The sequence below is a fragment of the Micrococcaceae bacterium Sec5.1 genome (assembly GCA_039636795.1).
GTDB lineage: Bacteria > Actinomycetota > Actinomycetes > Actinomycetales > Micrococcaceae > Arthrobacter.
On sequence record CP143430.1, the window covers coordinates 4430560 to 4487153 of the forward strand.

Annotated in this window: 55 protein-coding genes (2 of these 55 only partly in view); 26 read left to right on the plus strand and 29 right to left on the minus strand. The window is 62.2% G+C overall.

The genetic code is table 11. From position 1 onward, the window contains the following. Nucleotides 1-1947 carry the 3' portion of a response regulator gene (locus VUN82_20175; GenBank protein ID XAS71379.1) on the plus strand. Its footprint begins 1509 nt before the window's first position, so the window shows 1947 of its 3456 coding nt (coding positions 1510-3456); the start codon falls outside the window, past its left edge; the stop codon is at nt 1945-1947. After that, nucleotides 1944-2873, plus strand: coding sequence for a diguanylate cyclase (locus VUN82_20180; GenBank protein XAS71380.1), 930 nt, complete (start codon nt 1944-1946; stop codon nt 2871-2873). Before VUN82_20175 ends, VUN82_20180 begins: the two co-directional genes overlap by 4 nt. Before the next feature lie 10 nt (nt 2874-2883). Here the strand turns inward: VUN82_20180 and opgC are convergent, their stop codons facing one another. Together opgC and VUN82_20190 are read right to left on the minus strand one after the other, a co-directional pair. Next, the gene (gene opgC, locus VUN82_20185; protein ID XAS71381.1) at nt 2884-4764 is read right to left on the minus strand and encodes an OpgC domain-containing protein; all 1881 of its coding nucleotides are present in this window, start codon (nt 4762-4764) and stop codon (nt 2884-2886) included. After that, nucleotides 4748-5392, minus strand: coding sequence for a hypothetical protein (locus tag VUN82_20190; GenBank protein XAS71382.1), 645 nt, complete (start codon nt 5390-5392; stop codon nt 4748-4750). Before VUN82_20190 ends, opgC begins: the two co-directional genes overlap by 17 nt. Before the next feature lie 108 nt (nt 5393-5500). Here VUN82_20190 and VUN82_20195 point away from each other — a divergent pair, with 108 nt between their 5' ends. Beyond that, a complete protein-coding gene (locus tag VUN82_20195; GenBank protein XAS71383.1) occupies nt 5501-7726 on the plus strand; it encodes a S9 family peptidase in 2226 nt (741 codons plus the stop codon). Here the strand turns inward: VUN82_20195 and VUN82_20200 are convergent. From VUN82_20200 to VUN82_20210, 3 genes are all read right to left on the minus strand, one after another. Beyond that, entirely contained in the window at nt 7719-8510 is a 792-nt protein-coding gene (locus VUN82_20200) for a nucleotidyl transferase AbiEii/AbiGii toxin family protein (GenBank protein XAS71384.1), read from the minus strand. The two genes, VUN82_20195 and VUN82_20200, sit on opposite strands and share 8 nt — an antisense overlap. Further along, the gene (locus tag VUN82_20205) at nt 8489-8983 is read right to left on the minus strand and encodes a hypothetical protein (GenBank protein XAS71385.1); all 495 of its coding nucleotides are present in this window, start codon (nt 8981-8983) and stop codon (nt 8489-8491) included. Before VUN82_20205 ends, VUN82_20200 begins: the two co-directional genes overlap by 22 nt. Before the next feature lie 121 nt (nt 8984-9104). Further along, nucleotides 9105-9743 (minus strand): helix-turn-helix domain-containing protein, encoded by a 639-nt coding sequence (locus VUN82_20210; GenBank protein ID XAS71386.1) that lies wholly within the window; start codon nt 9741-9743, stop codon nt 9105-9107. Nucleotides 9744-9794: 51 nt separating this feature from the next. Here VUN82_20210 and VUN82_20215 point away from each other — a divergent pair, with 51 nt between their 5' ends. Next, complete coding sequence (locus VUN82_20215) at nt 9795-10667, plus strand: nuclear transport factor 2 family protein (GenBank protein ID XAS71387.1); 873 nt, start codon at nt 9795-9797, stop codon at nt 10665-10667. Between the two features lie 57 nt (nt 10668-10724). Here VUN82_20215 and VUN82_20220 read toward each other — a convergent pair whose 3' ends face one another. After that, nucleotides 10725-11534 carry a class I SAM-dependent methyltransferase gene (locus VUN82_20220; GenBank protein ID XAS71388.1) on the minus strand — a complete coding sequence of 270 codons (810 nt, stop codon included), beginning with the start codon at nt 11532-11534 and terminating at the stop codon, nt 10725-10727. A gap of 19 nt (nt 11535-11553) precedes the next feature. Further along, a complete protein-coding gene (locus tag VUN82_20225; protein XAS71389.1) occupies nt 11554-11937 on the minus strand; it encodes an STAS/SEC14 domain-containing protein in 384 nt (127 codons plus the stop codon). 240 nt (nt 11938-12177) lie between these two features. On the opposite strand from VUN82_20225, the gene VUN82_20230 reads away from it, so the two are divergent. Further along, nucleotides 12178-13821 carry an ATP-binding protein gene (locus tag VUN82_20230; GenBank protein XAS71390.1) on the plus strand — a complete coding sequence of 548 codons (1644 nt, stop codon included), beginning with the start codon at nt 12178-12180 and terminating at the stop codon, nt 13819-13821. Between the two features lie 269 nt (nt 13822-14090). Here VUN82_20230 and VUN82_20235 read toward each other — a convergent pair whose 3' ends face one another. Continuing rightward, on the minus strand, nt 14091-14264 hold the full coding sequence (locus VUN82_20235; GenBank protein ID XAS71391.1) for a hypothetical protein: 174 nt from the start codon (nt 14262-14264) through the stop codon (nt 14091-14093). A gap of 105 nt (nt 14265-14369) precedes the next feature. Between VUN82_20235 and VUN82_20240 the strand changes: the two genes are divergently transcribed. Both VUN82_20240 and VUN82_20245 read left to right on the plus strand, forming a co-directional pair. Continuing rightward, on the plus strand, nt 14370-15422 hold the full coding sequence (locus tag VUN82_20240) for a hypothetical protein (protein ID XAS71392.1): 1053 nt from the start codon (nt 14370-14372) through the stop codon (nt 15420-15422). A 2-nt stretch (nt 15423-15424) separates the two neighbouring features. Then, nucleotides 15425-16981, plus strand: coding sequence for an EAL domain-containing protein (locus VUN82_20245; protein ID XAS71393.1), 1557 nt, complete (start codon nt 15425-15427; stop codon nt 16979-16981). Nucleotides 16982-17034: 53 nt separating this feature from the next. On the opposite strand, the gene VUN82_20250 is transcribed toward VUN82_20245, so the two are convergent. After that, nucleotides 17035-17598 (minus strand): GNAT family protein, encoded by a 564-nt coding sequence (locus VUN82_20250; protein XAS71394.1) that lies wholly within the window; start codon nt 17596-17598, stop codon nt 17035-17037. Nucleotides 17599-17717: 119 nt separating this feature from the next. Here VUN82_20250 and VUN82_20255 point away from each other — a divergent pair, with 119 nt between their 5' ends. The 3 genes from VUN82_20255 to VUN82_20265 are packed head-to-tail and all read left to right on the plus strand — an operon-like array spanning nt 17718 to nt 20200. Further along, nucleotides 17718-18185, plus strand: coding sequence for a hotdog fold thioesterase (locus VUN82_20255; GenBank protein XAS71395.1), 468 nt, complete (start codon nt 17718-17720; stop codon nt 18183-18185). A gap of 9 nt (nt 18186-18194) precedes the next feature. Further along, nucleotides 18195-19544 carry a phenylacetate--CoA ligase PaaK gene (gene paaK, locus VUN82_20260; GenBank protein XAS71396.1) on the plus strand — a complete coding sequence of 450 codons (1350 nt, stop codon included), beginning with the start codon at nt 18195-18197 and terminating at the stop codon, nt 19542-19544. A 53-nt stretch (nt 19545-19597) separates the two neighbouring features. Then, a complete protein-coding gene (locus tag VUN82_20265) occupies nt 19598-20200 on the plus strand; it encodes a TetR/AcrR family transcriptional regulator (GenBank protein ID XAS71397.1) in 603 nt (200 codons plus the stop codon). Between the two features lie 39 nt (nt 20201-20239). Here the strand turns inward: VUN82_20265 and VUN82_20270 are convergent, their stop codons facing one another. Continuing rightward, complete coding sequence (locus tag VUN82_20270) at nt 20240-21268, minus strand: transporter (protein ID XAS71398.1); 1029 nt, start codon at nt 21266-21268, stop codon at nt 20240-20242. A 95-nt stretch (nt 21269-21363) separates the two neighbouring features. On the opposite strand from VUN82_20270, the gene VUN82_20275 reads away from it, so the two are divergent. Further along, nucleotides 21364-21933, plus strand: a complete 570-nt coding sequence (locus VUN82_20275) for a TetR/AcrR family transcriptional regulator (protein ID XAS71399.1) — start codon at nt 21364-21366, stop codon at nt 21931-21933. 31 nt (nt 21934-21964) lie between these two features. Here the strand turns inward: VUN82_20275 and VUN82_20280 are convergent, their stop codons facing one another. Then, entirely contained in the window at nt 21965-22546 is a 582-nt protein-coding gene (locus VUN82_20280) for a mismatch-specific DNA-glycosylase (protein XAS71400.1), read from the minus strand. Between the two features lie 78 nt (nt 22547-22624). Between VUN82_20280 and VUN82_20285 the strand changes: the two genes are divergently transcribed. Beyond that, nucleotides 22625-23032, plus strand: a complete 408-nt coding sequence (locus VUN82_20285) for a VOC family protein (protein XAS71401.1) — start codon at nt 22625-22627, stop codon at nt 23030-23032. 161 nt (nt 23033-23193) lie between these two features. Here the strand turns inward: VUN82_20285 and paaZ are convergent, their stop codons facing one another. Together paaZ and VUN82_20295 are read right to left on the minus strand one after the other, a co-directional pair. Further along, entirely contained in the window at nt 23194-25293 is a 2100-nt protein-coding gene (gene paaZ / locus VUN82_20290; GenBank protein XAS71402.1) for a phenylacetic acid degradation bifunctional protein PaaZ, read from the minus strand. Between the two features lie 211 nt (nt 25294-25504). Beyond that, the gene (locus VUN82_20295) at nt 25505-26209 is read right to left on the minus strand and encodes a tyrosine-protein phosphatase (GenBank protein XAS71403.1); all 705 of its coding nucleotides are present in this window, start codon (nt 26207-26209) and stop codon (nt 25505-25507) included. Nucleotides 26210-26447: 238 nt separating this feature from the next. On the opposite strand from VUN82_20295, the gene VUN82_20300 reads away from it, so the two are divergent. The 7 genes from VUN82_20300 (at nt 26448) to VUN82_20330 (ending at nt 33922) form a co-directional block, all read left to right on the plus strand. Then, the gene (locus VUN82_20300) at nt 26448-27470 is read left to right on the plus strand and encodes a LacI family DNA-binding transcriptional regulator (GenBank protein ID XAS71404.1); all 1023 of its coding nucleotides are present in this window, start codon (nt 26448-26450) and stop codon (nt 27468-27470) included. A gap of 117 nt (nt 27471-27587) precedes the next feature. Then, the gene (locus VUN82_20305; protein XAS71405.1) at nt 27588-28826 is read left to right on the plus strand and encodes an extracellular solute-binding protein; all 1239 of its coding nucleotides are present in this window, start codon (nt 27588-27590) and stop codon (nt 28824-28826) included. 10 nt (nt 28827-28836) lie between these two features. Next, nucleotides 28837-29850, plus strand: coding sequence for a sugar ABC transporter permease (locus tag VUN82_20310; protein ID XAS71406.1), 1014 nt, complete (start codon nt 28837-28839; stop codon nt 29848-29850). A gap of 7 nt (nt 29851-29857) precedes the next feature. Further along, a complete protein-coding gene (locus tag VUN82_20315) occupies nt 29858-30721 on the plus strand; it encodes a carbohydrate ABC transporter permease (GenBank protein ID XAS71407.1) in 864 nt (287 codons plus the stop codon). A 26-nt stretch (nt 30722-30747) separates the two neighbouring features. Then, nucleotides 30748-31524, plus strand: a complete 777-nt coding sequence (locus VUN82_20320; GenBank protein ID XAS71408.1) for a ThuA domain-containing protein — start codon at nt 30748-30750, stop codon at nt 31522-31524. Next, nucleotides 31521-32690 carry a Gfo/Idh/MocA family oxidoreductase gene (locus VUN82_20325; protein ID XAS71409.1) on the plus strand — a complete coding sequence of 390 codons (1170 nt, stop codon included), beginning with the start codon at nt 31521-31523 and terminating at the stop codon, nt 32688-32690. Before VUN82_20320 ends, VUN82_20325 begins: the two co-directional genes overlap by 4 nt. Nucleotides 32691-32710: 20 nt before the next feature. Beyond that, nucleotides 32711-33922: a Gfo/Idh/MocA family oxidoreductase gene (locus VUN82_20330; GenBank protein XAS74749.1), complete on the plus strand. Its 1212-nt coding sequence runs from the start codon at nt 32711-32713 to the stop codon at nt 33920-33922. An 88-nt stretch (nt 33923-34010) separates the two neighbouring features. Here the strand turns inward: VUN82_20330 and VUN82_20335 are convergent, their stop codons facing one another. From VUN82_20335 to VUN82_20365, 7 genes are all read right to left on the minus strand, one after another. Continuing rightward, nucleotides 34011-34907 (minus strand): SGNH/GDSL hydrolase family protein, encoded by an 897-nt coding sequence (locus tag VUN82_20335; GenBank protein XAS71410.1) that lies wholly within the window; start codon nt 34905-34907, stop codon nt 34011-34013. Between the two features lie 180 nt (nt 34908-35087). Continuing rightward, a complete protein-coding gene (locus VUN82_20340) occupies nt 35088-35684 on the minus strand; it encodes a GNAT family protein (GenBank protein XAS71411.1) in 597 nt (198 codons plus the stop codon). A 26-nt stretch (nt 35685-35710) separates the two neighbouring features. Then, nucleotides 35711-36574, minus strand: coding sequence for a 3-hydroxyacyl-CoA dehydrogenase family protein (locus tag VUN82_20345; protein ID XAS71412.1), 864 nt, complete (start codon nt 36572-36574; stop codon nt 35711-35713). Further along, nucleotides 36571-37374, minus strand: a complete 804-nt coding sequence (locus tag VUN82_20350) for an enoyl-CoA hydratase/isomerase family protein (GenBank protein XAS71413.1) — start codon at nt 37372-37374, stop codon at nt 36571-36573. Before VUN82_20350 ends, VUN82_20345 begins: the two co-directional genes overlap by 4 nt. Beyond that, a complete protein-coding gene (locus VUN82_20355) occupies nt 37375-38601 on the minus strand; it encodes an acetyl-CoA C-acyltransferase (GenBank protein XAS71414.1) in 1227 nt (408 codons plus the stop codon). A 129-nt stretch (nt 38602-38730) separates the two neighbouring features. Further along, a complete protein-coding gene (locus VUN82_20360) occupies nt 38731-39387 on the minus strand; it encodes a pentapeptide repeat-containing protein (protein XAS71415.1) in 657 nt (218 codons plus the stop codon). Then, nucleotides 39387-39845 carry an SRPBCC family protein gene (locus tag VUN82_20365; protein ID XAS71416.1) on the minus strand — a complete coding sequence of 153 codons (459 nt, stop codon included), beginning with the start codon at nt 39843-39845 and terminating at the stop codon, nt 39387-39389. The genes VUN82_20360 and VUN82_20365 overlap by 1 nt, the downstream gene beginning before the upstream one ends. Nucleotides 39846-40004: 159 nt before the next feature. Here VUN82_20365 and VUN82_20370 point away from each other — a divergent pair, with 159 nt between their 5' ends. Further along, the gene (locus tag VUN82_20370; GenBank protein ID XAS71417.1) at nt 40005-40940 is read left to right on the plus strand and encodes a hypothetical protein; all 936 of its coding nucleotides are present in this window, start codon (nt 40005-40007) and stop codon (nt 40938-40940) included. A gap of 67 nt (nt 40941-41007) precedes the next feature. Here VUN82_20370 and VUN82_20375 read toward each other — a convergent pair whose 3' ends face one another. From VUN82_20375 to VUN82_20395, 5 genes are all read right to left on the minus strand, one after another. Then, nucleotides 41008-42471, minus strand: a complete 1464-nt coding sequence (locus VUN82_20375; GenBank protein XAS71418.1) for an amino acid permease — start codon at nt 42469-42471, stop codon at nt 41008-41010. 277 nt (nt 42472-42748) lie between these two features. Further along, nucleotides 42749-43057 carry a Rieske 2Fe-2S domain-containing protein gene (locus VUN82_20380; GenBank protein ID XAS71419.1) on the minus strand — a complete coding sequence of 103 codons (309 nt, stop codon included), beginning with the start codon at nt 43055-43057 and terminating at the stop codon, nt 42749-42751. Then, nucleotides 43054-45522, minus strand: a complete 2469-nt coding sequence (gene nirB / locus VUN82_20385) for a nitrite reductase large subunit NirB (protein XAS71420.1) — start codon at nt 45520-45522, stop codon at nt 43054-43056. The genes VUN82_20380 and nirB overlap by 4 nt, the downstream gene beginning before the upstream one ends. Further along, nucleotides 45522-45869, minus strand: a complete 348-nt coding sequence (locus VUN82_20390) for a molybdopterin oxidoreductase (protein XAS71421.1) — start codon at nt 45867-45869, stop codon at nt 45522-45524. Before VUN82_20390 ends, nirB begins: the two co-directional genes overlap by 1 nt. Nucleotides 45870-45997: 128 nt before the next feature. Next, entirely contained in the window at nt 45998-47647 is a 1650-nt protein-coding gene (locus VUN82_20395; GenBank protein ID XAS71422.1) for an ABC-F family ATP-binding cassette domain-containing protein, read from the minus strand. A gap of 225 nt (nt 47648-47872) precedes the next feature. On the opposite strand from VUN82_20395, the gene VUN82_20400 reads away from it, so the two are divergent. The 4 genes from VUN82_20400 (at nt 47873) to VUN82_20415 (ending at nt 51704) form a co-directional block, all read left to right on the plus strand. Next, nucleotides 47873-48601: a lysostaphin resistance A-like protein gene (locus VUN82_20400; protein ID XAS71423.1), complete on the plus strand. Its 729-nt coding sequence runs from the start codon at nt 47873-47875 to the stop codon at nt 48599-48601. Nucleotides 48602-48662: 61 nt separating this feature from the next. Beyond that, nucleotides 48663-49613: a 1,4-dihydroxy-2-naphthoyl-CoA synthase gene (locus VUN82_20405; protein ID XAS71424.1), complete on the plus strand. Its 951-nt coding sequence runs from the start codon at nt 48663-48665 to the stop codon at nt 49611-49613. Between the two features lie 9 nt (nt 49614-49622). Beyond that, nucleotides 49623-50762 carry an AMP-binding protein gene (locus VUN82_20410; GenBank protein ID XAS71425.1) on the plus strand — a complete coding sequence of 380 codons (1140 nt, stop codon included), beginning with the start codon at nt 49623-49625 and terminating at the stop codon, nt 50760-50762. A 60-nt stretch (nt 50763-50822) separates the two neighbouring features. After that, nucleotides 50823-51704 carry a 1,4-dihydroxy-2-naphthoate polyprenyltransferase gene (locus VUN82_20415; GenBank protein ID XAS74750.1) on the plus strand — a complete coding sequence of 294 codons (882 nt, stop codon included), beginning with the start codon at nt 50823-50825 and terminating at the stop codon, nt 51702-51704. A gap of 23 nt (nt 51705-51727) precedes the next feature. Here the strand turns inward: VUN82_20415 and VUN82_20420 are convergent, their stop codons facing one another. Further along, nucleotides 51728-52039, minus strand: a complete 312-nt coding sequence (locus VUN82_20420; protein ID XAS74751.1) for a DUF4229 domain-containing protein — start codon at nt 52037-52039, stop codon at nt 51728-51730. Between the two features lie 87 nt (nt 52040-52126). Between VUN82_20420 and VUN82_20425 the strand changes: the two genes are divergently transcribed. Both VUN82_20425 and VUN82_20430 read left to right on the plus strand, forming a co-directional pair. Beyond that, nucleotides 52127-52570 (plus strand): PLD nuclease N-terminal domain-containing protein, encoded by a 444-nt coding sequence (locus tag VUN82_20425; GenBank protein XAS71426.1) that lies wholly within the window; start codon nt 52127-52129, stop codon nt 52568-52570. A gap of 5 nt (nt 52571-52575) precedes the next feature. Further along, a complete protein-coding gene (locus tag VUN82_20430; GenBank protein XAS71427.1) occupies nt 52576-53154 on the plus strand; it encodes a hypothetical protein in 579 nt (192 codons plus the stop codon). 55 nt (nt 53155-53209) lie between these two features. Here the strand turns inward: VUN82_20430 and ccsB are convergent, their stop codons facing one another. The 3 genes in view from ccsB to VUN82_20445 are tightly spaced (each overlapping or abutting the next) and all read right to left on the minus strand, a layout consistent with a single transcriptional unit that may run on beyond the window. Beyond that, complete coding sequence (ccsB, locus tag VUN82_20435; GenBank protein ID XAS71428.1) at nt 53210-54277, minus strand: c-type cytochrome biogenesis protein CcsB; 1068 nt, start codon at nt 54275-54277, stop codon at nt 53210-53212. Next, a complete protein-coding gene (locus VUN82_20440) occupies nt 54277-55995 on the minus strand; it encodes a cytochrome c biogenesis protein ResB (GenBank protein XAS71429.1) in 1719 nt (572 codons plus the stop codon). The genes ccsB and VUN82_20440 overlap by 1 nt, the downstream gene beginning before the upstream one ends. After that, nucleotides 55995-56594, minus strand: partial view of a cytochrome c biogenesis CcdA family protein gene (locus VUN82_20445; protein ID XAS71430.1) — the 3' portion only. Its footprint extends 156 nt past the window's final position; only the last 600 of its 756 coding nucleotides appear in the window; the start codon falls outside the window, past its right edge; it ends in the stop codon at nt 55995-55997. The genes VUN82_20440 and VUN82_20445 overlap by 1 nt, the downstream gene beginning before the upstream one ends.

Below are 56594 nucleotides of genomic sequence, written 5' to 3' on the forward strand. Positions count from 1 at the left end.
ATGTTGGACACGCGCCTGAATGAGGTCCAACGGCAGTACGCCCAAGGAGTAAAGGGCGCCGGCGAGGTTCTGCTGACGCTGATCAACGACATCCTGGACTTCTCCAAGCTGGAAGCCGGGAAGGTGGACCTGGACATCACGGCCTTCGATCCGCGGGCGTTGGTGGAAGAGGTTGCCGGACTGGTTGCCGAGCAAGCCCAAAGCAAGGATCTTGAGCTGATCTCCTACTGCCACCCCAACGTGCCGGAACGGCTCATGGGCGACTCCGGGCGGATCCGCCAGATCCTGCTGAATCTGTCATCCAACGCGGTCAAATTCACCCCTTCAGGCGAGGTGGAAATCCAGGTTTCAGTGGTCAGCCAGGACTCAAACAAAGCCTCCCTTGGGTTCGAAGTCCGCGACACGGGAATCGGCATCAGCACCGAAGACCACCACCGGTTGTTCGAATCCTTCGCCCAGGCAGACGCCTCCACCACCCGCCGTTACGGCGGCACGGGCCTCGGCCTGGCCATCTCACGGCGACTGACGGAAGTCATGGGCGGCGAAATCGGACTCGACAGTGAAATGGGAGTAGGCAGCAAATTCTGGTTTGTCCTGGAACTGCCTGTCGGCCCACCCGCCACGGACACCGGGCTCCTGCCCGCCTCGCTTGCGGGCCAAAAGGTCCTGGTGGTGGACGACAACGCCACCAACCGCTTGGTACTGGAGACACAGCTTGCAAGCTGGGGAATGCACCCGGTGGCAGTCGCAGATGCGCGCACCGCTATGGACGAATACCGACTGGCTGTTTCCGACCACCACCCTTACGACATCGCCGTGGTGGACATGTGCATGCCCGACGTCGACGGCCTGGAACTGGCCCGCCAAATCAAGGAAGAAAGCAACGGCTCGGGCGGCCCGGGAATCATTCTCCTGACCTCCACCATGCAAGTGGACAAGGCCGATCTCACGTCCGCGGGGATCCGCGAGTACCTCACCAAGCCCGTACGGAGCTCCGAGTTCTACAACCGACTCCTGCGGCTTCTGGCCACGAAAACGATGGGCAAGGCAGCGCCCCTTGGAACGCAGCCCGAGCTGCCGCCCCGGGACCCGGAACTCCGCCTCGGCAAACTCCTGGTGGCTGAAGACAATGAGGTCAATCAGCTGGTGGCCCGCGGGATGGCGAACAGGCTCGGCTACGAAGTAGACATCGTCGACGACGGCGCGCAAGCCGTTGCTGCGACACTCACCGGAAACTATGCTGCCGTTCTTATGGACTGCCACATGCCGGTGATGGATGGTTTTGAGGCGACAAAGACGATTCGTTCCCGGGATGCCAAAACCGTGAGGATCCCCATCATTGCCATGACGGCCGGGGCCCTGAACGAGGACCGCGAGCGCTGTTTCGCGGCTGGCATGGACGATTACATCAGCAAGCCTGTGGATCTGGACAAGCTCCGCGACATACTGGCCCGGTGGGTGCCGCAGGAGCGGTTGGAGGCCCAACCGCAGCTGGCGGAAGCACCGCCGTCGACCGCTGTTGTTTTGGACGCTTCCGAGTCCGGCCACGCTGCCGAGCCCGACGAACCTGACGACGCTGGCAGTACCGTCCTGGACGAGGACAGGCTGCAGATTCTGCGTGAACTTGGGCCGGCGGACGGTATGGGCCTGCTGCCCGAAGCCATCAGGGCCTTCCGCGAGGAAGCCCAGCGTGCGCAGGAGAAATTGCGTTCGGCCCTTGAAAGCGGGCAGGCCAACGCGGTGGAGGCCGCCGCCCACAAACTCGCGGGCGCCGCGGCCAATATAGGCGCTACAGGCGCCGCCACCTTGGCCAAGGACTTGGAACGGCTGGGCCGTGAGGCGGGCCCGGATGTTGCAGCAGATGGAACGCCTGTACTTGATCAACTGAATTCGGAACTCGCACGGGTGGATGGGGCACTCGCGCGCACATTATTGGGAGCCCCATGAAAGTATTAATCGCCGATGACGACCAGATTTCCCGGATGATCACCAAGGCCGCCGTCGAGCAATCCGGTCATGACTGCATCGTGGCAGTGGATGGCGACTCGGCCTGGGACCTTTACCAGGCACATGCTCCGGCGGCCGTGGTGACGGACCTGATGATGCCGGGTTTGAACGGCTTGGATCTTTGCCGGGCGATCCGCGAGCGCGAGCAGGACACCTACACGTACGTGATCCTGGTGACCTCCCATGGTTCGCGAAAGGACGTCCTGGCAGGCATGGAGGCCGGCGCGGACGATTACGTTACCAAACCCTTGGACCCCTTCAACCTGCACATTCGCCTGCTTGCCGCGCAACGCATCACCTCGCTGCACGCAGACCTCGCAAAGTATCGAACGGCGCTGACAAAACAGGCCCGGACAGACCCCTTGACCAAGCTGAACAACAGGCTCAAGCTGACCGAAGACCTCGGACAACTGCACAGCAGAAGTGACCGCTACTCGCGGGATTATTGTCTGGCGATGGTGGATGTGGACAACTTCAAGAGCTACAACGATATTTACGGCCACCAGGCGGGAGACGCGGCATTGGTGGCCATCGCTTCGACGCTCGCCGGCGAGGTCCGTCAGTCCGACGGCGTGTACAGGTTCGGCGGCGAGGAGTTCCTCCTGGTCCTTCGGGAGCAGACGGCGGCTGGCGCCGAAGTGGTCATGGAGCGGATTCGGGCAGCTGTTCATGCGCTGCAGATCGAGCACTCCGGGGACCCCGACGGCATACTCACCATCAGCGCCGGTGTCTCGGCATTCGCTGATGGGCACCGCGCCGGGACGGAGCAGCTGCTGCGCGAAGCGGACCTTGCTCTGTACGCGGCAAAGGCATCGGGCCGGAACCGCGTCACGTTGGCCAGCACGCTTTCGCAGGGCTTGGAGTAAAACTGGCACCTCAGGTAGGGATGCTTCCGAAGAGGAAACGCCTCTTCACCATCACCCAAAGGAGTCCCAACACCACGGCGTACGCTGCTGTGTTGATGTAGATCTCGCCCTGCCGCAGCATAGGAATGTTGGCAACCACAGCGATCAGAACGACGTGCAGGACGAAGACATACAGTGTGGCTTGCCCCAGGGGGATGAAGAACCACCCCAACGCCCTTGCCACTGGTTTCCAGTAAGCGGTAAGGAAGGCGTACGCGGTGACCACGAGGACCAGGACATTCAACAGGCGTCCCGGATCCAGGTACGTGCGGCCAAAAAAGGCATCGTACATGGCCCGATAGGCGGTGTCCGGAATGATGGCCAAGCGAAGGTCAAAACTATTCGCCAGGTAGGGATTGCACCAGGACAGGAAGGTGAACGCCACTGACATCACTGTGCACACCGCAACCACCCAGCGATGTGCCAGCAGCCAGGCGGAGATTTTCCGGCGATGGAATCCTGCCACCATGCCAATGACAAACAGCACCTGCCACACGAGCAGAGGGAAGGAATCTTCAAACTGGGACGGCAGCAGCCGGAACCGGGTGATAGTGCCAACGGCATAAATCACGAGCGTGGCAGCCAACACCCACAACGCCTTTCCCTTGGTGAGGGCAGCGAGGATCAGTGGGCTGATCAGCAGCAGGATCACATAGAGGCCCATCACGTTGAACTGCCAGGGTCCGAACTGCAGCATCACGATGGCGGGAAGCACATTGGCGGGCACCGGGAACTGCAGCAGCGACTCCATTCCGGCGTAGAGGTCGTATGTGCGGCCGACGGCGTTGTGCCCGGCTCCCCCCGTTCCCTGATCTACGTAGGTCGTCAGGGCATCGGTCTGGAAGAATGGCAGCAAGGAAAGCAGGAAGACGCCCACGAGGACGGCAAGGGCTGTCACGTAGAGCTTGCCGGCGCGACGAGCGGTCAGGTCCACTACCTTGCCGAAGTCCTCTTTAACCTTGGGTCCGTAGACCATTCCCACAACGAATCCGGAGAAGAGGACAAACAGCTCCGCCCCGGAGACAAACCCTACGGCTTCCTGGGTCAGCAGCTGGAAGAGCGAAATCATGCCCAGGTGGTTGACCACCACGAACACAATTGCCACGCCGCGAAGGAAGTCAATGCGGGAGTCACGGCGCGATGCCTCTCCATACCCCCATGAGCCAACCGCAGCCACCCTGCGAGGAAGCTGCCATAGGGCGATGAGGATGATGGCCAAGGCCGCAGCGACCGTCCAGGCAGCAGCTCCGGACAAAGCGTTTGACCGGCCAGCTTGTTGCCCTCCGATGATGGCAGTGACGGGTGCCGTCGTTAGGCTCGACTTCGCCAATGCAGCACCTGCAGCTTCTGCCAGGGAGGCATCACCTGTTAGCCGCCAATCGATGCTTGCCACACCGGTATCCCGCGTACTCGTTCGTTCATCCCAAACTACGGCCGCGATCCTGTCAAAAGGCGTTGATGTGCTTGTTTGGAGCGTCTGGGTCCACCACGAAAGCTTGAGGTCTCGGTTCGCCATGGCGGTTACAGACGGACTGTAGAAGGCCGAGGTCTGCAGCACCATTGGCTTGCCTCGTTGTTGGACATAGGAAGAATAGAAATCCTCGCTGCCGGACCGGGTCAGCATGCTGGCAAGCTCGCCATCCGCGGGCAGCGTGTTGACCGCAGACTTGCCGCCGGTGTCATCGTGATAGGCAGTCAACCCAACCCAATCCACCACGTCATCGCCTGGATAGTAGGGTGCGTAGGCGGCGTCCGATCCGTTCCACGCGCCGTCTTTGTTGGTGTCCAGCGTGGCAAAGCCTTCTGTTCCTGGACTGGGTGCGTTCCGGTGCCGTTCAAAGGGGTAGCCCAAGGTAAGGCTGCCAGACCATGACCGTCTCGCCGTCGTCGGTTTTGAAGCCCTCGGCGACATTCCGAAATGCGGCCTTGTATTGGAGCGGCTGTTGGCCCCATTCTGTCCAACTCGCGTTCATGTCAGGCGCAAACCGGATCAGGAGCTGGCCGTGGAAATCGGATGCGAGGCTCTGGACTTTTGCGGCGAAGGCCTCTGCTTGAGCCCGGTCCACCTGATCAAGGGGTATGGAAGGCTGCACCGTGAGCATGGCGTGCGATCCGAGCGACGAGGCTTGAAGCAGGAATTGCCTGATGTCCTCCTCCTCACCCGATCGGATTGGCAGGGAGATCTCGTGCCCGAGCAGGGCAGGAGCTGCGCCCAGCCGTTCGGCGAAAGCCTGCGCGGAATCCTCGCCCCACTCCAGTACTGCACCGAGGAGGGGTTTGCCTTCCCCTGGATAAGCTGCATTCCCCGCGGCGTGTGCCGTCCCCACAGCGTGTGCCGTCCCCACAGCGTGTGCCGGACCCGTAGGCAGCGCGAGCAAGAGGAAAAGTGCGACAAGTAGCCAGACCGCCGGCCTCGCCACAGGATGTGATGACCTGGCTGTTCGCATGCTCCGTAGTCCCCCAAGAATTGCAACGTTCACCGATTCTGGCTGGCTGCCCGAGCAAAACTCTATAGGCCAGCGCCGTCTGCTGGGCGCTCTGAGCGAAATCGCTGGTTCCTTGTCAGAGGCCGTCTATAGAGTTGCCGTATGAGCCACACTTCCTCCGCGCCTGCCGCTGTCCCTGCCAACGGTTCAGCGCCGCAGCCGCCTGTTGCCAAACGTGTCCCCAGCCGCCGCGAACACCACGGTGACGTCTTTGTGGACAACTACGAATGGCTCCGGGACAAGGAATCCGCGGAGGTAGTGGAGCACCTCAAGGCAGAGAACGCCTATCAGGAGGCTGTCACCGCGCATCAGGCACCGCTCCGGGAAACAATATTCCAGGAGATCAAGGGCCGCACCCAGGAAACTGATCTGTCCGTACCCAGCCGTAAGGATGGCTGGTGGTATTACAGCCGTTCAGTGGAGGGCAAGGAATACAGCATCCATTGCCGGGTGGTGGCGCGGAACACTGGTGACCCCGTAACTGACTGGACTCCGCCATCCGTTGAGCCGGGCGTGGAGATCCCGGGCGAGCAGGTGCTTCTGGACGGAAACGTGGAAGCCGAGGGCCAGCCGTTTTTCAGCATCGGTGGCGCTGCCGTGACCATCGACGGCAACCTTTACGCATACGCGGTGGATAACTCCGGCGACGAACGATTCACACTGCGGATCAAGGACCTCCGGACGGGCGAACTCCTGCCGGACGTCATCGAGAACATCTTCTATGGCGTGGCGTTCTCCCCCGACGGCACCCGTATCTTCTACACCGTGGTGGACGATTCCTGGCGTCCCTACCAGGTCAAGTCACACGTCTTGGGCACGCCGGTTGCCGAAGATGAGGTTCTTTACCAGGAGGACGACGCCGCGATGTGGTTGGGGTTCGATCTCGCCTCTGACCGCCGCCACCTTGTGCTCAGCATCGGCTGCTCCGAGTTCAGCGAGACCCGGCTGCTCCGTTTTGACGATTACGACGCCGGGCTCAGCACAGTCATTCCGCGCGAGGAGCACATTCTTTATGAGGCCGAGCCCTTCCTCCTGGCTGGCAAGGAGACCCTGCTCCTGACCCACAACAAGGACGCCATCAACTCGATGGTGAGCCTGGTTGACCCGTTCGAGCTCACCAAGCCGCTGGCAGAGCAGCACTGGCGGACCGTCGTCGAGCATTCCGACGACGTCCGCGTCAACGGCGCGGGCGTCACGTCCACGCACCTCGTGCTGTCCATCCGGAAGGACACCATTGAGCGTGTTCAGGTGCTGCCACTCGCTGGACTGGGCACCCCGGAGCAGGCCGCGCCCGTGGAGCCGGCCTTCGACGAAGAGCTCTACACGGCCGGCGTTTCCAGCTCCGACTATGAGGCCCCCGTGATCCGCATGGGATACACCTCCTACTTCACACCGTCGCGCGTCTACGACTTCGTTCTGCCCACTCCTGAGCTGTCATCAGGCCAGCTGCTGCTTCGCAAGGAAAGTCCCGTCCTGGGCGGTTATTCCGGCGAGGATTATGTGGCCACCCGTGAGTGGGCAACCGCCGACGACGGCACCCGGATTCCGCTGTCAGTGCTGCACCACACTTCGGTACAGCAGGACGGCACGGCAGCTGGCTTGGTGTACGGCTATGGCTCGTACGAGATGAGCATGGACCCGGGCTTCGGCGTTGCCCGCTTGTCGCTGTTGGACCGCGGGATCGTCATGGTCATTGCGCACATCCGCGGCGGTGGTGAGCTGGGCCGTCACTGGTACGACGACGGGAAGAAGTTCAGCAAGAAGAACACTTTCACGGACTTCATCGCGGCCACCGACTGGCTGGCTGGTTCCGGCTGGGTGGACCCCTCCCGGGTTGCTGCCATGGGTGGTTCCGCTGGTGGCCTGCTCATGGGTGCCATCGCCAACATGGCTCCTGAAAAGTACGCGGCAGTGGTGGCTCAGGTGCCGTTCGTGGATCCATTGACCAGCATCCTGGATCCCGAGCTTCCCTTGTCGGCCTTGGAATGGGAAGAGTGGGGCAACCCCATCACCGATCCCGCGGCCTATGCCTACATGAAGTCCTACACTCCATACGAGAACGTACGGAGCGTGCCCTACCCCAAGATCGCAGCCGTGACTTCCTTCAACGACACCCGGGTTCTGTACGTGGAACCGGCCAAGTGGGTGCAGGCACTGCGTTCGGCAACCACGGGCTCCGAACCGATCGTCATGAAGATCGAGATGGACGGCGGCCACGGCGGAGCGTCCGGTCGGTACGTGCAGTGGCGCGAGCGGGCTTGGGACTACGCGTTTGTTGCCGACTCGCTGCGTGCCACGGAACTGCTTCCTGGAGCGGGGCTCAAGTAGCGGTGGAACGGGAACATGAGGCGCTGCGCTTGGCCGCGGGTCTCGTTGCCGCATCGCTTGCTCCTGGCGCTTTGAGTTTCGCTGAAAGAGGCTGTCGCTTCCGGATACACACCCGATGACCAGCTTGACTGGCTGGACGAGACAGAAGCCGTCGACGATCCCCGAGCCAGCGAGTGACGCCGAGGAAGGAAGCAGTCCCTCGCCCACTGCGCCGCTCCGAACAAGAAATCATCTTTGGAACGACAAACGCCCGAAAGGGCTGGATTGACGTTCTCGCTGTGCAACGAAACATCGTCGCACAGGCTTGGGAACGGCTTACTTCCGACCGCGTGAATCGTTTGCTGCTGAGGATGGAGTAGGCGTCGAGGTAGTCACGGGCGTAGCCGCGGGAGTAGACGGCGAGCAGTTTCGATGCGACTGAATCTTTCAGTGACAGCACGGGTCCGACGTCCACGATTGCGGGTTTGTTCTCCCACCAGTCCAAACCGAGATCAATCACGACCGTCGCATCGTCCTTGGCCACAGTCAGGCTGGCGAACTCCTCGTATTGGCGGGTGATCTCCACTGAGTATCCAGCACCGACAAGTGCGTAGGTGATTTTGTCCACGGCGGCCGCGAAGGTCTCGGGAGTATGCCAGCGGTGCTGGGCGAACAGGTCAATGTCCTCAGACATTCTGTCGATCACGCCGTGTGCGGCAAGTGCCTGTCCACCGGCGAGGATGAACCCGTCCGTGGCAAGAACAGAGAGAGCTATTTCCGTTGCTACGCGTTGAGCGTCGTCCATCCAGGATGTTCCTTGCTTTCGCGGTGTATGGGCAGCTGGGGAAAGGCGTCATTCCATAGCTGCCGGCACCGAGCGGGCAATCGCATGGAAGGCCACAAAGCAACCAGCCTGTCGGGGTTGATGATCCGGGCCATCTCTTCAGCGGATCCTGAGTTCTGCAGTGTCAGCTGGTAGAGCGTCCTGCAGCTGGCGTCATCGCCGACGTCATAGCGACGCTCTGGGCCCCAGTCCAAGTGGATGGGCAGTACCACATCACCGGATGCTGGCCCTTTCAGGTCTTCCAGTGAATCAGGGAGGAGGTAGACCAGGGAGTCGGCGATAGTGTGCCTGACCTCTGGTCCATATACGTACTCTCGCAGTCCGGCACGGACACGTTCAGCGACTGTGGTCCCTTCCCGGGCCGCTTTGGCGTGTGCCTGGTTCCATAGCTCGTTCTCAACACGGACCGAACGCCTGGGCGTGCCTGCCGACATTGTTGACCTTCTTCCAAGGGGCTTCCGTCCCATCTTACAAGGTGTCATGACACCTTGTAAGCCCATGAGCCCTCCAACGTTGTGCAGATAGCTGGCATAGTTGGCCGGGCTCAAGTAGCGGTTAGTGCCGGACGAGCATGCTGATCCACATCCCGGCGAGCCAGTCCGAGAACCGTTCGTCGCTCCATCCGCACTGGCCCACGAACCGGGTCCAGAGTGTGCCGTCCATGGTCGCGAACAGCACGTCGCGGCATTCCTCCTCTGTGACGCCAAGCTGCCCGGTGGCGCCGGCGGCGTGTGCGTAGCGCGTTGCCACATCCAAACGACGGTCGGCCCATTCGGTGAGCATGTCGACGGCGTCGGGCTCGCTCGCGGCTGCTCCCGTGAGCGCCTCAAGGAGAGGGGCAATCCGCCGATTGCTCGCGGTTACGAATGCGGCGTGGCGTCGGATCCTGGTTGGCAGGTCCGGTTCGGTCAGGATGGCCTGCATTTCGGCCCTGTCATAGAGGGTCACGTCCGCCTCGTCGCCGCGGAAATCGACATACCAAACGTGCCGGAGCAGCGAGGCTTTCGTGCGGAACGTCGCGTAGACAGTTTCGACGGCGACGCCCGCCCGTTCAGCGACCTGCTTGACCGTGGTCTGCCCGTACCCCTGCGAGATAAACAGCCCGTTCGCCGCCGTGATGATGCTTCGCCGCGTTTCCGCAGCCTGCTGTTGGCGGCGGGTGGAATCGTACGACCTCTTGATTTTTGCGCCCATTGGGTACAGTATAACAGTATTCAAAACAGTCTCACTGTAATGGAGTTGGTCATGTCTACTGAGACCGATGCTTTCCTCACTGAAATAGTTCCCCAACAACAGGCCGCGGACAGTGCAATCCACGACGGCGACGCCGGTCCCCGCCTCGCGCTGTGGTCGCAAAACGATCCGCTGACGCTCTTCGGTGCGAGCCTCAGCGGCAGCGGCCGGGCGGAGCTTGAGCCCATGTTCCACAACGTCGCCTCGTGGTTTTCGCACTCGGATTCGTTCGATCTTGAGATCATCGCCGCCGGTCTAAGTGGAGACCTCGCCTACACCGTCGGCTATGAGCACAGCATCACCACCGTTGAGGGCACTCCCCGGAAATACAGTTTGCGGGTGACCCACGTCTACCGTCGTGAAGACGGCGCCTGGCGGATAGTGCATCGTCACGCGGATTTTCCAACGGCAGAGGCCAGCGTTCCGTTGCCCCCTGGTCGGGCTGATCCAATGACGGGCGAGCGGCCGGTCATGGTTAAGGAGACCGAGGCCTTCCTCGCAGAGATCCTGCCGAAGCAGCGGGACATGACTGTGGCCCTGCACAAGGGCGACGTGACAGCACGAATCGCTTTGTGGTCGCACACTGACCCCACCACCCTGTTCGGTGCGCACATCTCCGGAGTGGGTTGGAACGATCTGGAGCCCAAGTTTCGCCAGGAAGCCCGACGATTCGAAGGCGCCACCGGGTTCGAGTTCGAGGTTGTCGCGGCCGCTGCCAGCGGAAGCCTCGCATACATCGTGGGGTTGGAGCACAGCCACGCCGTTGTTGATGGGGTCCCGGCCGACTACACGATGCGAACAACGCACGTCTACCGTCGCGAGGACGGCGCCTGGCGGATCGTTCACCGGCACTCGGACCTTATTCCAGTTCAACGGTCCCGGTGACCACAGTGCCACCCTTTGTGGTGGCGGGCGCGGAACCTAGTGCTGGCGGCGCGGACCTTAGAGTTGGCGGGCGCGGAGCAGGGCGAAGTATCCCGGAATGAGGTCCGGATCTGACGGGTTGCTCAGCGGCCGGGTCTCGATGCTCGTCGCGCCTTCCTCCAAAAGGTTCCACTCCGCCGTCGGGAACGCCTTGGCACGCTGGGCGGCGCCGAAGCGGCCCGGCATCGGCAAGCCCTTGATGGCCCACTCCAAGGGAGCAGGAATGGAGTCGCGGGTGGCTCCGAGGTGGCTGACGTAATCCACGGGGCTGCCTGGAAAGTTGGTTTCGGCCAGGAAAACGCTGCCGCGGGTCCCGACGACGGGCAGCAGGTTTGCGGCCAGAGCTGCCCTTCCTTTGGAATCGAGGACGTGCAGTACGCCCCGGATGAACACGTTGGCATCGCCTGCCCAGCCCGCAGCTTCAAGGGCCGTCACGACAGTCCGCGCAGCGTCAGGTGCCGTCATATCGCACACGGCGAATGACGCCGTCGTGACGTCCGCTGACTCTTGCCGGGCGCGATCTACGGCGTTCGAGGAGTAATCGAGCCCAAGGGCATGCGGGAAATGATCGGCCAGCAGACGCGTGAAGCTGCCGTTGCCACACCCCACATCCACCACGGGAAGAGACTGATCCATCCGGGCGAATTTGGGCAGGTAACCCTCAAGTTCATGAGAGCTGCCCGAATCCCACAACACATCCCCGGCGGCCCCGGTGGTCCGGACGCTGCCCCAGTAGCGATCCCACGCTGTGAGCGGGTCCTTGGGCGCCGCCGAGGAAAGCCTGATCAGGCGGGGAATCAGCAGGTATTTCCGAAGCGCGGAGAGCATGCTCCAAATATATGTGGCGCTATTGCTCTTTCAGCCAAAGCAGGGCTTCTGTTTCTGAAGTAAAGAACCTCGTGGGGCACGGGGGTTTCATGATGCCAATGAAGAAGTTGGCGATGACCCGGTCCACGGGGGACGAACCCCAGAGGGCGATACTTGAGGCCTGGCAGGGTTTGGCGAACACTGAACGGGCGCCCCGGCTGACGTCAGCCGTGGTGGCCATATCCACGATCATCGGGTGGCGCGCTTCGCCGCAGATCTCGTTGACCCGATCCATCGCCCTTTGCGCGTCCGCCTCCTGGATCCTGGATCCGCGCGGCCACGTTAGCCGCAGGATTCCCGTGTCTTCGAGTTCCAACTCGAACGTCACCTCTTGGTGGTCCTGCGGTGTGGCTGGCTGGTTCACAGATCTCCTTGGCATTTCCTTACGGACGGCAGGAGGACCAAGCCTCCCCCTGGGCTTTCACCCTCTAGGCTGTCGAATCGGGCGCCGAATGTAAAGGCTATCTTCCCCGACGCAATGCCTTCCGCGGCGACGCAAATGAGCATCAAATGCCCCTGCAGGGCCGAAGCCCGCGGTGGCGCTGATAGTGTGTTGCCAAATCTGGAATTACGGTGGAACGAACGTTGTAACGGAGGGGGCTCAGTGGGTAAGAACGGGGCCGATGTGCAGCACGTTTCCCGCTCCGCCTTCGTGGCGGATTCAGACGCTGATCGTTTGGCCTTAACAAAGGCTGCGCTCAAGGCCGCAGGGTTCGAAGTTTTCGCCGCTGCAGACACCGCTTCCATGGCCGCGCGGCTGGAAGCCGGTAGTCCCGCTGTAGTGGTGCTGGAAAACTCCCTGGCACACGGTCTTCGCAGTCCTGGTGTTCCTGTGCTGCTGCTCCTCAACGCCAGCGAATCCGTGGACCTCGAAGAAGCCCAAGCGTGGGGCGTCGTGGACTATGTGATCAACCCGGTGCGTGCCGATGAACTTGTTTACCGCGTTGAAACCTTGATCGGCAGGTCCCGGGAGCGTGCACGGTCCCGGGGAGAGGTAGAAGCCCTCAGGGAGAGCCTCCGGAACGTCTCATCCGCCATCCGGCAAACCAACGATCCCCAACTGATTGCCGACCACGTGGTGAGAGGTTTCGGCGAAGCCCTCGGCATGGACCACGTTTGGTTTGCCACCTTCCGGGACGAACGCGTTCCCTCGATCCGTGCCCAATGGAACCGCCCGGGCACGCCGATGCTTCCCGCCAGGTTGGGCGAGAGCGAGAACCTGATCGTAGAGGCAGCCAACAGGCTATGGGCCGAGGCTGACGTTCTTGCTGTGACCGATCACCGAACGCAACCGGAATCCAGGATTACCCAAGCGCTGAAGGACTGGTCCTGCGAGCTCAACCCGGTCTCGTCAGTTTTGCTGCCTGTCGGCGAAGGTGGTGCGGCCCTAGGCATCATCCTCCTCAGCACGGTGGAGGAACGGCACGATTGGACCCGGCCTGAGATCGCATTGATGCAGCACGTGGCCGGCAATGTGGCGCACGGACTCATTCAGGGCCACCTCATCAGCGCCCAGCAACGGGTACTGCACCAGCTCAGGCAGTTGGACAAGGCCAAAACGGACTTCCTGGCAACCGTCAACCATGAACTCCGGACACCCCTCACCTCAATCACGGCCTACCTGGACATGATCAGGGATGGTTCGGGCGGCCCGGTTCCTGAGGGCATCAGCAAGATGCTGGACGTGATCGCAAGGAACTCCGACAGGCTCCGCCGGCTCATCGAGGACATGTTGACGGTGTCCATGCAGGACGGAAGCAACCTGGACCTCAAACCTGTGGACATCGCCAAGCTTCTCCAAGTAGTGGTGGCCACGCTGCGGCCTTTGGCCGAGTCACGGCACGTCGCTGTGTCCTTCACTGAGGGAACCGAGGACGTGGAGGTCACCGCCGATGAAGCCAAGCTGGAACAGGTCTTCACCAACATCGTGGCCAATGCCATCAAGTTCACCCCGGCAGGTGGACGGGTGGGCATCACGAGTTCGATGTTCGCATCGGCAGATGGTGGCCGTGCAGCATTGGTCAAAGTGGCGGACACAGGCTTGGGCATCCCCGAACACGATCTTCCCCACATCTTCACGCGGTTCTACCGTGCCTCCAACGCCACGGCAGCTGCTGTTCCCGGAAGCGGTCTGGGGCTGGCGATCGCCCAGGACATCATCAGCCGCCATATGGGACGGATGATCTTCGACTCAAAGCTGGGGTCCGGGACTACTGTGTCCGTTGAATTGCCGGTTGGTGGTCCGTAAGGGCGGCTTTGGTGACCCCGAAGGGCCCCGTTTAGTGGTCCGTAGCGGCCACTTGACGCCCCCAAATAATCAGTTGACTGCCCCCTCCTTGGCACTTGACGCCCTCATGGCGTCCTGTCCCCGTCCATGACACGCTGGTCAATGGCTGCCCTGAAAGCTGACCCGCAAAGTCACTAATCTGCGACACAGTCCGCAACAAAACTGATGCCCCGAGCAAAAGCCCAGGGCATCAGTTTGAGTCATCTGGCCTTGAGAGGCGCTCCCCCAATTTAGTTCGGCCACCAACCTATGGTGGTGGTATTCGTTTTGGTGGTTGTGCTGTTCGGCCACCAGCCGATTGCCGTACTGTTGCTATCCTGCGAAGGCTCGGCGTTAGCCGGAGCAGCCAGCCCCGTTACTGCCAGAACTGCTGCCATGAGCAGTGTTGCCGCAAATTTCTTCATCCGCTGTGCCCTTTCATACTGATGCGAATTACCGGTGTGACTTGAAAAAGGTCACGAGGCAAACTATACGAGCTTTTCTTCGCTATGGACATGGATAATGGGCACATGCAGAGTCCACAATTAACGCCTCATCTTGTAGCCGGACTCAATGCGCGCGCCAAATGGAAAGAACGTCACTTTGACGAGGCCTTTCGGTTAGCCGGTGAAGCTGCACATCTTGCCATTGATGCCGGCGATGAACTGTCTTGGTGGAACATGCGTTACTTGCAGGCGGAGTGCCTCCGGGACCAAGGCCGGATCGAGGAATATCTGGCATTGGCACTGGAACTGAATGATCACGAACTCACGGCCTCCTCGCCTGAGCTTGGCGCCAAAGCCGGGACCATGGTTGCCGTTGCCCTCCAGGGTCTGGGGCGTCTGGCCGAGGCCGCCGCCATGGCTGCGGATGCCGCCAAACTGGCTGCCCGGGACGCGGACTTGGTGTATGTGCAGATCCTGGCGCAGCGTGCGCTCATTGCCTCCCTTGCCGAAAGCCGGCTGCTGGACGATGCCTGGCGTGAATGCTTGGAGCTGGAATCCCTGCTTACCGAAGACATCGACGAAGACACAGCGGGCAAGGGCTATTGGGTGATCGGGAACGTTGCCTTCCTGGCAAACCGGGTTGAAGATGGCAGCCGGTACCACGATCTTGCTTCCGAACGGCTGTCCCCATCCAAGGACGTGGACTTGTGGGCACGCTTCAATCGCGCCTCGGCGGAAATGCGGCTTCAGGCCCGGCTGAGTGATGCCGCTACCCTGCGATGCATCGAGAGGGCCGAGCTCGCCACAGACATCGTGGGCGGTTCCGAGCGGGACCATTTGGAAATGTCCCTGGTCCGCGCCCACTGGAACTATCTCAACGGCGATATGCAGGAAGCCCTCACCATCCTTGAGCCCTTGTGTGCCCGGTCTTCCATCCTCGCCACCCAAACCTCTGCAGAGTCGCACTTCCTCTTGGCCAGGACTTTGCTCGCACTGGGCCGGCGGGAAGAAGCCGTCGCGACTTTCAGCGAAACCGCAAACCTTTTCGATCAGGCCGCCCTCCCTGATCGCAGCTCGGCCGTTCGTGCGTACCTCCGGGATATGGTTGATCAGCGAGGCGAACCGCACGGGGAGTGACCATGTCCGAGGAAAACTCGAATGCCGCACCAGATCCACGTCTGGGATTGCTGCTGGATGGCATCGTCAGGCTTGCCGCGGGAGACCTGAACACCAGGATTGAAATCTCCGATGCCCGCGACGAGATCGACGCCGTGATCATGGGCACCAACCTCCTTGCCGAGGACCTCCAGATTATCTATGAAGAGCTGGAGCAGCGGGTGGCAGACCGCACCCGGCAGCTGCACGAGGCCCACCGCGAAATGCAGCACATGGCCATGACGGATCCCCTCACAGGCCTTCACAACCGCTCTGCCTTCTCCACCGCGCTCGCGGAATCCCAGGCCAGGGGCCCCAATGGCAATCAACGGCCGGCCATCCTGCTGATGGACATGAACGGCTTCAAGGGCGTCAATGACTCCCTGGGCCACACCATCGGAGACAAAGTGCTGGAAACGGTGGCAGCCCGCATCAGTGCTGCCGTCCGCGAGGAGGACATGGTTGCCCGCATGGGCGGCGACGAATTCGCAATCCTGCTGCAGGACGTTACCCCGGCGAAGGCGGCGTCCATCGGTAATCGGATCCTGGCTGCATTGGACGGGACCATGGAGATCGACGGCCAACACGTACGGTGCGGCGCCAGCATGGGCCTTCGGATGGCAGATCCCGGCAAGAGTGCCGAGGAACTGATGATGGAAGCGGACATCGCCATGTACGAATCCAAGGCTGATGGTCGCGGCAAATTGAAGGTCTTTGATACCGACATGCTCCTTGCCCGGCAACTGCGCAACCAACTCGTGGGTGAGCTCAAAGAAGCGATCGCCGGTTCGCAGCTGGTGCTCTACTACCAGCCCATCGTCCGCTTGGACACCCGCGGAATTGAAGGCGTCGAGGCCCTGGTCCGTTGGAAACACCCCACCCGCGGCATGATCATGCCGGATGAGTTCATTCCCATTGCCGAGGAAACGGGAATGATCTCCGATCTGGGCGGGTGGGTGCTGCGCACCGCCGTCGAGCAGTTGCAGCGATGGCGCAGCGACCCCCTCACGGGGCGCCACGACTTCAACATGCGCATCAACGTGTCCGCCGCTGACCTCCAGCGTTTGGAATTCGTGGAGGACGTACGCGAAGCCCTGACTTCGGCCGGGCTGGACCCGTCGCTGCTGGTTCTGGAGCTGACCGAAAGCGCCGTCATTCAAGGGAACGACCTTGACCGGTACACGCTGAACAGTCTTCGGCGGCTGGGTGTCGAGATGGAGATCGACGATTTCGGCACCGGATACTCCTCCATCGATTACCTCCGCCGCTTGCCCGTGCACGCCGTCAAGGTGGACAGAACGCTCCTCACGGCCCTCGGCAGCGATCCCGCGCAGCCCGCCCTCCTCGCGGCAGTCCTGCAGCTCATTCGTGCGTGTGGCCTCGGTGCTGTGTGGGAGGGAATCGAAACAGCGGAGCAGGCAGACTTCCTGCTCAGCATTGGGTGCACCAGCGGGCAGGGCTACTACTTCAGCCGGCCACTGCCGGAGGCACAACTGACCGAACAGCTGAGGCACCACAAGACCTGGCCGATCCAGGATTAAACGCGCGACGGCGGTGGGCTGGCTTTAGCCTGCACCACGAGTTGGCCGGGACGTCAGGATCCCTTTTGGCGCGCGCGCCATTCGGAGTCGAGGATGGCATAGATATTTTCAGTGGCCCACTGGCCTTTGTAGTGCCAGTTGTCCACCAGGGTAGCCTCCAAGCGCATGCCTAGGCGTTTGCATATACCGGCGGAGCCAGTGTTGAGCGCATCGAGTTTCGCGTCGATGCGGTGGAAGTTCAACTGGCCGAATGCCAATTTCATGACAGCCTCAGCCGCCTCCGTCGCTATTCCCTGGCCCCTGCCCTCGGGGTGGAGGATCCAGCCAAGCTCAGCCTGGCCTGTTCCCTCCAGCCATTTCAGGACGATCTCACCCATGAGTCCCGGACGGTCCTGGCGTTCAATGGCGAGGCAGGCCCAGTCGCCTTCATGCTTGAACTGTGCATTCGCGTAGCGGCCCAGAACCTCCATGGACTGCGTCTTGGTCAGTTCATTGCGGAACAGGTATCGGGCGGTCTCCGGCAGCGACTGATAAGCGTGGAACCGGTCCAGGTCCTCGGCCTCGAAGCGCCGCAGTATGAGTCGTTCGGTCATGATCGGAAGCTCAATTTCGGGCATGTCTTCGAGGCTACTAGGCGCGTCCAAATCCTCGCCCAAGCTTTGTCCAGTCTTGACAGTTGGCTCGATCTGGGATTACCTAATGAACATTCGGTAAATAAAGCTGGAGGCAATGACGCATGGTTGAAACAACCCTCTCCGGTGCAACGCACCACATCCTGACGAACGACTACGCGTCTGAATGGATGGGCATTGAGGTCCTTAAGATCGACGACGGCCATGCCACCATCCGCATGCACCTCCGCCAGGAAATGCTCAATGGATTCGGAATGGCCCATGGCGGAATGATCTTCGCCTTCGCGGACACCGCCTTCGCACTGGCCTGCAACCCGGCCAACCCCACGCCAAAGCAAGCTGCCAACATCACGGTGGCGTCCGGCGTCGACATCAACTTCATCAAGCCGGCGTTCGAAGGCCAGGTGATTACCGCCGTCGCAAACCGTCGCGCGAGTACCGGCCGCAGCGGCCTCTACGACATTCAGATCTACGCGGCTTCACCAGGCGCCGCGGGCGCCACCCCCGATCCAGATCCCGGAGAACTCATTGCAGAGTTCCGGGGCCGCAGCCGCACCATCTCCAAGAAGTAGGAATACCAGATGACCCAGAACACCGTCGCCGCGCCCGCGTCGTCCACCTCCGAGGCAACCGCGCCCGTCCTGGACCGTGAAGAAACGATGTCCCGCGACGAGCTTGAAGCACTGCAGCTCAACCGTCTGCAGCACACCGTGGCTTATGCCTACGATCGCGTGCCGCTGTACAAGCGCAAGTTCGATGAAGCAGGCGTGCACCCGACCGACCTCCGCGAGTTGAGCGACCTCGGCAAGTTCCCGTACACCACCAAGGAAGACCTCCGTCTGGAGTACCCGTTTGGCATGTTCGCGGTCCCGCAGCACGAGGTTGCCCGCATCCACGCGAGCTCCGGCACCACCGGGCGCCCCACCGTGGTGGGCTACACCAAGAACGACCTCGCCAACTGGGCAACCCTGGTGGCCCGTTGCCTGCGCGCCTCCGGCGTCCGCCCTGGAATGAAGGTCCACAACGCCTACGGTTATGGTCTCTTCACCGGCGGCCTCGGCGCCCATGCCGGCGCCGAAGCGCTGGGCTGCACGGTCATCCCGATGTCCGGCGGCCAGACCGAACGCCAGATCCAGCTCATTCAGGACTTCAAGCCGGACGCCATCCTGGCCACGCCCACGTACCTGCTGACGATCGCCGACGCCATGGCGCACCAGGGCATCGACCCCACCTCCACCTCGCTGAAGTACGCCGTGCTTGGCGCCGAGCCGTGGACCGAAGAGATGCGCCACGAACTCGAAACCACCATGAACATCAAGGCCTGCGACATCTACGGGCTCTCCGAAGTCATGGGCCCGGGCGTCGCTGGCGAAGCTGTTGAAACGCAAGACGGCTGCCACATCTGGGAAGACCATTTCCGGCCCGAAATCATCGATCCGTTTGATCACTCGACAGTCCTCGGCGACGGCGAACCGGGCGAACTGGTCTTCACGTCGCTGACCAAGGAAGCACTGCCGATCATCCGCTACCGCACCAAGGACCTCACCCGCCTGCTCCCCGGCACCGCCCGCCCCGCACACCGCCGCATGGGCCGCATCACCGGCCGCAGCGACGACATGATCATCCTGCGCGGCGTGAACCTTTTCCCCTCCCAGATCGAGGAAATCGCCCTGCGCATCCCCGAGCTCAGCCCGCACTTCCAACTCGAAATCACCCGCCCCGAGGGCAAGCGCATGGATTCGCTGACCGTGAAAATCGAACGGCGCGAAAACGTCCCCGCAGAGTCAAGCACGACGGCGGCCCGTACCTTGCGCGAGCAGATCAAGATTCACGTGGGGTCTTCTTGCGTAGTTGACGTTGTGGAGCCCGGTTCCCTCGAGCGTTCCAACGGGAAGCTCCGCCGGATCTACGACATGCGGCCGAAGGGCTGACATGCGGCGTCGCTGAACGGCAGCCCGTCTAGAGATCGTGAGAAAATGCCACCATGCCTACTGAGACAACCACCAAGCGCGGACGGCCCGGTTACGACCAGCAGTCGGTGCTCCGCATCGCCGTCGACGTCTTCAACCGCCACGGGTACGATGCTACGTCCATGGGCATCCTGGCCGAGAACCTCGGGATCTCCAAGTCAGCCATCTACCACCACGTGCCGTCCAAGGGCGATCTGCTGAAGCTCGCCCTGGACCACGCCCTCGGCGGCTTGGAGGCCATCCTGGACGAGCCTGCCGCCACTTCCGGGGCGGCAGATGCTCGGCTGGAGTTCGTGCTTCGGCAGACCATTGCGGTACTGGTGGACAGGCTGCCATTCGTCACGTTGCTGCTGCGCCTGCGGGGAAATACCGAGATCGAACGCGACGCCCTGGAACGCCGGCGCGCCTTCGACCACAAGGTTGCCGCGCTCATCGCCGCTGCCCGGCAAGACGGCTCCCTGCGCCAGGACATCGATCCCCGCACGGTCACCCGGCTCCTGTTCGGCACCATCAACTCGATCGTGGAGTGGTACAAGCCAGGCGGCTCCCTCTCCCCCGAGAAACTTGCCGACGACGTCATCACCATGGCCTTCGACGGCCTCCACACCGCCGCCTGATCCTCTCTCACATCCGGACGCGTTTTCCCGGATGCTCTCTCACATCCGGACCGGTTTCCCCGTTTCCTCTCTCGCCCTTTGTCGCCGGGCCGTGGCGGCGAGGCGGAAAAACACTGTGATCGATTTTGCCGCGACCAGTACAACGGCAGTCGTCACGATCGCCAGCACTCCAATGGTCATAGCCTCCCAGGCAGCCGGTCTGCCCAAGTGCAACCACGTGATGGCAAGTGCGGCAACACTTGCCAAGGGGAACGTGAACGACCAGAAGCCCAGCGAGAACGGCAAGGCCCGATAGCGCCGCAACAGGGTTAGCTGGATCAAAACCATCAACACCGTTATCGCCGTCAACCCCTCGAACATGTAGTCGGGTCGACCCCCGGAGATGGCAAGCCACGCGGCCGCCGCCACAGCTGGTGGAGCGATCATGATCGCCAGCGTCGGGGTAAGCGATTCCGGCATCGTGGGTCGAAGCGCTAGTCGCAGGAAGAAAAACACAGAGATAACGAGCCAGAAGAAGAGGCCGACGGCGAAACTTCCGACCGCGAGCCAGTCGAGTCCCGTCTGTCTTGCGGTCAGCGCACCAACGAAACCAGCTGCGCTGGTGGGGAGGAAGTAGCCGCCATGTACGGATTCAAGTGGCAACTCGCCGCGCATCCAGAAGTTCAAAATCCATGCGGCGAACGCGGCTGCAACGGCAATGGAAACACCGGTCACAATGGTTCCGGCTAAAGGAATGGTGCGGTGCAGCCCCGCCCCAATCAACATGGCTGCAATCGGAAGCAAGGCGGCGAGCGGGCCCTGCGCGAAGTGCTTGAGCTGATCAGAGAGCGACTGTTCCGTGCGCCTCCCGCGATGGACGTGCACCGCGATGGTCCAAAGCCAGGCAATGGCCGCGATCACCCAGAATACTTGGGCAAGTTCGATCGGGGCTTGGAAGGACGAGGTCGCCGCCGACCAAACTTGCGCGAGGCCCGCCAAACCAAGCGGTATAGCGAGCGTATTCAGGGGGACACGGGTACGAGGGGAAGGCGCTGAGACGGTCTTCTCCAGGGGCGGGTATATAGACAATTGGTTCCCGTTTCTAACAACGTAGAGGGTCGGATAAGTGCTCAACAACGGTTTTTGACCTAGAAGTACAATATCATGAGCGCTACGCTGTTCCCATGGGTAGACCGATGCAATTTGAGGCTGGTGAGGCTGTCAACAGAGCGATGGATTTGTTCTGGCGCCAAGGGTATGCCGGCACAACGCCGCAGGAGTTGGCCACCGAGCTGGGAATCGGCAAGGGCAGCCTGTACAACACGTTTGAGAGCAAACATGCCTTGTTTCTGCGTGCCCTTCGGCGCTACAGCGAGGCCAGAGTCGAGTACCTAACGGGCATGTTTGTAGCTCCCGGACCAATCCGACCGCGTCTCAAACAGGCACTCATGGCACTGGCGGGCGTGGGCGAACATCAACGCGGTTGTGTCATGGTCAATGCTGCGGCGGAGCTCGGCGCAGCCGACGCCGAGGTGAATCAGATTGCGAACGAGATGTTCTCTCAGATCGAAGCTGTGTTCCGGCAAGCAATTGTGCAAGGACAAGAGTCTGGAGAATTCCGCGCCGATCAGGTCCCCGAAACTGTTGCCAGCCAACTCGTTGCTTCCGTCATCGGGCTAAGCGTCTTGGTCAAAACAGGCGGGCCCGCCGAGAGGTTCAGCAACATTATCGACGGACTCATTGACGGACTGTGACGACTACCGGAAGGTTTCCGGCTGGCGTTTGCTATGCCGGATCTGCAAGGGGTTCGATGCCAGCCGCAACAGCGACTTCACGGTAGGCGTCGGCGAGATCAGCAAGGCTCGCATGCCTGTTCAAGCCACTTGGATTCGGGAGCACCCAAACCGGGGCACCTCCAAGCGAATCGGACTGTCGTCCCCAGGCCGCCCGCGGCCGGGCGAAAGCAGTCCGGTAGGCGCTGATTCCCAAAACCGCCACCATTGCTGGGGCGATAAGTTCAACTCGCGCAGATAGTGCCTTGGCTCCGGCAAGGAGTTGCTCGGGCGTGAGTTCATCCGCGCGCGCCGAAGCTCCCGCAACTATGGACGTGATTCCAACGCCCCTGTCCAGCAGATGGTTGAGGTCTTCGCGACGGAAACCTGCCGAGGCATCTATCCGGCGATCGACAATGCCGGCACGGAATAGCGCTGGATAGAAGCGATTGCTGCCGCCACCGAAATGCGCCTGTACTGCAACAGCACGCAGGCCAGGATTGATGCCGACGAACAGGAGCCTCGTCTGGTCCGAAACCAAATCGGGCAGGGTTCGGCCCCGAAACGCATCTAGCGCAGACCTGCTAAATCCCATCGTTCAACCTTAGGACATGATTCGTAAGATCCTTCCGGAGCCGCCGAGCGTAAAATTTTCAGCGTAGGAGGTGGCCAAATGCATCTAGCCCTTAACACAGCCACAACCGTCCTGCCTGTCGATGACCTGAGCCGCGCACGAGAGTTCTACGCTGATAAGCTCGGCCTTCCGCATCGCGGCAGGACCTGGGATGGAAATGATCTATTTGGCAACGACGGCGGCCCCATGCTGCAGTTGTTGCCGGTCACGGACGGTAAGCACTCTGGTCATACCGCCCTGAGCTTTGAGGTCGAGAACATAGAGCGAACTGTTGCGGAGATGGAGGCCCAAGGCGTCAAGTTCCAGGACTACGACGAGCCTGATCTCAAGACCGATAACCACATTTGCACCACGGACGCCGAGAAGTGCGCTTGGTTCATGGATACCGAGAACAATGTTCTGTGCATCCACGAGACCCTTGGCCAACAGGCCGAATACCAGCTGTAACCGGCCCCTTAAGACGAAGCGCGTCCCCCTGGTGGGGACGCGCTTCGTCGTTATGTGAAGGAACAACCGGCCCAGGGCACGATTATGTGAGAGAAGATCCGGTAAAAGCCGTTTGGATGTGAGAGAAGATCCGGTAAAAACGGTCGGGATGTGAGAGAAGGTTACTTCTCCACGAGGGTCAGGACGTCGTAGGTGGCTACGATTTCGTCATTCTGGTTGGTGAGCACGGCGTCCCACGCAACCTCGCCGTATTCGTCAGTCTCACGCGGGGTGATTTTCTTGGCGGTCAACGTGACGCGGATGGAGTCCCCGGCTGCCACAGGCGTGATGAAGCGCAGGTTCTCCAAGCCATAGTTGGCCAGCACGGGACCCGGCGCGGGCTCCACGAACAACCCGGCAGCCCAGCTCAGGAGCAGGTAGCCGTGGGCAACGATGCCGGGGAAGAACGGGTTGGCCTCGGCTGCTTCCTGGTTGGTGTGTGCGTAGAACGTATCGCCCGTGGAGTTGGCGAAGGCCGTGATGTCCTCGAGGGTCACCTCGCGCAGATCGGAGCGAACGGCGTCGCCGATCCTCAGCGTCGAGAGGTGCTTCCGGAAAGGGTGCTCGCCTTCGGTTTCCACCGTGAAGTTGCGGTCAGCGCCCGTGTGCCACTGGCCGGTGACGGCGGTGAGCATGTTCGGCGAACCCTGGATGGCGGTGCGCTGCATGTGGTGCAAGACCGAGCGGATACCGCCCAGCTCCTCGCCGCCACCTGCGCGGCCCGGACCACCGTGGACCAGGTGAGGTACGGGTGAGCCGTGTCCGGTGGAGGACCGCGCGTCCTCGCGGTTGAGCATGTGGACGCGGCCGTGATGCGCTGCGATTCCGAGCACCAGCTCCTGGGCCACGGAAGGATCGTTGGTGCACACGGACGCCACCAAGGAACCCGAGCCGCGGGCTGCGAGGCGGATGGCATCGGCAAGATCCGAGTATCCGATCACCGAGGAGACGGGACCGAAAGCTTCAAGGGAGTGGACTTCTTCGGCTTCCGCGTCGGCCCAGTTGAGGAGTAGGGGAGACATGAAAGCCCCGTCTTCCACGACACCCACGGTGCCCCCGACCGAGGTGACCGACGGCGAATCAAGGGATCCGTACGCAAGCTCACCACCGGCGTCGAGCATTGACTGGACGGCCGCGCGGACGTCGGCGAGCTGCTCCAGCGAAGCCAAGGCGCCCATGGTGACGCCCTCGGCGCGAGGATCACCAACCACCACACGCTCGTTAATGCGTGCACCAATGGCGGCCGAGACGTCGGAAATCAGCTCCTGCGGGACGATCACACGGCGGATGGCGGTGCACTTCTGGCCGGCTTTGACAGTCATTTCGGTGACGACGGCCCGGACAAACGCGTCGAATTCGGGAGTGCCGGGAACGGCGTCGGGACCAAGGATCGCGGCGTTCAGGGAGTCGGTCTCACAGGTGAAGCGAACGCCACCCTGGACCACGTTGTGGTGGGCCTTCAGCGAATTCGCGGTAGATGCCGAGCCCGTGAAGGAGACGAGGTCGCGGAAATCCAGTTCGTCCAGGATGGTCCGGGCGGAGCCGGATATCAGCTGAAGGGATCCCGCGGGCAGGATGCCGGACTCGACGATCGCCTTGACCGCAGCGGCCGCAACGTAGCCGGTGGGCGTGGCCGGCTTGACGATGGTGGGAACGCCGGCGAGGAATGCGGGCGCGAACTTCTCCAGCATGCCCCAGACCGGGAAATTGAAGGCGTTGATCTGCACCGCGACGCCGGGGATGCGTGTGTAGATGTGCTCACCGGCGAACGAACCATCCTTGGACAGCACCTCCATCGGCCCATCCACCACAACCTGCGAGTTGGGCAGTTCACGGCGACCCTTGGACCCAAACGTGAAGAGAACGCCGATGCCGCCATCGATGTCGATCATGTTGTCGATCTTGGTGGCGCCGGACTGCGACGAGGACTCGTACAGCTCTTCACGCCGGCCGTTGAGGTACATGGCAAGCTCTTTGAGCTTGAGCGCACGCTGGTGGAAGGTCAGCTTTCCAAGTTCCGTTTGGCCTGTGGTGCGGCCGTAATTTACGACGGCGGCAAGGTCCAGCCCGTCGGTGCTGACGTTGGCCAGGACTTCTCCGGTGCTGGCATCACGGACCGGGACGGTTTTGGCGTCAGGAGCCGGCGTCCACCAGGCATCCTGGACGTAGCTGGGGACGGTTGCAACGGCTGTGGTTTCCGGGGCGACTGCGGTAGTGGTCATCGTCGACGGGTCCTTCCAAGGCACGTGAAATCGGCTCGGTCATTGGGTCTGCGGGACCGCAAACATTACTGACCGGCCGTTCGGTAATATATACAGGGTACATGAATGCCCGGAGGAGTGCAGCAGCAATTTCGTCGTTCTCTCACATCCCACCCGATTCCAGCCGATCCTCTCTCACATCACGCCTGATTCCGGCCATCGTTCTCTCACATCACCGCAGCTTGGCGCGTATCGCCTCCACTTCCTGGCCCGTGACGCCATTCCGCGCCAGGAATGACTCGACGTCCAGGGAACCAAGGAACACCTTCACGCCTGCCCGCTTCTGCTCCAGCCAGGCCTCAAACTCCGCGTCGGAAAGGTAGGGATCATGCGCATGCGGTGCCCCGTGGGTGCGGTGCCGCTCATTGATCCCCCGTGCCGCAAGTTCGTAGCCGCGCAGGATTTCGTCGTCGCCAAGATCGGCCAAGCGTTGCAACATGAGTGCGATCACCCCGCTCCGATCGCGGCCCGCCGAGCAGTGAATCACAACCTTGCCTGGCGAGGCGGCAATAGCCTTGAAGACGGCCGCAATCTTCTCCCCAAATAGCCTCACATAGTCGCCGTACCGCGACGGGTCTTTCAGGTACGGGCCGAAGAGCTCGCCGAAATCACTATGGTCGGGGTCCTCCGTGGGGCAATGCACGACGTCGATCCGAGCCTTCACGTCGTCCGGCACCTTGGGATCCGTGTCGCGTTGCCGCCGCTCGCCCGAGGCGCGCAAATCGATGATAGTGCGGATGCCGTCGTCGTACATTTGGTGCCAACCGGCTGCGGTTACCCACTCGTGGCGACCCATTCTGTACACGTCCCCCGCGACCCGCCAGGCGTTCACGGCGCCATCCCAGTGGACGCCTAACTGCGGTGCTGTCCCGTCCATAGGAGCCAGCTAAGCACATTCGCATGCCGTCATGTGAGAGAACATCTGCCGAAAGGCGACAGGAAATGAGAGAAGATCGGCCGAAAGGGCGGTGGATGTGAGAGAGGATCGGAAGGGGGTATTGCGCGGGGCGAGTGACTCATGTCATACTCGTTCTCGATGCGCATCGACGATACGTATCGACGACGCAAGAAACCGCAATCAAACCGTTCAGCAGAGAGCGCGAGGAGGCCAGGACATGCCAACCAGCAAGGACGTTGCCCAGGCCGCCGGCGTTGCACAGAGCACGGTTTCCTATGTTCTTAGTGGCAAGCGACCCATCTCCGAGAAAACGCGGAAAAAGGTGGAGGACGCTATCCAGCAGCTGACCTACCAGCCGAATGCCGGAGCCCGCGCGCTTGCCAGCCGTCGGACCCGCGTGATCGGCCTGGTCATCCCTTTCATCCCCGAGTTGCACATGGCATCGATCATGGAGTTCGTGTCCGTGATCGCCAACACTGCCCGCCTCTATGACCACGACATCCTGCTGGTCACTGAGGATGAGGGCGCACCCGGACTGCAGCGTGTGGTGGGCCAGCAGATCTGCGACGGCCTGATCCTGATGCAGGTGGAAGGCGACGACGAACGGCTCCCGGTGGTCCGGAGCCTCCACGTTCCCGTGGTGCTGATCGGCATCCCGCATGATCCTTCCGGATTGGTTTGCATTGATGCCGACTTTGAAATGGCCGGCGAACAATGCGTCCAGGACCTTGCGGCAGCAGGCCACGCGGTGATCTCAGTGATCGACTGGCAGCCGGAGGTTGTCGATCGCCACGTGAACTACGTGGAACGCTTCATGTCCGGCACCAACAAGGCCGCGGAGACCCTCGGCATCAAGGTGCTGCACCTTCCCGGAGGAACTGACCGCGAGGTGATCGCGGAATCCGTGGACAAAGCCTTGGCGGAGACCACTGGAATACCTGCGTTTATCGCTCCCGACGGCACCGTTCAGGACGTTCTTCGACGGGTTCTGACCAGCCGTGGCCTGACTCCCGGGAAGGATGTCTCCGTCATCGGCAGCGCCTCCCCTACCCTGGCTGAGCTTCAGCCCATCCCGCTTTCCACCATTGACCTCCGCCCGGCCGAAGTATCCCGCCGTGCGGTGAAGATTATTTGCGATCTCCTCGAAGCCGAAAACCAGAGACCAACCGAATCCCTGGAATTGGTACCCACGGTCATTACGCACCGTGCCAGCACGCTCCGTCCACCCCACGGCAGCTAAACCCTCTGCACAGCACCCTGCATCTCATCCGTTTCCAAATTCATCGATACGCATCGTCGATACGTATCGACAACCTCGTCCCCGATAAAAGCCATCCCCAGAAAAAAGGAACAGACAATGAAGTCAGCACAAAGGACAACCCGTCGTCCTCTTGCCCTCGCCGTCGCTGCATTGGTCGGCCTGCCCCTGGCCCTCTCGGCCTGCGGGACCTCCCCCGCAGCTTCGTCGTCGGAGGCCGTCAAAGAAATCTCCGTGATGGACTACTACAACAACGAGCCGGACAAGTCCTTCATCGGCGACGCCCTGACCAAGTGCGGCACCCAGGCAGGTGTGACCATCAAGCGGGAGACCGTCCCGGGCAAGTCCCTGATCTCCAAGGTCCTCCAGCAGTCCTCCTCCAAAACGCTGCCGGACGTGCTCATGCTGGATAATCCGGACCTGCAGCAGATTGCCGCCACGGGCGCTTTGGCTCCCTTGTCAGACTTCAAGATCAGCACGGATAACTTCGCAGAGGGTGTCCTGAGCGCAGGCACCGACAAGGACAAGGTCTACGGCCTGGCTCCCACCGTGAACACCATCGCCCTGTTCTACAACAAGGACATCCTGGACAAGGCGGGAGTAACCCCGCCCACCACCTGGGATGAGCTGAAGGCAGCCTCCGCCAAGCTCACCGCCGGCGACCAGTACGGGCTCGCGTTCAACGCCAACCCCACTTATGAAGGCACCTGGCAGTTCCTCCCGGTCATGTGGTCCAACGGCGGCGACGAAAAGAAGATCGACACCAAGGAGACCGAGCAGGCACTCCAGCTCTGGACAGACCTGGTCAAGAGCGGCTCCGTCTCTTCCTCGGCCCTGAACTGGACCCAGGCCGATGTAAAGGATCAGTTCATGGCCGGCAAAGCAGCCATGATGGTCAACGGCCCGTGGCAGATCCCGGCCCTGGATAAGCAGCCCACTCTGCAGTACGGCGTGGTAAAGATTCCCGTCCGTGAAGCCGGCCAGACGTCCGTAGCGCCGCTGGGTGGCGAAGTTTGGACGGTCCCCCAGACCGGCAACAAGGCACGCCAGGCCAAGGCCGCGGAAGTGGTTGCCTGCCTGAACAGTGACGAGAACCAGATGGCGATGGCCAAGGTCCGCAACACCATTCCTTCCAAGACCACGTTGGCGGAGAAGTTCGCCACCGAAAACCCCAAGCTCGCTACGTTCACTGAGCTGATCAAGACCGCCCGCGCCCGCACCGGCGAGCTCGGTGCAGACTGGCCGGCACAGGCAACCAAGATCTACACCGCCATCCAGACAGCCCTGACCGGTAACGCCTCTCCGGCCGATGCCCTCAAGCAAGCGCAAGGCCAGTAAGCAGCCAGCCATGTCATTGACAACAGATTTGTCGCAAACAGCGGCAGGTTCCACCGGAAAGGCCGCGGGAAAGGCTACGCGCAAGCATGGCCGCCCGGCAGGCTCGCCTACAGAAGCGCAGACACCACGACGGCGCACCCGCCAACGCCGCGAGCGCATCTTCCAGTGGCTCTTCCTGGTACCTGCCGTGGTCTACATGGCACTGTTCTTCGGCTACCCCGTGGTCAAGAACGTCGTCATGAGTTTCCAGGACTACACCACGGCTACCTTCTTCACCGGAGAAGCCCCGTGGGTAGGGCTGGCCAACTACGTAACTGTATTGTCGTCGTCGTTGTTTTCCACCTCACTGCTGAACACCGCGCTGTTCACGGTGGGTTCCATCCTGGGCCAGTTCGTGATCGGGCTGGCGTTGGCGATCTTCTTCCAACGCAAGTTCCCGCTCAACGGAATCCTTCGCTCGCTGCTCCTGCTTCCTTGGCTACTGCCGCTGATCGTCTCGAGTGCCGTGTGGCGGTGGATCCTGGACAAGGACAGCGGAGCGCTCAACCGCTTCCTGGGCGATCTGGGCGTCATCAACACTGGCGTTCCGTGGCTGACCAGTACCTCGTTGGCTTTGATCGCTGTGGTGGGAGTGAACATCTGGATTGGCATTCCGTTCAATCTGACCATCCTCTACGGGGGCCTGCAGGAGATCCCGGACGAGCTTTACGAGGCCGGGTCCCTGGATGGCGCCACGGGTTGGAAGGCGTTCCGGCATATCACCTGGCCGATGCTGCGTCCCGTGGTGAGCGTGGTGCTGGTGCTCGGCGTCGTGTACACCCTCAAGGTGCTGGACATCATCCTGGGCCTGACCAACGGTGGCCCGGCGAACTCGACCCAGACCATCGCCACCCAGTCCTACGACCTCTCCTTCCACGAATTCAAATTCGGCGAAGGCGCGGCCCTGGGCAACGTGCTGGTGATCATTTCCCTGGTGTTCGCAGTGCTGTACCTGCGGGCAAGCCGACGCGCTGTGGATGAGTGAGGAAACCATGACAACCGTACTGAAAGCACCCACGCTCCGACCCAGGAGGGCAAAAGCACCGGCAGGAAACCGCAAGAACTGGGGCTACACGGCACTGGCCATCTTCTTCCTGGCCATCATGCTGTTCCCGGTCTACTGGATGATCAACGCCTCCCTGCAGCCCAACGGCACTACCTTGGAAACCTCGTGGCTGCCCTTGAAGCCCGATTTCACCGGCTATGCCACAGCCATCAGCGAGCAAGCCGGGAACCTCGGCACGAGCCTGATCATCTCGCTCGGCAGTGTGGCATTGAGCTTGGCAATCGCTGCCCCGGCGGCCTACGCCCTGGCTTACTTCAAGGTTCGCGGCGCAGGAGTTGTCCTGTTCGCCATTCTCATCAGCCAGATGATCCCGGGCATCGTGGTGGCCAACGCCCTCTACACGGCCTACAACGACCTCGGCCTGCTCAACTCCATTCCGGGCCTGATCCTCGCGGACTCGGCCCACGGAATCCCGTTCGCCATCCTCATCATCCGGGCTTTCATGAACGGCATGCCGTCGTCCGTGATCGAGGCAGCGCGGGTGGACGGTGCGGGGCACGTCCGGGCGTTCTGGTCGATCGTGATTCCGCTGAGTCGGAACTCGCTGATCACCGCGGGCCTCTTTACGTTCCTGTTCGCCTGGAGCGACTTCCTGTTCGCCCTGACCCTGACCACCACGGAAGCGGTCCGCCCCGTCACCCTGGGCATCTTCCAGTACATCGGCGCCTACGTGAACGACTGGAGTTCAGTGATGGCGACGGCGGTACTCGCCTCCATCCCGGCCATCGTCTTGTTGGTCGCGGCCCAAAAATACATCGCCGCTGGCACCACCGGCGGCGCGGTCAAGTAGACCCTCACTCATCAGAAGGAAAAATCATGCCTGAAACAAGCAAGCCCATCCGCGTCACCGTCTGGAGCGAAAACCGGCACGAAAAGCGGGACGAACTCGTGGCACGCCTGTACCCCGAAGGAATGCACGGCGCCGTCAAGGCGGGCATCGAGGAGAACCTGGGTTCCGGCGTCGAGGTCCGCACCGCAACGCTGGACGAACCCGAGCATGGCCTCACGGAGGAAGTCCTTGCCAACACCGACGTCCTCACCTGGTGGGGACACATGTCCCACGCCGACGTTGAGGACGAAATCGTGGAGCGCGTGCACCGCCACGTGCTCGCAGGAATGGGCCTGATCGTGCTGCACTCCGGGCACTGGTCCAAGATCTTCACCAAGCTCATGGGCACTAGCTGCACCCTGCGCTGGCGCTCCGAACACGACCGCGAACTCGTCTGGACAGTGGACCCGACCCACCCCATCGCCAAGGGCGTGCCGCACCCCATCGTGATCCCTGAGCAGGAAATGTACGGCGAATTCTTCGATATCCCCACGCCAGAGGAACTCGTATTCATCAGCTCGTTCAGCGGCGGCGAAGTCTTCCGTTCGGGCTGCACATTCCGGCGCGGACACGGAAAGATCTTCTTCTTCAGCCCCGGCGACCAGGACTACCCCGTCTATCACCACAAAGACATCCGCCGGGTCATCGCCAACGCCGTGGAATGGGCCGTCACGGACCGTCCCGAGCGCGCCGTCCCTGAGCTGCTTCGCTACGAAACCCACGACTTCTTCAACGGCAAGAGCTACCAAGGAGCAAACGCGTGAGCACGCCTTTCGCCATAATCCCCGACGACGGCACTCCCCTTCGCGTCGTAGTGGTCGGCGCCGGGGGCATGGGCCGCGCCTGGCTTCGAACCGTTGAGTCGTCACCGTTGGTGGAACTTGTGGGCATCGTGGATCTGGATCTCGCCACCGCCGCTGAGGCTGCAGCTTCGCTGGGCCGTCCCGACCTTCCGGTAGGTGCCCGTACAGCGGCGCTGGCGTCCGACGTCGGGGCTCAAGCGGTCATCAACGTCACCGTTCCTGCCGCGCATCATCCGGTCACTACCGAGGCACTCGCTGCGGGTCTGCCAGTCCTTGGCGAGAAACCCGTGGCCTCCACAGTGGCGCAAGGGCTTTCCCTGGCAGCCGCTGCTGAGCTTCATGGCCAGCTGTTCATGGTCAGCCAGTCCCGGCGCTACAACCGGCAGCTCTTCGAAGCCAAGCGGCTGTCCGGGTCCCTGGGTGCTGTTGGCATCGTCTCTGCCGAGTTCTTCAAGGCGCCGCACTTTGGCGGATTCCGCGATGCCATGGACCATCCCCTGCTGCTGGACATGGCGATCCATCAATTCGACATGGCCCGATTCCTGCTCGACGCCGATCCCGTCTCTGTTTTCTGCGAGGAGTACAACCCCTCGTGGAGTTGGTACCGCGGTGATGCCGGGGCCACGGCCGTTTTCGAAATGACCGGCGGCGAGCGCTTCGTGTTCAACGGAAGCTGGTGCAGCCCGGGCCAGGAAACCTCGTGGAACGCCTCATGGCGGATCAGCGGCGAGCACGGCACCGTCTTGTGGGATGGCGACAATGAACCTGTTTCCTCTGTTCCTGTTTCCGGCGATGCTGGCAGTTCTGAGGATCCTGGCCAGGAAATCGCTGGTTCCCTGCGCGACTTCGTATCTGCAGTCCGCACGGGAAGCACCCCGATGGGCCAGGTGCACCAAAACATCATGAGCCTGGCCATGGTGGAGGCGGCCATCCTGAGTGCGGCCAACGGCACACGGGTTTCCGTGGACACGCTGCTTGAGGACTCGTACCAACAGGCACTCCTTGCCGAGCGGGACCCGGCCGTGTTGGAAGTTTTGAAGTCCTGGACCTCGGTTCGCAGTGCGCTTGCGGGAGGCAGTGCGCTTACGGGAGGCAGTGCGCTTACGGGGGAAGGCATTCGGCTGTGACGCGGAAGCTGCGGGTGGGCATGGTGGGCTACTCCTTCATGGGTGCCGTCCACTCGCATGCCTGGCGAACGGCGCCACGCTTCTTCGATCTCCCACTTGCGCCCGAGCTGACGGCGCTGGCTGGCAGAAATGCTTCTGCTGCTCAGGCGGCCGCGGCCAAGCTCGGCTGGGATTCCGTGGAGAGCGATTGGCGTCGCCTGATCGACCGCGACGACATTGACCTGATCGACATCTGTTCCCCGGGCAACACTCACGCCGAGATTGCGATTGCTGCCCTGGAAGCCGGCAAACACGTGCTGTGCGAGAAACCCTTGGCCAACAGTGTGGCTGAGGCTGAGAAGATGACCGCTGTGGCATCCTCGGCCGCTGAGCGGGGCGTGTACTCGATGTGCGGGTTCACGTATCGGCGAACTCCTGCACTGGCCCTTGCTAAGCGGATGGTGGACGACGGCCGGTTGGGCGAGCTCCGCCACGTCAGGGCACAGTATCTCCAGGACTGGTTGGCGGATCCGGACGCGCCCCTGACATGGCGGCTGGACAAGTCAAAGTCCGGCTCTGGCTCACTCGGTGATATCGGCGCCCACAGTATCGACGCCGCACAGTGGATCACCGGGTCCAACATCACAGGGGTTTCAGCCCTTATGGAGACGTTCGTGAAGGAACGGCCAATCGGTGGTGACTTCGTTGGGCTCGGCGGGCACGGTGGTGCAGACGGTCCGCGCGGTCCGGTAACTGTGGACGACGCCGCGATCTTTACGGCCCGTTTCGGCGGAAAGACGCGCGACGGCGGTGACCCAGCAATAACGGGTGGCGGCACGACCGCCGTCGAGCGTTCCACCCACGCCGGCCCGATCGGCGTGTTCGAGGCGACTCGGTTTGCCCTGGGAAGGAAGAACGCCATGCGACTGGAACTCAATGGCACGCTCGGCTCCTTGGCATTCGACTTCGAGGACATGAACGTCTTGTCCTTTTACGATGCTTCGGCCGAGGACGCGGGCTTCCGGCGGATCATCGTGACGGAACCATCGCACCCCTACGTCGGGAACTGGTGGCCCACCGGACACGGCTTGGGCTACGAGCACGGGTTCACACATCAGGTGGTGGACCTCGTGAACGCCATCGCTGAGGATCGCCAGCCGGAGCCATCATTCGCAGATGCTTTGCAGGTCCAGAAGGTGTTAGCGGCAGTGGAGGCCAGCGCCGAGGCTGAGAGCCGCTGGCAGAAGGTGTGAGCTTGCGTCCGGCCTGCATGAACGTCGCGAACCCGCTGTTGCGTTGTTGGGCAACAACGAAACAGCGGGTCGGCAACGTGCTAGTGGTTTAGCGTTTGGCGAGTTTCGTCAGCTGCACAGAGGAGAGCAGGGCGGACGCGTAGGCCTTATGTCCGGCATCGTTCGGATGGAAGTTTGCATCCAGACGCGGCTGCATGAGATCCAGGACGATCCACGGATTGGCGGAGTTAACCGCGTGCCCGATGAATCGCTTGGTCATGTCGATGAACACTGCGTTGGTTTGACTGTCGGCGACCGCCTGGGCAATAGTCGCGTTGAGGGCATCAATGGCCATGTTCACTTGGATCTGGTTCGCGACCGGCACCACTGTGACGCCACCAATAACGATGTCGCCTTGGGACGGATCAAACAGGCGCGGATAACCAAGAACAGCGATGACGGCGTCCGGGGCCGCCTGTTGGATGGCCTGATACGTGGTCTCAAGTCCGGACTCGATCACAGGAAGATTGGCGATGATCCCGGAAACGGTGTCCTCACAAGGCTGTGTAGTCGGCATAGAGCAGGCCTGCAAAGCGAGCAAACTGCCAGCGTCGAGCGCACCAGCAGTGATACTGACCAGATCAGTGTCACTGTTCAAAGCTCCCCCGCTGAGTTCTGCGATCTGTTGCGTCACGGATTTCGAAGTCCCCACCGGGAGAAGAAAAGCGCCGTGGCAGGCTGCGTTTTCAACCAGCGTCACGCGAGGTGAAGCGTCTACGATGTCAACGTATCCACCTTCGCTCTGCCAACATGGAATAGGCGGGAAGGGGCCCGAAAGATCCCCCGCACCCGTCCCCGCGGTGTACGAATCACCGAGCGCCACATACGTGACAGGTGGCGGCGGTGCGGCGGTGGCCGGACTGGCCGTGAATCCCAGGGTGAGTGCCAGGGCGGCGAGTCCGCCTGCAAAAGCCAAGCGCCGGCGTCGTGCTCGATGAGTTGCCATGATGCTTCCCCTTCATACTGCTCTTTTGGGGCTCCGGTGGTCCGACAAACAGGATCACTTCGCGGCACGCCCACCCGTCGGCCGCGTACGGGGCAATGTGTTGGCCAGATTACGCCCGGCAGGCAACGCGGTACAGACCTTGTGCCTAGCCTATTTTTCGGCTTCCACGTTCTTGGGCAGCTATGCGCCGTACCTTGCCAGCCTGAACTCCAGGCCGTTCCGCACCGCTGGCCATTCGTGTTCCAGTATGGAGAACACCACTGTGTCGCGGAGGGTGCCGTCCTTGCTGCGCGAGTGGTTCCGGAGCACACCGTCCTGCTTGGCGCCGAGTCGGGCGATCGCGTCGCGGGACTGGTGGTTGAGCCAGTGCGTACGGAATTCGACGGCGGGGCAGCCAAGGGCCTCAAAGGCATGCCTAAGGAGCAGCAGTTTGGAGTCGGGGTTGGTGCCCGTGCCGTGCACGGACGCGGCGTTCCAAGTCGAGCCGATCTCAACGCGCGGGGTGGCGGCGTCAATGTTCATGTACGTCGTCATCCCGATGACCTTGCCCGTGCTGTTGAGCCGGGTAGCGAAGGGCACCATGGACCCTTCGGTTTGCAGGCCCAGCCGCCGCTCAATCTCGGCAGCCATACCTTCCGGAGTGGGTACGGAGGTGTACCAGAGCTTCCAGAGTTCACCGTCCTTGGCCGCCTCCACAAGGTCGTCGTGGTGACCTGGCCGCAACGGTTCAAGGCTCACGAATTTGCCGGTCAGGGTAACGGGTTCAATCGAGCTCACCCGGTTAGCCTAACCCGCCCCGGGCTTCAGTCGTTCCAGTCGAAGAAGCCCTTGCCCGTTTTGCGGCCAAGCTCCCCGCGGGCCACCTTGTCCCTCAGGATTTGCGGCGGAGCGAAGCGGTCACCCAGTGTGGAATGCAGGTACTCCGCGATGCCCAGACGAACATCAAGACCGACGATGTCCGTGGTCTTGAGCGGCCCGGTAGGGTGCTTGTACCCCAGGACCATGGCGGCGTCGATGTCCTCTGCTGATGCCACACCCTCCTCAACCATGCGCATCGCCTCCAAGGCAATAGCGACGCCCAGCCTTGAGGACGCAAAGCCCGGCGCGTCATTAACGACGACGGCGGTCTTGCCGAGTGTCTCGGTCCAGTTCTTCGCCGCTTGGGCGAGTTCGGGCGAGGTCTCTTTGGCCAGCACCACTTCGATGAGGGTGGAGGCGGGCACCGGGTTGAAGAAGTGCAGGCCGATGAAGTTGGCTGGCCTGCGGAGTTCATTCGCCAATCCCGTGACGGACAACGACGACGTGTTCGAGGCCAGGAATGCGTCTGCGGAAAGATGGTCTTCCACCGCTTTCAAGGCGGTGACCTTGAGATCGTAATCCTCGGGCACGGCTTCTACCACCAGGCCGCAGTGAATGAAGGATTCGTAGTCCGTCGACGTGCTGAACCGGGCCATGGCTTCTTCAGGGGTTTCGCCCAGGGTGCCGCGGGCAGCGGACTTGGCAACCGCATCAGCTACCCGGCCCTGCGCTCCGGCGGCTGCCTCATGATCCCGCTCCACCACGATCACGGTAGCGCCATTGGTCAGGAACGCGTGCGCGATGCCTGCACCCATCCGGCCACCGCCAAGGACTCCAACAACGTGGGGAATCGCGGGAACTGCTGTCATTTCTGGGTCCTGTCATCGTTGGCAGTCGGGGATGAGCTGGCGGCCTTCGCCGATTTCCTATCCAGGAAAGCCTGCATCCTGTCGAACTTGGCCTGGGATTCGAAGAGGATCCCTTGGGCAAGGGTATCGATCAGCGGGTGCGCTTCCGCAGGAGCGTGGAACACCGACTTGGTAATGCGGACGGCAAGGGGGTCCTGGCGGCCGATCCTGTCAACCAGATTGTGCGCGGCCTCCATGAGCTCAGGGGCCTCGTGAATCTCGGTGATCAAGCTGATTCGCAGCGCTTCCTCGGCCCGCAACACCGCGCCGGCGAGGAGGATTTCTTTGGCCTTCGGTTCACCCACAAGCTCCTTGAGCCGCCAACTGGCACCGGCTGCAGCAAGGATTCCCAGCCCTGTTTCGGGATTGCCAATCCGCACACTGGGGGTCCCGATGCGGAAGTCTGCCGCATAGGCAAGCTCCGCACCGCCACCGAGGCAATAGCCGTCCAGCGCTGCGATGACGGGCATGGGCAGCTTGGCGATGCGCATGAAGATGGTTGAGTTGATCCCCCGCAGTGCGTCATCCCGTCGGCGTTCCCGGAGCTGTCCAATGTCCGCGCCCGAGGCGAAAACGCCGTCAGTGCCCGCGATGATCAGGACCTTGGGGTTGCGCTCCAGTTCGGCACAGACAAGGTGAAGCTCGTCCACCATGGTCTGGTCGATCGCGTTGCGTACTTCGGGACGGTTGAGAAGAACAGTGAGCCTGTCGTCGCGTTCCTCGAGGAGAAGTGTGCTGAAGTCTTCCTGGTTCAGTGCCATTTACACGCCTTCCAGCAGCATTGCCGTGCCTTGGCCCACGCCGATGCACATCGTGGCAAGGCCAAGCTTCGGTCCATTGTTGCTGGCAAGCTCCCGCTCCATGCGGCCCAGAAGGGTAATGGCCAGACGCGATCCGCTGGAACCCAGCGGGTGCCCCAAACTGATGGCACCGCCGTCGTTATTGACGATTCCCGGGTCCAGCCCCAGGCGCCGCATGCTGGCAAGGGACTGGGTGGCAAAAGCTTCGTTGAGTTCTACTGCGCCGAGCTGGTCCACGGTAAGGCCAGTGCGGGCAAGGACCTTCTGCGTTGCCGGAACAGGACCGATGCCCATGATTTCCGGCTCACAGCCCGCCGAAGCGCCATCGATGATGCGGGCGCGAGGCGTCAGACCGAACTTCTTGATGGCGGCCTCGGAGGCAACGATGATCGCAGAGGCGCCGTCGTTGAGGCTGGAGGAGTTGCCCGCGGTGACCACGGAGCCACCGGGGACCACTGGCCGAAGCCCGGCCAGGACGTCCATGGTGGTGCCCTCGCGCGGACCTTCATCAGTGTCCACCACGGTCTCGGACTTGCGGGTCTTGACGGTGACCGGAACGATCTCGTCCTTGAACCGGCCGCCTGCGATGGCCGCCAACGCGAGCTCGTGAGAGCGGACAGCGAAAGCGTCTGCGTCCTCGCGGGAGATGTTATCCACGCGGCCCACTTCCTCGGCCGTTTCAGGCATGGAGTAGGTCATCTTGCCGTCACGGGAGAGCTCGCCCTTGGTGAAAAGCGGGTTGACGAAGCGCCAGCCGATGGACGTATCGAAGATCTGGCCCGGCTTGGCGAATGCAGTAGTGGGCTTCTCCTGGACCCAGGGTGCCCGGCTCATGGATTCGACGCCACCTGCCACTACGATGTCCGCCGCGCCGGACTTGATCATCTGGCTGGCCATGATGATGGCACTCAGGCCCGAGGCGCAAAGCCTGTTAACGGTGATGCCCGGGATGTGGAGGGGAAGTCCCGCGAGGATGGTCGCCATGCGGGCTACGTTGCGGTTCTCCTCTCCAGCGCCGTTGGCGTTGCCGAGGATTACCTCATCAATGGAGTCAGGATCGACGCCGGCACGCGCCACTGCTTCACGGACCACCAACGCGGCGAGGTCGTCAGGACGGACGGAGGACAATGCCCCGCCGTAACGACCAACCGGCGTCCGTGCGCCGCCAACAAGAAAAGCCTCGACCATGAGAACATCCTTCGCGAAGTGAAAGGGACCGGTGCGGAATAATATACCGACCGTTCGTTCTATAAAGATTACACGGCCTGCCCTCCGGGTCAACAGATGAAGTCATCTCCGCGCAGTCCAGTCAGTGCTTCAGACCACCCGGATGCCCAAATGACCAGCCAATAACGGGGCCATGAGACTCAACTGGTAATCGTCGATAACAACTCCGGCGAGTCCCGCCAATCCGTTGATACTCCGGAACTCCGAGCTCCGCAGGTCCACGTCCTTGAGCTTGGCGCCGGTGACATCCAAGGTGCCGATAGTGCAGTTCTTCAACGACACCCGTGTCCCGGTGCAGCCGCCAAGATCGAGCTCGTTGATGATGCAATCTGAAATCTGGACGTCCATCAGCTTTGAACCCCGCAGGTTCACGTAGTCCAGCTTGCCGCCCTCGATCCGCACCGAGCGCCACGTGCCCTCGTAGAGTTCGGCTGATCCCCACCGCGGGTTGCTGATCTCCACGTCCTGCCAGGAAGTCCGGGCGGCTGTGAAGACTGGGGCATACGGCTCGGCCAGGATGCACTCCCGGAACGTGGCGCCGCGCAGCTGAGCCTCGTTGAAGGAGACTCCCGTGAACTCACACTCGATAAAGTCGGCACCGCTCAGCTCCTCCCCATCGGCGGAAACGCGGGTAAACCTGATGCCGTCATAGCGTTCGCCACGCTGGAAGTCCGGGGCGTCGTCGTCGCGCAGTTCTTCCAGGCGCACCGGCGAGATCTTGGGGGCCGCTACCTTTGCAGCCGCCATCAGAGGGATTCCGCCTTTGCAGCGATCTCGGCAAGGTCCTTGCTGAGGGCTTTCCGGGTGATGCTCATGCCGATCTTCCCGATCAAGGCCATCGCGACCTTGCTCACGAGCGTGGGCTTGAGGACCTCGGCGCCGAATGTCAGCGTAAGGTCAGTGCCGGCATCGCGCCCTGCCAGGTTAAAGCGCGTGGTGTAATCGGCGCCGCCCTGAAGTGCTTTGACCGTGGTACTGCGGGGTGGATCCACCTCCGACACCCACAACTCCACGGTTTCCTGCCTGCCCATCATGGTCCGTGTTTCCTTCCAGCGTGTGCCTTCCCCATAGGGACCCTCGCTGAGCATCTGGATTGCGTTGATGCCCGAAAGGGTGCCGGCCGAGCCTGGAATGTCCGAGAGGACCGCCCAAACTTTCTCCGGGCTGGCGTTGATGTGCTGCGTCAGGGTGGTGGTGTGATCCATACATCGAGCCTAGTCCGGGGCACTGACACTCCCAACTGACTGGCATTTGTGGTTGTTATAGAGCCCCATAACAACCACTAATGCCAGCCGGATGCAGGGAAGCTACTAGAGCCTGTGGATAACCGCTCACGTCCACCAAGGTTTTGCAAACATGGGGAAATGCGTATCCCGAAGCAGTTGCCCGGTCGCCTTGAGTCGGCGCCCTTCACTTGGCAGGAAGCGCTCGACGCCGGCATCACCCGTCAGCGGTGGAGGCACCGAGGTCTTGACTCACCCAGCCGGGGCATCCGCAGCCCCGCGCCCGAACAAGCGACGGAGTTTTCCATTACGGTCCGGCCCTACACGGTCATTACGCCCTTTTGCGCAGCCTCCCATGCCACGGCGTTCAAGCTCTGGGAGTTTCCGGGTTTCCTGCCGGGCAGCCACGAATCTGCCATCCACATTTCCCGTCCCGACACCATGGCAATCCCGCGAAGGAAGGAAATGGTGGGGCATGTAGGGCAGTTCTTCGAGGACGAAATCACTAACCACCAAGGCTTGCTCGTCACCACCAGGGCGCGGACGTGGCTCGATTGCGCCCGGAAGATGAGCATCAACGAGATCACGGTGGTGGCCGATCACCTGCTGCGGTTGCCGAGGCCTGAATTCGAAGGGCGCAGCGATCCTTACTGCACGCGCGAGGATCTGGAAACCATGCTTGACCGCCACAAAGGAACGCCAGGGATCCGGAAGGCTCGCTTGGCACTGGAGCAGGCCCGCGTCGGAGCTGATTCCGCGCCCGAAACCCCGCTTCGGCTGGCACTCGAGTGGGCTGGGCTGCCAGAAGCGGAAGTCAACATGCCCACTGAGTTGGGTCCCGGCGTCGTGCGTCAACCGGACCTTTCGTATCCCGGACAGCGCGTGGCCGTGGAATACGAAGGTGAGGGGCACTCCGATCCGGGCCAAATTGTCAGGGACATTGCGCGGGAAGAGGATTTCAGTCGCGCCGGGTGGATACTGGTCCGCATCTCAAAGCGCCACATGGGAAACGATGCGAGCTCAGCGGTAGCCAAAGTCAGGAGCGCGCTCATCAATCGTGGATGGACACCCAAGTGACTGGCATTAGTGGTTGTTCTGGGCCTTCAGAACAACCACTAATGCGAGCCAGTTGGTGAAGAGAGGGTTAGCTGAAGAGTTCGCTCTTCGGCTCGTTGTTCTTGACCTTCTGCCAGCCAAGCCACAGGACCAGGGCGAAGAACGGAATGGTCGCCAGGGTCCAGAGACCCAGGAGGAAGACCTCACCGGTTGTCTTATCCGTCATGGTGTCGAAGCCAATCAGAATGGTGATGGCCAGCAGCGCAATGAGGCCCAACCAGCTGGTCCAAGGCGAACCGGGCATCGGCAGGGTGGAGACGTTGCCGCGTTTCTTCCGCAGGGCAATCTGGCTCGCGAAGATGGAGCCCCAGGTGAAGATCACACCAATGGAGGCCGTGTTCAGCGCGAGGTCGAACGCGTGGGAGCCACCCAGCCAGATGTTAAGCAGGATGCCCACCAGGTAGACGCCGCCGATCGCCAGGATGGCCGCGTACGGCACGTGGCGGGAGGACATTTTGGTGAGCCACTGCGGGGCGTGGCCGTTGTTGGCCATAGTCCGGAAGATGCGGCCGATCGAGTACAGGCCCGAGTTGCAGGAGGACAGCGCGGCGGTAATGACGATCATGTTCATGACGTCGCCCATCCAGCCGAGACCCATCTGGCCGAACACAGTCACGAACGGCGAGGTGCCCGCCTTGTACTGGTCCGACGGCAGCAGCATCGCAAGGAGCATCACCGAACCGACGTAGAAGACGATAATGCGGATCACGACGGCGCGGATCGCCTTGGGAACTTCGCGTTCCGGGTTCTGCATCTCACCAGCGGTAATACCGACGAGTTCGATCGCGTTGTAGGCGAAGATCACGGCGTTGAGGACCAGGATCATGACCAGGCCGCCCTTGGGGAACATACCGCCGTCGTCGTGGAACAAGTTGCCCACCGAAGCGTGGCCGGTACCCACCTGCGCGTTGGTGACAACCATGAAGGTCCCAACGGCAAGGAAGATCAGGATGGCTGCGACCTTGAGGCAGGAGGCCCAGAATTCGAACTCGCCGAACGCCTTGACGCTGAACAGGTTCACGGCCACCAGCAGCACCAGCGCTGCGATGGCAGAGAGTTCAACGGGAACGTTCGGGAAGAAGAACTGGAAGTACAGGCCGATCGCGATGAGCTCGGCAATGCCTGTCATGGCCCAGTTGATGAAGTACATCCAGCCTGAAAGGAAGGCGCCCTTCTTGCCGAACATTTCGCCGGCGTAGCTCACGAACGAGCCCGAGGTCTGGCGGTACATGATGAGCTCACCGAGGGCGCGCATCAGCAGGTAAGCGATGACGCCGGCGATTGCGTAGGAGAAAATCAGGGCCGGGCCGGTGGAGGCCAAGCGGCCACCGGCGCCCATGAACAGACCGACGCCGATTGCGCCACCCATGGCGATCATGGTGACGTGGCGCCGGCTCAGGGTCTTCTGGTATCCCTCAGCGCTGAGGGTTGAATCGACGGCGTTGGGTGTGGCCGTCGGGTTCTGGAGATCTGTGGGGGTACTTTGCGGCACAGCTGTTCCTTGTGGGTTGGGGTATTGCTGTAGGTGTTTGTGCCATGCCGGAACATGGGCACCTTTGCCACACAAAATTCGAGCTTTCCTCGCTTGAGGACCCCGAAGTGTGACAAAGAACGCAGAACGCCGAAGGTTCGCGCAACCCGTCTATCTTACGGGATTAACGGGAATGACCGTGACGCAGGCAACAGCACCCTCCGTGGATACAGCAACGCGGGGTCACTTATGGCCCATGTTGGCCGCCCAAAGGGGCCATAAGTGACCCCGCGTTGCTTTAAGGAATGACGACGATGTTCTGGCCCTCATCTGCGAAAACTTCGTACGTCCGCAGGGGCTTCGCTCCCGTGGTGGAACACCCGGTTTCCAGCTCAAACGAGTGCTGGTGGAGTGGGCACATCACCACACGCTGATCGATGGTTCCGTCCGCGAGGGGGCCTCCTTTGTGAGGGCATACCGCAGAGACAGCACGCAGGCTCCCATCACGTAGCCGGAAGACCGCAACCTGCTCGCCGTCGATCCCGAACGCCCTGCCTTCACCGAACGGAATTTGGTCCACCGGCCCTACAACGTGTGGAATCTTCATCGGACCGGCACCTGCGGCAGCACCGTCAAGGGCAGCGACGTCCGGAACTGGCCAGGGGTTAGTGGATCATCGCGCTCACTCCACGGATCCACGTAGTTGTCCACGGACTCCTGCATCGCCTCATCCAGGCGTGCAGCGATGCCCTCCGAGTCGTCCAGGATGACGCTGCGAAGATGCTCAATCCCTACCCGGGGAACAAACGCGTACGTCCGTTCCAGCCAGTTCGCGTTTTCGCGGTAGTACTGCATGAAACGACCCGCCAGGAGCGTGACTTCCTCCGGAGTATCCACCGTGACCAGTAGATCGCCCTTACGGATGTGGGCGCCGGCCGCTCCCCCAATGTAGATCTCCCAGCGGCCGCCCTCCACCGCCACGACCCCAACGTCCTTCACCAAGGACTCAGCACAATTCCTCGGACATCCGGAGACCGCGAGTTTCAGTTTTGCCGGCGACTCAATTCCCTGGAAGCGGGACTCTAGCGAAATTCCCAAACCTGTGGAATCACCCGTCCCAAAGCGGCAATAGTCCTTCCCCACACACGTCTTCACAGTGCGAAAACTCTTGCCGTAGGCGTAGCCGGAGGGCATATCCAGATCGGCCCAGACTGTGGGGAGGTCTTCCTTGGCCACGCCCAACAGGTCAATCCTCTGCCCACCCGTGAGCTTGATCATGGGAATGTTGTGCTTCTCCGCGACGTCGGCGATCCTCCGGAGCTGCTGCACGGACGTCACGCCGCCCTTCATTTGGGGTACCACGGAGAATGTGCCATCGCGCTGGATGTTGGCATGCACGCGGTCGTTGATGAAACGGGCATCGCGCTCGTCGATGTACTTGTCCGCCAGCATCATCTTCATGAGCGAGGCGAGGCCCATCTTGGACTTGGCGTCCTCCGCACTGTCAGGAGCCAAGGCCGCGAAAACCTGTGAAACCGAGCGCAGCCCAAGCTCCCGGATCCGGGACATCAACGCGGCCTTGTCCAAGGGAATGCCAGGGACGTAATAGCTGGCTGCGGGGTCTTCTTCCACGGAACCGTCGGCCGCCCACTCCACCACCTGCGTGACCAGCAACTTGCAGGAACCGCACCCCTTGCCGGCCCGGGTGGCGTCCATGGCAGCGGGTACCGAGCGGCACCCACCCTGCACCGCCGAGACGAGTGCCCCTTTGGAGACTCCATTGCAGTTGCAGACCTGGGCAGAGTCAGCCAGTTCCGCAACACCTTCCTCCTCCGAAGGCGAGCCGAGATCGAACATCAGCGAGAGCCGCTCCTCCGGCAGCGGCAGTCCCTGGTCAAAAGCCTGGGTTAGGTACGCAACTTTTCGGCTGTCACCCAGGAGGGTGGCGCCCACCATCTTGTTGTCCCGGATCACGATCGACTTGAACACGCCCCGGCTCGGTTCCGAGAAAACAATGTGCTCATCCGTGTCGAGTTCCGGGCCCGGCAGGCCCATGGAAGCGACGTCGACGCCGGCCACCTTCAGTTTGGTGGCGGTCCGGGATCCAAGATAGACCGATGAACGATCCACGCCGGTGAGCTGGTCCGCCAGAACGGCAGCCTGCTCCCACAAGGGAGCCACCAGCCCATAAACCTCGCCCCGGTGTTGCACGCACTCCCCCACGGCATAAATATCCTCTTCGTCCATGACCCGCAGGTGGTCGTCCACCACGATGGCCCTTTCCACCGCCAGCCCACTCACCACGGCGACATCCACGTTGGGCCGGATGCCGGCTGTAACAACCACCATGTCGCAGCTCAGCTCAGTATCATCACGCAATCGCACGCCGGTGATCCGGTCCTTGCCCAGCACCGCGGTGGTCCGGCTTCCTGTGTGGACCTCGATGCCCAGCGCCTGGACGCTTCGCCGCAGTATTGCGCCGCCGTCGGGCCCTAATTGAGCATTCATGAGGTGGCCGCCTGAGTGGACCACCGCCACGTCAAGGCCGTAGGCCTGCAACCCGCGGGCCGCCTCCAACCCAAGCAGTCCACCGCCAATCACGACGGCCTTGCGATGATGCTCGTGCTGGGCGAACTGGACCATCTTGCGGGTATCGTCCATGGTCCGGAACGTGAAGACCCCGTGACGCACCGATCCGCTGGGTGTGTACAGGCCATCCATCGGCGGAAGAAACGAGTGGCTTCCGGTGGCGATGATCAGGACATCGTACGGAACCACCCTGCCATCGGCCGCGAAGACGTGTTTGCTGTACTTATCTATGCGCTCCACCCGCACCCCGGCGTGCAGGGTGATGTTGTTTTCCTGGTACCAAGAAAGGGCGTTGAGGAAGATGTCCGCATCGCTTTCCTCACCGGACAGCACGTGGCTGAGCATGATGCGGTTGTAGTTCCCATACGGCTCATCGCCGAAGATGGTGATCTCGAAAGCGTCTCCGCCGGCGCGGGCCAGGATCTCCTCAACAGTGCGGGCACCGGCCATGCCGTTGCCGATGACCACCAGTCGCCTGGCCATCAGTGCTCCACCATGCCCAGGTCCACCACCACGGAACCGCGGACACCAGCTGGCGCGGCGATGAACAGCTCGATCATCGAGCCGCCCTCGATATCTTCCACAACCCTCAACGGGACGTGTACATCGCCTTTTGCTCCGATGGGGAAGTACCGCATCGGAACGCCGTCGCGCATGAGGACAACCGCGATGAGTTCGGAGCTGGAGTTGCCGCCGCGGAAGTAAAGAGTCTGATTTACGACGCCGTCCGGGACAAAGTGCGCCAGCTCGCTGTGGAGGGGAACCGGCTTTTCCATGCCGATGCCGTCAAACGGGAAAATGCCCTGGAGGAAGAGGTTCTTGGAGATCACGGAAAGATCCTTTCGGCCGGCTTCCTTCCATGGTGCTCCAGTGTTGTTTCGGGACGCTTGATGCCGTGTTTCCATATGCAGGACACAGCGTAACGATCCCTTTGCGAACAACTCACCCCGGCGGCAACCTACAGCAACTCGCCATCCTGCATTCCATAACGGACCCAGCTACCCACCGAGCCCGCCGCGGCGCACCGGTCGAACCACTCCCCCAGCGCGCGGTCGTGGCTCACGATGACCAGTGTCCCTGAGAAGTCTGCGAGCGCGGCTTCCAACTGTTCCACGAGCACCGGCGCGAGGTGGTTGGTGGGTTCGTCCACGATCATGGTCTCGTAGCTTCCCAGAAGCAGCCTGGCCAGGGTGAGCCGGCGTTGCTGCCCGGCCGAGAGGCTGCCCACGGGAACGTGAAATTCAGCAGGCCGAAACAAGCCAAGGCGCAGCAGGGCCTCGGCATGTTCGTCGATGTTTCCTCCCAGTCCGGCGGCAAACGCCGGAAGCAGACGGAGCCCCGGACGGGGCGGAACGTCGAGTTCCTGCTGCAGGTACCCGACTGTGCCCTGAACGGCCAAGGTTCCGCTGACGGGCTCAAGCGTCCCGGCGAGCACAGAGACCAACGTTGATTTTCCTGCGCCGTTGGGTCCGGTGATGAGGATCTTTTCCCCGGTTTCGACGCGCAGGTCAGTTGGCTTCAAGCGCCCCGGAACGGTGATGCCGCGTGCTTCGATGGCTGGCCCAGCGGCCTCCTGCACCTGAAGGTCAAGTTGCGCGGCGAGCTTGAGCGGCACGGGTGGCCGGTCAATGGGGTTCTCTTCGAGCCGTCGGAGGCGTTCCTGGGCGTTCCGCACTTTGCTGGTGGCGGCGCGCTGCCACGTTCCTTTTTTGAAGCCGGTTGCAAACTTGTCGTTGTCGCGCACCCGGCCGTAGCCCATGCCGCCCGAAACCGTGGCGGCCTGGAACCGCTCGGCGGCCATGGCGTCTAGCCATTCCTCATATTGCTGCACCCAACGGGCACGCTGTGCGGCTTTCTCGCGCAAGTAACCTTCGTACCCGTTGCCATAGCGATTGACGGATCGGCGTTCAGCGTCGACTTCGATGACTGTGCTGGCTACCTTCCGCAGCAGGACGCGATCGTGCGAAACCACCACCACGGTCCCTCGATGCGCAGCCAACCTCGATTCCAGCCAGGCTGTGCCGTTGGCGTCGAGGTGGTTGGTGGGCTCGTCCAGGAGCAGGGCTTCGGCCGGATCGGCCAGCAGGCACGCGAGGGCAACGCGCTCCTGCTCGCCGCCGGACAAAGATCCAAGCGTTCGACGCCGGTCCAGGCCTCCTAGCCCCAGCCGGTCAAGCGCTGCTTCCACCCGGGACTCGGCAGCGTAACCTTCGCGAAGTTGGTACTGGGTCTGCAGGCTTCCGTAGAGTTCCAAGGTTTCGGGGCCCGCATCCGCCAGGTCCCGCTCCAGTTCGGTGATGCTGGCCTCGAGCGCACGCAACGCAGTAAGCGACGCGTCAATGGCGTCGCCCACGGTGAGCGAGGCCGGAAGTCCGTGTGTTTGGGCGAGATAGCCCACGCGGTAGCCGGAAGTCCCTGCCAAACCTGCCGTGCCGTCGTCGGGCGTTTCCACGCCGGCCAGCAGGCGGAGAAGGGTGGATTTTCCCGCCCCGTTTTCTCCGACAATGGCTACGTGTTCGCCGTGATCGATGGTGAGGTCAACGGCGTGGAAAAGTTCTCGATCCCCATAACCGTGGGAAACGCCGGAAAGGTGAAGGTGGTCAGTCAAGAGGTGTCCTCGCAAAGTCCGCAGTGGATGGCAGGGAACCGCTGAGGGCACTGCCGTAGTGGGTACTGGGGATGCAGCCGGATGGAAGGGCTGCGCTCAAGACTTCATCGGTCCAGACTGCCCGGGGAACGAGGGCGCGTCAAGTTTCAGGCTGGAGCGATTGCCCGCTTCCTCAGGCCCCCTGGCACGCGCGCACCATTCCACCCGCAAAGATAGTCTGGTCATATGGGCACCATTTCGACGCGGACGAGGCTTTACCGGTTCAATGCCCTGGACGCCGTGGCCGTCGCTGCCTATCTGGGATTCACGATCTACTTCACGTTTGCGGGCGAATCCGTGGAGCGAATGATGCTCCAGCTTTTTTCAGACCCTGCCACAGCCTCGTATGCCGTTAACGCACTCTTCTATGCCGTCGTCGGGGTTTTCGCCCTGGCATCCGCCTGGCGCATAGTCGGCCGTGACGTCAAGATCCTGGGCACCCGCCCTTGGTTCACTCTTGGCATGGTCCCCCTTGCGGTGGTGGTCATGCTGATCGTCACGGCACTCCTGGTCGCGGCGACCGGTACTGCGCAGACTTCCGAAAACCAGTTGGGCATCCAAGGCCTGCTCCAGCGTGTGCCGGCCTGGCTCATGGTGCCGCTGCTGGTGGTCCTGGGGCCGTTCGTAGAGGAGTACTTGTTCCGGCACCTGCTGATCGGCAAGCTGTCGCAGTACGTGAACATCTGGATCTGCTGTGCCCTTTCGGTGGGAGTTTTCGCATCGATCCACGTGGTGGGCAGGGAGGGTCTGGTGTTGCCGGCCCTTGCGCCTTATCTCGGCATGGCCCTGGTGCTGGTGGCGGTCTATGTGTGGACGGGAAAGAACCTGATGTTCTCCTACTTCGTCCATGCCGCCAAGAACCTCCTGGCCGTGGTTCTCATCTATGCGATCCCGCCGGACTTCCTCCCCCACTAGCAACAGGGGCATGCCGAGACACGAGTTCTGCATCAGCGGAGGCCGTTACTAGACTCGGACTGTGAACAACCAACTCCCTGCCAAGGTTTCCGACATCTTTGACCCCTCGCGCTGGCGCACCGTTTCCGGCTTCGACGACTTCAAGGACATGACGTACCACCGGCAGGTTGAGCGTTCCACGGACGGGACGGTCAAGGATCTCCCCACTGTCCGCATCGCGTTTAACCGCCCCGAAGTGCGCAACGCGTTCCGTCCCGGCACTGTGGACGAGCTTTACCGGGCCATGGACCACGCCCGCATGACTCCCGACGTCGCCACCGTGCTGCTCACGGGCAACGGACCGTCGGAAAAGGACGGCGGGCACTCGTTCTGTTCGGGCGGCGACCAGCGGATCCGTGGCAGGGACGGCTACCGCTACGCCGAGGGTGATACCCAGGAGACCATCGACCCCGCCCGCGCCGGCCGCCTTCACATCCTGGAAGTCCAGCGCCTGATGCGGACCATGCCCAAGGTGGTCATCGCCGTCGTCAATGGCTGGGCAGCTGGCGGGGGACATTCCCTGCACGTGGTCAGCGACCTCACCATCGCCTCGCGCGAACACGGCAAGTTCAAGCAGACCGATGCCACGGTGGGAAGTTTCGACGCCGGATACGGCTCTGCGCTGCTGGCCCGCCAGATCGGGCAGAAGGCCGCGCGGGAGATCTTCTTCCTGGCCCGTGAATACTCGGCTGAGGACATGGTCCGGATGGGAGCCGTGAACGAGGCCGTGGACCACGCCCGGTTGGAGGAGGTCGCACTGGAGTACGCGGCTGATATCGCCCGCCAGTCCCCCCAGGCAATCCGCATGCTGAAGTTCGCCTTCAACCTGGCCGACGACGGCCTTGCCGGGCAGCAGGTCTTCGCCGGTGAAGCCACGCGGCTGGCCTACATGACGGACGAGGCCGTGGAGGGCAAGGAAGCCTTCCTCCAGAAACGCGACCCCGACTGGTCCAACTTCCCCTACTACTTCTAGGACATCCCTGTGGACATCGATCCCGTACTCAAAGCACTGGCCGCTGCCCTGCATGGCGAGGGTCCCGCCGTCGAAATTGTGGTTCACGAGGACGGACGGCCGGAAGCCGTTCCGGTAGAGACCGGCGTGGAAGAGGCTGCAGTGGTGGTCCGAACCTCCGGCTCCACCGGGACGCCCAAGGCGACTGTCCTCACTGTGGATGCCCTGGCTGCGTCCTCTGTGGCCACGGCCATGGCATTGCGCGCCGAAGGCCAGTGGCTGCTCGCGCTCCCCCTTCAGTACGTGGCTGGCGTGCAGGTCCTGGTTCGCTCCCTCTACGCCGGGACGCGGCCCTGGGTGATGGATCAGTCGAACGGCTTCACGCCTGAGGCATTCACGGCTGCCGCCGAGGAACTGACGGACAAGATCCGCTTCACCTCGCTGGTACCCACCCAGCTGCAGCGGCTCCTGGACTCACCCGCCCCGGAAACCCTTGCTGTGCTGCGCCGCTTCAATGCCATCCTGCTGGGAGGCGCTCCGGCGTCGGCTGAGCTGCTGGCAAATGCCCACGCGGAGGGACTCCACGTTGTCACCACGTACGGCTCGGCCGAGACGTGCGGCGGGTGCGTGTACGACGGCGAGCCACTGGACGGCGTCGAGGTCCGCATCGGCGAGGGCGAACTGGAAGGCCGCATCCTGCTGGGTGGCGAGACCGTGGCGGCGGGCTACCTTGACGCGCCGCGCGCCACGAAGGCCGCGTTCTTCGAGGAGGACGGTGTGCGTTGGTACGTTACCGGCGACCTCGGCGAAGTTACCGGCGACGGCAAGCTCACCGTTCTGGGCCGTGCCGACGACGTCATCATCACCGGCGGCGTCAAAGCCTCCGCCGCGTACATCCAAAGCAAGCTGGAAGAGCTCGACGGCGTCAGCGCGGCTTTCGTCGCGGGTGTCCCATCACATGAATGGGGCCAGGCCGTGGCAGCTTACGTGGCCATAACCGATCCATCGCCGGAAGGCCTGAAGGGGTTCACGGCCCGCCGCGAAGCCGCACTGGGCGTCCTGGCGCCGAAGACGGTCCTGGCGGAGAAGGAATTGCTCATGCTGCCTAACGGAAAACCGGACAGGCTGGCCATGATCGACCAGCTATCCGCCGCGCATCAGGGACAATAGAGAGGTTCTGCCCTCATGACTCCGACTAAAGATCAACGCGAAACACACGAGGTACTGCACGTGGCGACAGCTGCACATTGGATTCAAGGAGCCCGGCTCCGCACACTGCCCGCGGCAATCGCGCCGGTACTGATCGGTTCGGCAGCGGCGTTTGAGCTCCATGCTTTCCGGCTGCCGAATGCGATCCTTGCGGCACTCGTGGCGCTTCTTCTCCAAGTCGGCGTCAATTACGCCAATGACTACTCGGACGGCATCCGTGGGACCGACGAGGACCGGGTGGGGCCGCTGCGCCTGGTTGGTTCCGGACTCGCCAAGCCGGAGCAAGTGAAGTGGGCGGCCTTCGGATTGTTCGGCGCCGCCATGGTTTGCGGGCTGATCCTGGTCATCATTACCCAGACCTGGTGGCTGATCCTGGTGGGCCTCGGCTGCGTCCTGGCAGCCTGGGGCTACACGGGCGGCAAGAACCCCTACGGCTACCTTGGCCTGGGCGACGTCTTCGTCTTCGTGTTCTTCGGGCTGGTGGCAACGCTCGGCACCACGTACACCCAAGCCGGGCAGGTCAGCCTTGCTGCCGTCATTGGCGCGATCGGTACGGGGCTCATCGCCTGCGCCCTGCTCATGGCCAACAACGTCCGGGACATTCCCACGGACACGGCGGCCGGGAAACGCACTTTGGCCGTGCGTCTTGGAGACAGGCATGCCCGCGAGAGCTACGTGTTGATGCTGGCCGTCGCCATCCTGCTGGTGATTGTGCTGGCGCCCACCAAGCCTTGGATGTTGATCGTTCTCCTGCTGATCCCCGCCTGCCTGATGCCCGCTTGGCTCATGGTGAACGGCAAGAAGCGCAAGAGCCTCATTCCAGTGCTCAAGCAGACCGGCCTGATCAACCTCGGCTACAGCCTGCTGTTCTCGCTCGGCCTGATTCTGAGCCGCGGCTTCTAGGTTTCCCTACTTGGAACCTTTTCCTACTTGGAACCCGGGCGTTTGTCGTTGTTGACGGCGATGTCCGGGTTCTGCTCCACGAGGCTATCCTCTGCCTCGGCGTCCTCAACCTCACCAGCGGTGCGGATGGGCTTGGCCCGGCCGGAAAAGCGTTCCCGCATGGCCGCAGTGGCGGCGTCGCGCTGTTTCTGGAAGAAGAGGTAACTGATGGCGAACGCGATCAGTCCCGCGAAGACCACGGCCAGGATCCAACCCACCTGCAAAAAGGCGAACAGGATGAACAGCGGCACGAACAGCGCCAAACGGATGAGGGAATACTTCAGGAAAGCCACTATCCAAGTTTAGCCGCCCGGATGGTTGCACTCTGATCACGGCCGGAACCGGGCGTCCGGTGAATGCCATACGGCGACTAGACTTGGTGCATGCTCCGGGTTGTTGGCGTCGTCGTCGTCCTTGTTATCTTCGTCTACGCCCTCGTGGACGTGATACGTACGGATGGCAGATTCACACGCGGCATCTCCAAGCCCGCTTGGATCGTCGTCATGATCCTCCTGCCCCTCTTGGGTGCCGTCCTCTGGTTCATCTTCGGGCGGCCCTACGGCAAGCCCTCGGCGCAGCCCATCCGCCGCCACCCTACCGCCCCGGATGATGATCCCGAGTTCCTCCGCAACCTCGAAACCCGCCGCCGGAACACCGCCGAAGAAGAACGCCTCAAGAAGCTCAAGGCAGAGCTCGAAGCCAAGGAACGGAAGCTCAAGGGTGCTGATGGCGCGGAGGGCAGCCAGGGCAATAAAGCCCCCGGATATAAGTCCGGCGATGCTAAACGCGGCGAGCCGGATACCCATGGCACCGACGAACTGAAGTAGGGAACATGGCCCAGCAAGCTGATGGACCACGGCAGTCATTTACTTCCGCGTCCCCCAGCGGCGGGCCACCGACTCTTGCACATCCACCCATTGAGGCCCTCCTGCGTCCACCACGCCCAGCACTGCTGGCAAGATCATTGTGGATAGCCAGCTTTGTCGCAGGAATCGCAGTAGTCATCACCAGCCTCCTTGCCCGCGACTCGCACCTGGACCGCCTGAAGAGTGTTATCGCAGGCAAGCTCCCCGATGGTGACGCCCTGGCTGTCGAGGGTGCAACCGCCGTCGTGTTCCTCGGAAGCCTGGCCATGCTTGCCCTGGTGGTCGCGATGGAAGCGGTCCTGCTGGCTGTGGCCTTCAAGCGCCGCAGCTGGGCGCGGTGGCTGCTTGCACCGCTGATCCTCCTGCACGCCGTGGTCACCGTAATCACCGCAGATTACGTCGTAGCCCCGGGAGGCGCGGGCGTCCTGTCCACCGTGCTGCTTGCCGTCCAGTACGTCTTGGCTGCGGCAGGCCTGATCCTTTTGTTTCTGCCCTCCACCACGGCATGGTTGCTCAGCGGACGCCGACGCGCGACGGAAATCTAACCGCGCCCACTGTGGCTAAACGCCAGCGAGGGGGCGGGCGTCGAAAGCGGTCTGCTCAGAGCCCGGAGTATGAGTGCAGGCCGTTGAAAACCGTGTTCACGAGTGTGAAGTTGATGATCACGCATGCGTAGCCAACGATCGACAACCACGCTGCGCGGGTTCCCGTCCAACCACGGGTAGCCCGGGCGTGAAGGTAGCCGGCGTAGACCACCCAAATAACGAACGTCCACACTTCCTTGGGGTCCCAGCCCCAGAACCTGCCCCAGGCCTTCTCTGCCCAGATGGCACCGAACATGAGCGTGAACGTCCAGCCGATGAAAGCGATAGCGTTGATGCGGTAGGACAGGTTTTCCAGGCTCAGCGCGTTCGGAACCACCCGCATGAAGCCGAGATTGTCAGCGCGGCCGGCGGCCAGGTTCTTCTGCCGGTACGACTGGACCAACTGCAGCGCGGACATGGCGAACGTCAAGGTAAACAGGGCCGAAGAGAGCACCGCGATGGAAACGTGGATGATCAGCCAGTAACTCTGCAGGGCCGGGACCAAGTGGCCCACCGGCGTCCAGAACGATACAGAGGCGGCCACCAGCATGATGATTGCCAGCCCGATGACGAACGTACCCAGGAACCGCAGATCACGGCGGATGAGCACGATAAGGAAGACCGCCACGGCTACGAAAGCACCCGTGGTGAGGAACTCGTACATGTTTCCCCACGGCACGCGGCCTGCGCCCAGTGCACGGGTCACAACGCCCGCACCATGAATGAGCACGCCCAGTACTGTGAGTGCCACAGCCACCCGCGCAGGCACACGGCGTTCGGCGGAGTACTTCATGTCGCCTGCCGCGGTGCCACCCTCAACGGTGAGGCCCGACGTCGGACGCTCGGCCCGGCCAGCCGGCCCACCGGCGTCGGGCCCTCCCAAGCTTCCGTTGGCGCGACCAGCCGCCACGGCAACCTTCACTGCAGGAGCGCTGGCAGCAGCCTTCGCGTCGATGGCACGCAGCGCCTTGCTGCTCTTGGCCAGGTCCCAGGCAAACGCGATGAACGCCACGGTGTACGTGCCGGCGGCCAACAGCATGAACAGCTCGCTGTACTGGCCCAGGGTTTCGTTGATGACGGGCATTACTGGTCCTTCGAGGTTGGGGAAGAGACTGTGGGGGTTTGTGCCGGCGTATCGGAGTCAGCGGGGATCTGCCATTCCCGGGCAAAAAGTTCACGGAGGGCTGCTGCTTCGCCCGCGAGTCGGTGGTCTTCGCCTCGGGCCAGCAGGCCGTATTCCACCATGGTGCGGCCGTCCGAGTGGGTTCCGGTGCGGACCCATACGCGGCGGCGGTTGACGTAAAGCGAAGTCACCAGGCCGGCTACGGCCAGGAGGCCGAAGATCAAAGCGTACAGCTGGCCAGGGTTGTGGTGGACATCCATGCCAATGTACTTCTTGACGCCGTCGAAGGTGATGCTGCCTTTGCCGTCCGGCAACGTTTTGGTCATTCCTGGGGCCAGTGTGATTCCGCCGGCTTCAAGCTTTCGGCCATTGAGCTGTTGGAGGTTCCTGACGTCCAGCTCGAACACGTTCTGGGGAACGCCTTTGTCCAGGCCGAGGTCGCCGTAGTAGGAATCCAGGCTCAACTGGGGGTTGAAGAGTTCGGGACTTGCGCTGAAGGAGATGCCGTTCTCGGATTTGAAGGCCGTGGGCAGGAAGAAGCCTTGGAACGCCAACTGGTCCGGCTTGCCGTCCGGCACTTTGATGACCACGGACGAGTAGTAGTTATCGCCCTGGACCTTGGCCGTGACCGGCCCTTGGAAAGCAATGTTGCCATCGCCGTCGCGGACAGTCACCACGGGTGCGTAGCCGTTTCCGGTGAGGTAGAGGCTGGTGCCGCCCAGTGAAATGGGATCGTTGACCTTGAGGGTTTCCTTCTTCGCCGGCGAATCCGGATTTTCCTTGGTTGTGACCTCGGCCGTGTAGTCGATGGGCTGGCCGATCTTTTTGGGCGACTCGCGATCGAAGGTGGCTTCAAACTTGTCCAACTGAATGGAGTAAGGCTGGAGCCAGCTGCTTTGGAAGTTGGTGCCCGGGGTGAATTGGTCGTAGCCCACCAGAGTGTTGACGAACGTCTCACCTTCCACAAGGATCCGCTGGCCGCTGTACCCGAACAGGCCGCCGATGGCCACGGAAACCAGCACGCCGATCAGCGAAGTGTGGAAGACCAGGTTGCCGGCTTCCTTCAGGAAGCCGCGCTCGGCACCCAAGGACGGGAGGTCGCCGTCGGCGTCCCTGACCTCCACGCGATAGCCGCGCTTCTTGAGCAGTCCAGCGGCATCGTTGATAGCCTTCGACGCCGGGATCCCGGCGTCGGCCGGCAGAGCCAGCGTGCTGTACTCGGGCAGGCGCGAAAGGCGCTTGGGAGTGCGCGGCGGCTGCGATTTCAGCGCCTTGTAGTGGACGATGGCACGCGGGGTGACGCAGCCGATCAGGGAGATAAACAGCAGGATGTAAATGGCCGAGAACCAGGCGGACGAGTAGACGTCGTAGAGCTGAAGCGCGTCGAGGAACTGTCCGTAGGACGGGTTGTCCTTAATGTACTGGGTGACAACTGCCGGATTGGCGGCGCGTTGCGGGAAGAGGGACCCGGGCACCGCGCCCACGGCCAAGAGAAGCAGCAGGAACAACGCCGTCCGCATGCTCGTCAACTGGGTCCAAGCCCACCGAAGCATGCCAAGGATGCCAAGGGAGGGCAGCGCGGCCTCGGACTTGGCCTGCTGGAGTTTTCCTGCAGCTGTATTCGAGGCCGTGCTTTCAGCGGCTGGTGACTTCTTCTTGGCTTTCACGGACTCGCTCATCAGATTGGCAACTTCACATCGGTTTGGAACCAGTACTGCAACTCGGTCACCCAGGTTCCCCACACACCGGTGGCCATCAGGATGCCGAGCAAAATCAGGATGCCTCCGCCAAACCGCTGGATCGCCAGGCGGTGGGTGCGGAAGAAGGACATGACGCCCATGCCCCGCCGGACGGCAAGGGCGATCAAGAGGAATGGGATACCCAGGCCAAGGCTGTAAACGAAGGCCAAAAGCGCGCCCTTTGCCGCCGACGATCCGCCGGACAAGCTCAGCAACTGTACCGCGGAGTATGTGGGTCCGATACATGGGGCCCAACCCAGGCCGAACGTCAGCCCCAGGAGCGGTGCGCCCCACAGGCCCGCCGGAGGCTTGGCATGGATTTTGGCGTCGCGCTGCAGCCAACCAAAGCCACCCATAAAGACGATGCCCATGAGGATGACCAGAATGCCCAGCAGTTGGGTGATCCAGGCATTCTGTGGGCCCGTCAGGAGGGTCCCGAGCTGGCCAAACGCACCGCCCAGGAGGACAAAAATCACCGAGAAGCCCAGGACAAACAGTCCAATACCGGCGAGCATGCGGCCCCGCCGCTGCTTTTGGAG

Excerpts from the sequence above, each read along its gene's own strand:
- VUN82_20180 (XAS71380.1), top strand. The coding sequence starts at position 1,944 with ATGAAAGTATTAATCGCCGATGACGACCAGATTTCCCGGATGATCACC.
- VUN82_20195 (XAS71383.1), top strand. The coding sequence starts at position 5,501 with ATGAGCCACACTTCCTCCGCGCCTGCCGCTGTCCCTGCCAACGGTTCA.
- VUN82_20200 (XAS71384.1), bottom strand. The coding sequence starts at position 8,510 with ATGGACGACGCTCAACGCGTAGCAACGGAAATAGCTCTCTCTGTTCTT.
- VUN82_20205 (XAS71385.1), bottom strand. The coding sequence starts at position 8,983 with ATGTCGGCAGGCACGCCCAGGCGTTCGGTCCGTGTTGAGAACGAGCTA.
- VUN82_20210 (XAS71386.1), bottom strand. The coding sequence starts at position 9,743 with ATGGGCGCAAAAATCAAGAGGTCGTACGATTCCACCCGCCGCCAACAG.
- VUN82_20215 (XAS71387.1), top strand. The coding sequence starts at position 9,795 with ATGTCTACTGAGACCGATGCTTTCCTCACTGAAATAGTTCCCCAACAA.
- VUN82_20220 (XAS71388.1), bottom strand. The coding sequence starts at position 11,534 with ATGCTCTCCGCGCTTCGGAAATACCTGCTGATTCCCCGCCTGATCAGG.
- VUN82_20235 (XAS71391.1), bottom strand. The coding sequence starts at position 14,264 with ATGAAGAAATTTGCGGCAACACTGCTCATGGCAGCAGTTCTGGCAGTA.
- VUN82_20240 (XAS71392.1), top strand. The coding sequence starts at position 14,370 with ATGCAGAGTCCACAATTAACGCCTCATCTTGTAGCCGGACTCAATGCG.
- VUN82_20245 (XAS71393.1), top strand. The coding sequence starts at position 15,425 with ATGTCCGAGGAAAACTCGAATGCCGCACCAGATCCACGTCTGGGATTG.
- VUN82_20250 (XAS71394.1), bottom strand. The coding sequence starts at position 17,598 with ATGCCCGAAATTGAGCTTCCGATCATGACCGAACGACTCATACTGCGG.
- VUN82_20255 (XAS71395.1), top strand. The coding sequence starts at position 17,718 with ATGGTTGAAACAACCCTCTCCGGTGCAACGCACCACATCCTGACGAAC.
- paaK (XAS71396.1), top strand. The coding sequence starts at position 18,195 with ATGACCCAGAACACCGTCGCCGCGCCCGCGTCGTCCACCTCCGAGGCA.
- VUN82_20265 (XAS71397.1), top strand. The coding sequence starts at position 19,598 with ATGCCTACTGAGACAACCACCAAGCGCGGACGGCCCGGTTACGACCAG.
- VUN82_20275 (XAS71399.1), top strand. The coding sequence starts at position 21,364 with ATGGGTAGACCGATGCAATTTGAGGCTGGTGAGGCTGTCAACAGAGCG.
- VUN82_20280 (XAS71400.1), bottom strand. The coding sequence starts at position 22,546 with ATGGGATTTAGCAGGTCTGCGCTAGATGCGTTTCGGGGCCGAACCCTG.
- VUN82_20285 (XAS71401.1), top strand. The coding sequence starts at position 22,625 with ATGCATCTAGCCCTTAACACAGCCACAACCGTCCTGCCTGTCGATGAC.
- paaZ (XAS71402.1), bottom strand. The coding sequence starts at position 25,293 with ATGACCACTACCGCAGTCGCCCCGGAAACCACAGCCGTTGCAACCGTC.
- VUN82_20295 (XAS71403.1), bottom strand. The coding sequence starts at position 26,209 with ATGGACGGGACAGCACCGCAGTTAGGCGTCCACTGGGATGGCGCCGTG.
- VUN82_20300 (XAS71404.1), top strand. The coding sequence starts at position 26,448 with ATGCCAACCAGCAAGGACGTTGCCCAGGCCGCCGGCGTTGCACAGAGC.
- VUN82_20305 (XAS71405.1), top strand. The coding sequence starts at position 27,588 with ATGAAGTCAGCACAAAGGACAACCCGTCGTCCTCTTGCCCTCGCCGTC.
- VUN82_20310 (XAS71406.1), top strand. The coding sequence starts at position 28,837 with ATGTCATTGACAACAGATTTGTCGCAAACAGCGGCAGGTTCCACCGGA.
- VUN82_20315 (XAS71407.1), top strand. The coding sequence starts at position 29,858 with ATGACAACCGTACTGAAAGCACCCACGCTCCGACCCAGGAGGGCAAAA.
- VUN82_20320 (XAS71408.1), top strand. The coding sequence starts at position 30,748 with ATGCCTGAAACAAGCAAGCCCATCCGCGTCACCGTCTGGAGCGAAAAC.
- VUN82_20330 (XAS74749.1), top strand. The coding sequence starts at position 32,711 with ATGGTGGGCTACTCCTTCATGGGTGCCGTCCACTCGCATGCCTGGCGA.
- VUN82_20335 (XAS71410.1), bottom strand. The coding sequence starts at position 34,907 with ATGGCAACTCATCGAGCACGACGCCGGCGCTTGGCTTTTGCAGGCGGA.
- VUN82_20345 (XAS71412.1), bottom strand. The coding sequence starts at position 36,574 with ATGACAGCAGTTCCCGCGATTCCCCACGTTGTTGGAGTCCTTGGCGGT.
- VUN82_20350 (XAS71413.1), bottom strand. The coding sequence starts at position 37,374 with ATGGCACTGAACCAGGAAGACTTCAGCACACTTCTCCTCGAGGAACGC.
- VUN82_20355 (XAS71414.1), bottom strand. The coding sequence starts at position 38,601 with ATGGTCGAGGCTTTTCTTGTTGGCGGCGCACGGACGCCGGTTGGTCGT.
- VUN82_20360 (XAS71415.1), bottom strand. The coding sequence starts at position 39,387 with ATGGCGGCTGCAAAGGTAGCGGCCCCCAAGATCTCGCCGGTGCGCCTG.
- VUN82_20365 (XAS71416.1), bottom strand. The coding sequence starts at position 39,845 with ATGGATCACACCACCACCCTGACGCAGCACATCAACGCCAGCCCGGAG.
- VUN82_20370 (XAS71417.1), top strand. The coding sequence starts at position 40,005 with ATGCGTATCCCGAAGCAGTTGCCCGGTCGCCTTGAGTCGGCGCCCTTC.
- VUN82_20380 (XAS71419.1), bottom strand. The coding sequence starts at position 43,057 with ATGAAGATTCCACACGTTGTAGGGCCGGTGGACCAAATTCCGTTCGGT.
- nirB (XAS71420.1), bottom strand. The coding sequence starts at position 45,522 with ATGGCCAGGCGACTGGTGGTCATCGGCAACGGCATGGCCGGTGCCCGC.
- VUN82_20400 (XAS71423.1), top strand. The coding sequence starts at position 47,873 with ATGGGCACCATTTCGACGCGGACGAGGCTTTACCGGTTCAATGCCCTG.
- VUN82_20425 (XAS71426.1), top strand. The coding sequence starts at position 52,127 with ATGCTCCGGGTTGTTGGCGTCGTCGTCGTCCTTGTTATCTTCGTCTAC.
- VUN82_20430 (XAS71427.1), top strand. The coding sequence starts at position 52,576 with ATGGCCCAGCAAGCTGATGGACCACGGCAGTCATTTACTTCCGCGTCC.
- ccsB (XAS71428.1), bottom strand. The coding sequence starts at position 54,277 with ATGCCCGTCATCAACGAAACCCTGGGCCAGTACAGCGAGCTGTTCATG.
- VUN82_20440 (XAS71429.1), bottom strand. The coding sequence starts at position 55,995 with ATGAGCGAGTCCGTGAAAGCCAAGAAGAAGTCACCAGCCGCTGAAAGC.